Below are 57,671 nucleotides of genomic sequence, written 5' to 3'. Positions count from 1 at the left end.
GTCAGGCCCACGGCGGGGTCCGTACAAGTCCTCGGCGAGCACCCGCCGTACTCGCCCGCCGTCGCCCGGCAGGTCGGCGCCGCCTTGGACACGCCGGCCTTCTACCGGTGGATGACCGGGCCCGCCCAGCTCCGCAGCCTGCTGCACTCCTCCGGCGTACCGGACCGGGGACAGGCCCTCGCCGCGATCAGGCTCGTCGGCTTGGAGGACGAGGCCCGCAAGCGCATCCGCGCGTACTCACAGGGCATGCGCCAGCGTCTCGCCCTGGCCGCCGCCCTGATGCGCGGACCGCGCCTGCTGGTCCTGGACGAGCCGACCAACGCACTGGACCCGCACGCCGTCGTCATGGTCCGCGAGCTGATCCGGCGGGAAGCGGACAGCGGTACCGGCGTCCTGGTGTCCAGCCACCAGCTCGACGAGATCCAGCGGATCTGCGACCGCGTGGTCGTCATGAACCGCGGCACCGTCGTCGCCAGCGGGGCACTCGACGAGATCGGCCTGGGCGAGGCCGAGTCCCTGGAGGACTGGTTCTTCCGGATCAGCGGGCACAAGGGGTCCTGGTGACGATCTGGCACGTGCGCGCGGAATGGCGCAAGATCGCTTCACGTCCGCTGACGCTCCTGCTGTTCGCGGTCCTGACCGTCGGCTGTGTGACGACGGCGTTCTACGCCCAGGACTACTGGTCGAACACCGTGAACGCGGCTCAGAACGGTCTGCGGGACATCGAGAACGGTGAGTCGTACCGGAGCTGTCTGGAGCTCAATCCGAAACTGGGGCCCGAATACTGCGCCAGGACCGGGGAGTCGGAGCGGCAGGGCACCGAAGAATGGGTGGCCGACTCGCGGGAGAAGGCCGTCGAGGCCGCCCGCGCGCAGACCGTGCCCGGCGCCTTGGGCTGGGCCGCGCAGGCGTTCGCCTCCTTCCCCGGGCTGGTGGTCCTGGTGCTCCTCGCCGCGCAGTCGATGGGCACCGAGTACGACAACCGGACCGCCGGGAACCTCCTGCTGGCCGACCCGCGCATCCGTACGCACATCCTGGCCAAGGCCACCGCTCTGTGGCTCACCACGGCTGCGGCCCTGTGCTGCGCCGGGGCTGCCGTCGCCGTGTTCGGCCTGGTGAAGGGGCGCGCGGACTACCCGCTCCACGCGTTCCACCTCCCACCGGGCGAGGACCTGCTCCACGGACTGCGCCTCTGGGGCGGCGCGCTGGCCGTCACGGCCGTGTGGAGCCTCGTCGCCGTCGCGCTTGCCGCACTGGCGCGCGGCCAGGCGGGCGGGATCGCGCGGTCCGGGGCCCTGCTCGTCCTCCTCATGCTCGGCTCGGGGGCCACTGGGCTGTGGGGATGGCTGCCCGGGGGCATAGTCGCCGACGTGATGGCCTTCCACCCCGGTGACGTGCTGTGGAACGTCTGGTGGGGACCGGAATCGGGGAGCGCCCTCCCCCTGCCCGTCCGGGCCCTGCCCACCGTCCTGGCCACCGCCCTGGGGATCTGGTGGATCATGCGCGCCGCCGGGCGCAGGAACGAGGTCACATGACCGGGTGGTTCGCCTGCTGGTACGCCGAGCTGCGCAAGGCCGTCCTGTCCCCGGTCGTCTTCCTCTCGGCCGCCGGTGCGGCGCTGCTCGCGGTGGTGATGGGCCTGTACGGCTTCCGACACGCCTACCGGCACTTCGAGGACGGCGCCCCCGCCACGTACGTCGACGAGCCGGCGGGCGCCCTGTGGGCGGCGGCCCAGCACTCCGGGACCTTCGCCGGCCTGCTGGTCGCCGGTGCGTTGGCGGGCGCGCTGTACGCGGTCGAGTGCGAGTCCGGCATGTGGCCGTCGCTGCTGGTTGCCCGGCCGGGACGGGCACGGCTGCTCGCCCTGAAGGGGACCGTCGCCCTGCTGCTGACGACCGCGTTCACGGTCGCCCTGGCCGCCGTGCTGTTCGCCGTGGGCCGGACGGCCGCCGGGGTGACGGGCTTCGCCACGACCGAAGGCCCCGGCTGGGGGGCGGCCGCGCAGGCCGCGGCCAGGTCCCTGGTGGTCCAGACCCTCTTCGTCACGGTCGCGTTCGCGGCGGCCTCCCTCACCCGCAGGACCGTCGGGACGATGGCGGCCGCCCTGGGACCCGTGATCGTGCTCGCCCCGATCGTGGGCATCGAGGACATCGCCCCGCTGCACCCGCAGACCTGGGTGGCCGCGTGGCTGCGGCTTCCGGACGAGGCGCAGTACGCCCTTTACCTGTGGACGCGGGAGCCGTCACCGGGGACGGGCACACCCGGCGTGGCGGCGCTCCTGGCGCTCGCCGCCGCCCACCTCGGCGTCCTGGCCCTCGCGGCGCGGGGAGACCGGCTGTTCCGCCCCGCCGACTGACCGTGCCCCCGCCGGGTCCGGCGGCGGCGCTGGGGGCGCCCGCGTGGCGGAGGCCGTCCGGGCTCGGCCGGAGGTAGAGCCGAGGGCCTCCCGTAGCGCCTCGGTCTCCTCGACGACGTACGCGGCGCCGTCCGTGGGTCCCCGGTCCTGGTCGGCGGCTTCGCTCACCCGATCAACTCCCTCGTGCCCCACCTCCGTTGGCATGGCTCAAGACCTGGTGAGCGCATGACCCGACCGTCATCGTGTGAGCGGAGAGTCACGCGGAGCACGCTGACGAGCGACCATCCGTGTGCGGAGTGGCAGGCAAGGCGAGGACGGCCCGGCAGCGGTGAACGGGCGACAGGGCGCGGGAGGCCGAGCGGGCGGGCGGCGAGCTGGGCGAGGCGCTGGAGGCGGCCGGGGTGCGCCTGCCGTCCCTCGGGCTGGCTGGACCCTGTCTCGTGCGCGGGTTCGGCCCCGCTCGGGCTGATCGAGCTCGGACGCTGCAAGGTGGAGACGGCCCGCGCGCCCGCCACCGTGCTCCGGTCGAGGACGTACGACGGCCCGTAGCGGGTCGGGCCCGGACGCACGCGGACGGACGGAGGCGTGAGGAGGGTGTTCGCGCCGGCCGCCGAACGCCCGTGGCGGGAAGCGTGGCCGCCGATCGCGCGGACGGGGCAACCCGTGGACGACGGGGATGTGCTGGCTCTTCCGTCACAAGGGTGTGGCGGTGCTGTGAGTCGGGTCGGTGACCACGCCGGGGGCGACGGGGAACATGCACGCCCCGCGGTCCGTGCCTCGCCGAGCTGGACCAATGGTCCGCGTCCAGGCACACGACCGGGACCGGGGCGGGGAACAGGAGCGGGACGGGGAGAGGGGCCCGCCGGGACCGTGCCGGGCGGGCGGCCACGCCCGCCGTACCCGCGCACCTGCCGCCGCCCCAGCGCGCCGCGCAGGTCAGGCGCCGCTGAGGAGGTCGCCCGCGTCGACGATCCGGTACGCGTACCCCTGCTCCGCCAGGAACCGCTGCCGGTGCGCGGCGAAGTCCTGGTCGATGGTGTCCCGCGCGACGACCGAGTAGAAGTGCGCCTGGTGCCCGTCCGCCTTCGGCCGCAGGACCCGCCCGAGCCGCTGCGCCTCCTCCTGGCGCGACCCGAACGTCCCCGACACCTGGATGGCGACGGTCGCCTCCGGAAGGTCGATCGAGAAGTTCGCGACCTTCGACACGACGAGGACGCTCAGCTCGCCGTTGCGGAACGCGTCGAAGAGCTTCTCGCGCTGCGCGTTGGACGTCTCGCCCTTGATGACGGGCGCGCCCAGGTGCTCACCCAGCTCGTCCAGCTGGTCGATGTACTGGCCGATGACGAGGATCTGCTGCCCCGCGAACTTCCGGACGATCGCCTCGGTCACCCGGCGCTTGGTGTCCGTCGTCGCGCAGTACCGGTACTTCTCCTCGCTCTCCGCCGTGGCGTACGCGAGCCGCTCGGACTCCGTCAGGTCGACGCGGACCTCGACGCAGTCGGCGGGCGCGATGTACCCCTGCGCCTCGATCTCCTTCCACGGCGCGTCGAACCGCTTCGGGCCGATCAGCGAGAACACGTCCGACTCGCGCCCGTCCTCGCGCACCAGCGTCGCGGTCAGCCCGAGCCGCCGCCGGGCCTGGAGGTCGGCGGTGAACTTGAAGACCGGCGCGGGCAACAGGTGCACCTCGTCGTAGACGATCAGGCCCCAGTCCCGGGAGTCGAACAGCTCCAGGTGCGGGTAGACGCCCTTCCGCCGGGTGGTCAGCACCTGGTAGGTGGCGATGGTGACGGGCCTGATCTCCTTGCGGGTGCCGCTGTACTCGCCGATCTCGTCCTCGGTGAGCGACGTGCGCTTGACCAGTTCGTGCTTCCACTGGCGCGCGGAGACGGTGTTGGTGACCAGGATCAGCGTCGTCGCCTTGGCCTGCGCCATGGCCCCGGCGCCCACGAGGGTCTTGCCGGCGCCGCACGGCAGCACCACCACGCCCGACCCGCCGTGCCAGAAGCCCTCGACGGCCTGCTTCTGGTACGGGCGCAGCTCCCAGCCGTCCTCGTCCAGCTCGATCGGGTGGGCCTCGCCGTCGACGTACCCGGCGAGGTCCTCCGCCGGCCAGCCGAGCTTCAGCAGCGTCTGCTTGATCTGCCCGCGCTCGGAGGGGTGGACGGCGACCGTGTCCGGGTCGAGGCGCTCCCCGACGAGCGGCTTGATCCGCTTCGACCGGAGCACCTCCTCCAGCACGGGCCGGTCGGTCGTGGTCAGCACCAGGCCGTGCACGGGGTGCTTGCCGAGGCTCAGCCGCCCGTACCGCGCCATGGTCTCGGCGACGTCCACGAGCAGCGCGTGCGGCACCGGGTAGCGCGAGTACTCGACCAGGGCGTCCACGACCTGCTCGGCGTCGTGCCCGGCGGCGCGGGCGTTCCACAGGCCGAGCGGCGTCAGACGGTAGGTGTGGATGTGCTCCGGCGCCCGCTCCAGCTCGGCGAAGGGCGCGATGGCCCGCCGGCAGGCGTCGGCCCGCTCGTGGTCGACTTCGAGCAGGAGTGTCTTGTCGCTCTGGACGATCAGGCAGGACACACATACCTCCAGGGATAGGATCGCGTTGTGACAGACACCACATCTGCGCCTGCCACGGCAAGGGCCATGCCCCGTGCCCGTCGCCCGAAGGGCGTCCCGGCCAACGCGTCGGGAATGCGCGCGGCCATCTATGTCCGCCTTTCGCGGGAAACAGAAAACTCTACCTCGCCCGAGCGTCAGCGCGCGGCCTGTGAGGCTCTGTGCGCGGCCCGTGGCTGGCAGGTCATAGCCGTGGAAGAGGACATCGACGTCTCGGGCTACTCGCGCGGCCTGGACCGTCCCGGGCTTCAGCGGATCCTGGCCCGTCTCGCCGAGTTCGACGTGATCGTGTTTTTCAAGATCGACCGCCTGGCCCGCTCCACGGTGGACTTCGCGGAGATCATGAAGGTCACCCAGGCGGAGAGCGTGGCTCTCGCGTCCGCCAGTGAGCCGCTGGACCTCACCTCTTCCATGGGGCGCGCCATGGCGAAGGTGATCGCGGTCTTCGCAGAGCTGGAGTCCGACACCATCGGGATGCGCGTCTCCAGCGCCCATGAACACCTGCGGCGGGAGGGCCGCTATACGGGCGGCAGGGTGCCGTACGGGTACCGGGTGGCACCCAACCCCGAAGGCGCGGGGAAGATCCTGGAGGTCAACCCCGAGGAAGCGAAGACGATTCACGAGATCGTGGAACGGGTCCTCAACAAGGACTCGTTGCTCAAGATCGCAGTGGACCTCACGGAGTCCGACAAGCCCTCGCCCGGCCACTCGTCGCGGCAGACCACGGGCAAGCGCAGCGACTCCAAGCGGTGGTACCCCTCCACCTTACGCAGCCTTCTCGGCAACCCTCAGTTGCTGGGGCAGGTGATCGAGGACGGCAAGCCGATCCTGATGACGGACGGGCTGCCGCTGGTCAACCGCACGCCGATCCTGGACATGGACACCTGGCAGGCGTTGCAGGACGAGCTGAGCCGGCGAGCCAATCCGGGCGACCGGCGACGCGAGGGAACGGCGCTGCTGCGGGGGATCGTCTACTGCGCGGTGTGCCACAACCGCATGTACACGTACGTCGCCAAGGGGCGCATCCGCTATCGGTGCATCGGCCGGCTGAAGGCCCGACAGGCAGGCGCGGAGCTGACTTGCTACGGCGTGAGCATCGCCGGAGAGGGCATGGAACAGCACGTCACGGCGCTGTTCCTGGAGAAGTTCGGTGCCTTCCCCGTGGTGCGCATGGTGGAGCACGTGGGCGAGGACTTCCGCCCGCAGATCCGGCAGGCCAGGGAAGCGCTGGAGGACCTGGAGAAGGACCGGTACGACCGTGGCCTGTTCAAGGGTGAGGAGGGTGCCACGAGGTATGCGGCTCAGTACGCCAAGCTGGAGGAACGCTTGGCTTCGCTGAACGAGAAGCAGCGCACCGCGAAGCCTGCGGGCGTGGAGGCGGTTCCGACCGGCCGGACTCACGCACAGCTCTGGAAGGACGCGGACACGGCGGGCAAGCGCGATCTGCTGCTGAACGCGGGGGCGTACGTCGAGGTCGGCATGTCCCGCAAGGGCGGCCCGAGACTGGACACTTCCCGCCTCGCGGTCTACTTCGGCGAGGACGGCGAGATCCGCCGGGCGGACGCCGACGGCAAGGACGTCGAAGCGGTCGTACAGCGCACAGCGGCTCAGACGCTTGAGCTGTTCTGAGCCCTCCTGGCGACTACTCGCGGCCCGTTGCTGGGGAAGCCCTGGCGGCGGGCCGTCCGCGCTCCCAGGGGGTGCCGCCGGTTTGCTGCTCTCTCAGCGGCAGGGTGATGACGGAATGACGGTTCTCCCTGCTTTTTTGATTGCACATAGAAAAATAAGAGAAAAACAGACCAAGGGCTCGATCCGTCATTGCGCCATCGCAGCCCTGCGCCGCTGAGGGTGAGCCACGAACGCTGCGCGTGTGGGAGTGGGCGGTCGGAAGCCAGAGCCGCATCCGTTTGCGTGCGAGGGGGGTGGGCGGTGGCCCCCTTCAACCCTTGACCAGCGCGTGTGGGAGCGGAAACTCTCGCGTGGCTGATCAGGGGGTTTCCGTGGGCAGTTATCCTCTGCCCCGGGGGTTGGCCATCCGTGCCGGGTAGGGTCACGGCACCATGGAGAATCTGCCCGAGAGTTTGGACCGCGACATCCTGGAGCAAAGGATCATCTCTGCGCTCATGACGATCCGCTAAGCATTGGACTGCACGCTTCATGAAGCGATCGACATCTTCGCGCAGCGATACGAGGAGCTTCGTCGTGATCGTCCGGACGACTTCACTCTGAGGCGGGAGGACTACGGCCAGGGCTTCTACTCCTGATGAACTGCTGGCCGGTGCACGTGGTCGGCTGGGGGAGTGACGCCACCGCGACCGGTAGCCCTATCCCAGGTACGGGGCGGTGCGGTGCTCCAGGAAGTGCCGGATACGCAGCCGTTGCGTGTGATGCATTGGAAGCGAATCGAGTTCTTCTGGCGCCACGAAGCGGAGTTCCGTGCTCTCGTCGGAGATGGCCAGGGTGCCGCCGACGATCCGGGCGGTGAAGCAGACGTTGAACTGCCGGCGTACCTCTCCGTCGCTGTACGCGATGACATGGCGGGGGTCGGTGTACGTGCCGACGAGTCCCGTGATCTCGACATCCAGACCGGTCTCCTCCTGGACCTCTCGCACGGCCGTGCCGGGGAGGGAATCGTCCATGTCCATGGCTCCGCCCGGCAGCGCCCACAAGTCGTTGTCCCGGCGCCGTTGGAGAAGTACGCGGCCGTCCTCATCGGTGACGACGGCAGAGGCTGCCACGACCAGGCTGTTCGGCCGGGGGGCGTTGGGATCGTCGTAGTACTCGGTTCGGGCCACGGCACTCAGCCTTCCACGGGGCGGGCCGTTTCCCATACGGCGTCGAAGCTCCCCGCGTAGGTGTCGAACATGCCCCCGTCGCCGTGGCGCCGGAGATGCCACACGGGCGCACCGTAGGCGTTGACGCCCCACACGTGCGCGTTGACCAGCATCTGATCGTCGGCGCGGTACAGGCTGTTGTAGAGGGTCGTTCCATGGGTGCGCAGCTCGATTCCCGGTACGTCCGCGAGAGGCCGGTAATGCAGGAGCGCGAGTCGGCAGCGGGACTCGATGCCGTGGCCGAACTTCTCTTCCCGTCCGCGCTGCTGGACGTTGGGGTCGTCGGCGTCACCCACCGCGATGCGGATCGTGCAGCCTTCGTCGGCCCGTTCGCGCAGGAGGTCGTTGAGGCGGGGGTACGCCTCGTGCAGGAAGACGGCCGCGTACACCAGCACGTCGATCCGCTGCCGCGCCTGGGAGAGGAGATCGACGAAGACCGACACGGGGAGATCCGCCCGCTGTCCGTACAGAGCGACGAGTTCGGGGCTGACGGCACGTGCGGCACGCGCCTGCCGGAGTGCCGGCCACAGGGCATGCACGTCTTCCCCGAGCGCTTCCGCTGCCGCCAGCGCCGTTGCCCGGCGCGGAGTACGCCCGAGATTGACCCACCGTTCCACGGACTTGGGGTCGACACCTGTGACGCCAGCAAAGGCCGCATGTGTCCAGCCACCTGCCTCCATGACGGTTCGAAGTCGCTCGTTGGACATGCTGCGCCCCCTCGGATTTCGGACGTTCCCAGGGACGTTCTACACGTGGTAGGACGTCCCAAAGTGGGAAACGTACGAGGTTCCTTCGTCCTGACGACCGGCGCGACCATCGCGCCATGAGTGAGCCCACGCGATACAGCGCTACGCCTGTCGAACTGCCGCTGAACCTGGATCGGGACCCGGACCCTGTCGACGGGTGCGCGGGATGCATCGAGCTGGCCAACGTGCGCTCCCGCGCCCGTGCCGGGGGCGACATGGCCACGGTGTCCGACTGCAACGTCTTCATGCGGCGGCACCCCGAGGGGCACTGATGGTCACCGCAGAGGACATCGGGGGACGCGTGGAAGATGGCGCGGGACGGGTCGGCATCCTGCGCGACGTGATTCCGGACTACGAGGACCCCGCCGGTCTGCCGGGTGAGCGCCGGAAGCGCCCTACAGCGTTCCTGTGGCCAGAGGGCGGGGGCCGTGAGTGGCTGGTCCCGCCCGAGAGCGTGAAGCGCGCTTAGCGCGCTCTTTTCCAGGTGGGCCTATCCGCTACCTGCCCCAACGTGCTAGGTATGTGCACCCAGCTTGATCGCGTGGACGATCAGCGGTCCGTTCACGCCTCACCCTTTCCGTACGGCCCCGAGGACGCGGCCAAACCTCCAGTGTGCCGCATGGGCGGGGACACAGGGCCGGTCCCGGCCCGCCCGGGACCGGCCGGTCCCCTCCCGGAGCGTCCCGAGGGGCCCGGCCCGGTCGCTGCTCCGGTTCCGGCCCGGGTCGCAGGGCGGCCCGGGCCCGGTTCGGGGGCCGACTGGGGCGGTGCCGTCGCCCGACGGCGCCGGTCCGGTCGCTGCCCCGGTCCGGGCCGCCGGACCGGGGGCGACCCCGGCCCGCCAGGAGGGCGGCCCCGGCACGGTCCGGGGGCCCACGGGGCGGTGCCGTCGGCCGACGGCACCGGTCCGACCCCTGCCCCGGTCCGGGCCGGAGGGCGGTGTGGTCGGCCGTCCCGACCCGGACCCGGGCGGTCGACGAGGCCGGCCCCGGCCCGGTCGGCGCCCACGGGGTGGTGCCGTCGGTCGACGGGGCCGGTCCGGACGGCTGTCGGGCCGGCCGGGGCCGTCACTCGTCGGCGAGTTCGGCGACGCCCGTGATGCGGTGCAGGGCGTACGTGCGGACCTCGTCGGCGGTGTGGTCGTACGCAGTCACGAAGCCGCCCTCCACGCGGACCGGGGCGATCACGCGCTGGCTGGCGGCGCCCTCGGCGTTGACGTAGCCGATCCACACGGCCGAGTTGGTCAGGGCCGCCGCCTGGACGGTGGCGAGGGTCTCTGCGGCGGAGGTGCGCGGCAGGGTGCCGTCGGCGCGGGCGGTGGTCGCGGTCTCCGGTTCCTTGCGGGTGACGGTCGCCGCGAGGTCACCGGCGCGGATGGCGCGGACGGCCGCGCCGAGGAGGGTGGCGTCGGGCACCGGCGGGCCGTCCGGGACCGGCGCGGGCGCCGTGCGGGGGCCGGTGCGGTAGGCGTCGGCGCGGGTGACCAGCACGTCGCCCTGGGCGGACTCGGCGGCCGGGGCGAAGCCCATGGACCGCAGCCCGTCCAGCAGCACCGCCGGCGCGGCCTTGGAGGCGAGGACGGTCGGGGCGAGCCGGCGCAGGCCAAACGACGCGGACCGCTTGTCGGCGAGGATCTCCCCCAGCACGGCGTCGTCGTCGCAGCGCACGTACGAGGAGGCGGCGCCGACGCGCAGGTGGCCGTGGCGGCGGGCCACGTCGTCGATCAGGTACGCGAGGGGCTGCGGCACGGGCGTGCGGGAGTGCTCGGCGAGGAAGGCGTGCAGCTCGGCGGCGGTCCGCCCGGCGTCCAGGGCGCGGCGCACCGAGCCGGGCGTGAAGCGGTAGACGGTCGCCCCGCCCGTGGACTCGACGTCCGCGAGGACCGACAGGGCGTCCGCGAGGGCGCGGCGCAGCGGGCCGGGGGCGACGGCCGTCAGGTCGGCCTGGAGCAGGACGTGGTCGACCGGTTCGGGCAGCAGGGGCGCGAGCAGCGCCACGGCGGCCTCGCCGTCCGGGTCGTCCAGCAGCGCCCGGCCGTGGCCGGAGAGGGCGCCGCGGCCGGTCACGCCGAGGGTCTCCGCCTCGGACAGGGCCCAGACGGCGAGGCGGGCGCGCAGGTCGGCGCCGGCCGCGCCGCCGCGCAGGGGCCGCTCCCAGCGCAGCCGCGCGAGGAGGACGTCCGGCTCGGCGGCGCCGCCCGGCGGGAGCGCGGCGAGCAGTTCCAGCACCCGGCGCCGCACCTCGGGCGCGGCGCCCCGGTCCAGGTCAGGGCCGAGCACGGACAGGGTGCGGCCCTTGGCGTCCTGCCCGCCGACCAGCCCGGGGGTACGGGTGGAGGCGAGCCACGTCCCGGCGAGGCGGGCCCAGCGTCGGGCGGCGGGCAGCTCCAGCCACGCGTCGTACGCGGGGGTCGGCGCGTACCGCTCGCCGGCCTCGCCGTCCGGGGCCAGCAGCCCCGCCCCGTACAGGAGTTCCAGCCAGAACGCGGCGACCGGCTCCGGCACGTCGAGGGCGGTCGCGGTGCGCTTGAGGTCGCGGACGGACAGGCCGCCGGCCCGCAGGACGGGCGGCCCGCCCTGGTCCCACTTCTTCAGCAGCTCCTCGGCCGTGGCGAGCGCCGTGTACGCCTGCCCGGCCGCCGTGCCGTCCACAACCTGTGGACGGTACTCGCGGGCCGGCTCCACGGTCGGCGGCGCCGGCTCGGGCACCCGGTGCGCCCGCCCGGCGCGCAGGTGCAGCGCCACCTCGCGCGGCAGCGCCACCGTACGGGCCGACACGGGCAGCAGCAGGCCGCGGTCACGCAGCCAGCGGACGGGCGGCGCGGGCACGGCGCCCACCTCGCCGTACGGCGGCCCCCACACCAGCCGGTCCAGCACCCCGAGCGCGTCGGCGGGCGCCTGGTCCAGCAGGGCGTCCATCCTCGTCCGGTCGGTGAACAGCCCCGTCAGGGCGGCCACCGCCGACACCGGGTCGTGGGTGGACGGCAGCCCGACGGCCTGGAGGATCTCCTGGACGCGGCCGGGCGACATGCCGGCCGTCGCCTCCGCGACGGTCGGCCCGAGCCCCGTGGGCGACGGGTGCTGCGGCGACGGCGCGAGCAGCTCCCGCGCGGTGCGGACCAGCCGCAGCCGGTCGTCCCCGCCCCACACCAGGGCCTGTTCGCGCAGGACGGCCACGGCGCCCGGCAGCGCCTCCGCCACGGCCGCGTCACCGGCGTCCCCGGCCATGAGCGCGAGCAGCGCCGGGTACGGCGCCGGGTCCGGCGCCACGGCCAGCGCCTCGGCGGTCTGGAGCGCGAACCGGTCGAGCCGCTCCAGGGCCCGCACGACGGAGGCGCGCGTACCGGCCCGCGTGGCGAGCTGCGTCAGGTCCGTCGGAACCGGCGCCAGCAGGTCCGGACGCGCCCGCAGCAACGCCGCGATCCCCTCGTCGCCCCGCGCCCGCAACGCCTCCGCGAGCGTGCGGGGCGCCGCCGTACCGTCTTGCTCCTCGGGCACGTGCGCCTCCCGCTCGGTCTCGCCGGTCGCCATCCGCACCACGTTAGCCCCTGCCCCCGCCCCAGGCGCTAACGTCGGGACGTCGACCGGGCGGCGGGCAGCGGCATGGAGGGGCACGGTGGGGATCGAGAGCGACCAGCTGGTCTTCGACTACCTGAGCCGGGTCGGCGACCTGGCACAGCAGCGACAGTTGCCGGCGAAGGAGCGGATGACCCTCGTCGCGTCGCTGCGCGACGAGATCGCCCGGCAGCGCGAGGGCGGCGGTGCGGACGGCCCGGCGGGGGTGCGGCGCATCCTCGACCGGCTGGGCTCGCCCGACGCGGTCGTGACGGCCGTGGCCGGCGGCGGCCTCGCCGTACCGGGACAGCGGACCGCGACGGCGCCGCGCGACCGCGTGTCGGCGGACGTGGAGGCCGGGAGCGGTACCGGGTCCGGGCCGGGCTCCGGGGACGGCGCCGGACCGGAGCCGGACTGGTGGAGCGTGGTGCCCGGGTTCACCGGTGGCGTCGAGGTGCCGGAGCTGCTGGTACCGCCGGAGGAGCAGGACGGCGGGGACGGCGAGGGCGGCGCGGCCGGTGGGGACGGCGCGGGGTCCGGGCCGCCCGCGCCCCCGCCCGGAGGGCCGGGCGTCCGGCTGCTGCGCCGGCTGCTGGGCCGGAAGCCCCCGCCGGCGGTACCGGTGAAGGCCGTCCCGGGCGCGGCGCCCGGCACGGCGGTGACCGGCAGGGCGGCGGCCGGCGGGACGACGGCGGTCACGGCGGTGGTCGTGCCGGCCTCCCCCTCGTGGCGCTCCCGGCTGCTCCGCCGCGGGCCCCGGGGCGCGGCGCCCGCACCGGCCGTCACGGCCCCGGTCGTCGCCGCCCCGCGCAGGTGGGGCAACCCGGTGCTGCTCGCCGCGGCCGTCCTGCTGGTGGTCGGCACCGTCATCGGCTCCTGGCTCGCCCTCGCGGGCGGCTGGCTCCTCGCGTACGCCTCGCGCCGGTTGAGCCGCGCCCAGGCGAAGTGGGCGGTCCTCGGCCTGCCGGGCCTCGTGGCGGCGGCCACCGCCGTGTGGCTGTGGGGCCGGCTGGACGGGCGGTGGGGCGACCCCATCGCGGCGGGCGGCCCGGCGCTGCGCGAGGCGCTGTCCGGGACGTGGCCGTGGACGGTGCGGGCCGCGGCCCTGGCCTCCGCCGCGTACCTCCTCTGGCGCTCGCGCCGCCCCTGACCGCGCGTTGCCGACGGCGGTTCCCGGGGCGCCGGGCGTACGGGCGTGCTGAGGGGGACGGGCGTAACGGGCGTGCGGGCGGGGGGAGGTACCGGCGCACGGGCGTGTGGACGGGGCGTGCGGGCGTACGGGTGCGGCCCCGTGCCGGAGGGGCAGCGGGGCCGCGTGGTGCGCGTGCGGGACGGCGGGGCGTCCCGGGAGTCGGGGCCGTACCGGCAGGGCGGGCGGGCGGCGGGTCAGACGTCCAACTGGTCGGCGACCGCGCGCAGCAGGCCCGCGATCTTCTTGCCGTGCACCTTGTCGGGGTACCGCCCGCGCTCCAGCATCGGCGTGATGTTCTCCAGCAGGGTCGTCAGGTCCTGGACGATCGACGCCAGTTCGTCCGGCTTGCGCCGCTGCGCGGCCGCGACGGACGGGGCGGGTTCGAGGACCGTCACCGACAGGGCCTGGTCACCCCGCTGCCCGGCGACCACGCCGAACTCCACGCGCTGCCCCGGCTTCAGGCTGTCGATCCCGGCAGGCAGCACCGACGAGTGCACGAAGACGTCACCGCCGTCGTCGCGGGAGAGGAAGCCGAAGCCCTTCTCGCTGTTGAACCACTTGACCTTGCCGGTAGGCACGTCCTGTCCTCGTCCTCGTACTCGATGGGTCCGCCATGGAAAACGGCTCTGGATGGCAGTGGAGCGGGTCGCCCGGACCCGCTGGGCAACAAGGCTAATGGTCCAGGCCCCGCTGACAAGACGCCGCCGGCCCGTTCCTCCGGCCTGGGAACTACCCTGGCCGAATGCGTAGCGAAACCACCGCGAGCGACGCCCTGCCGGGCGACGGGCTCATCCGCGTCGGCGCGATCCTCTTCATCGTCGGAGCGGTCGCCACACTCGTCACCGTGGCACCACTCTTCCTGGGGACCGAGCCGTTCCCGACGGCCGCGTACCTCGTGTCGATGCTGATGGGCGTCGGCTTCCTCGTCGCCGCGGCCGGCGTGCTCCGCACGATCGCCGCGCAGCGGCGTCAGGCGCGGGCCGCCACGCGCTCCGCGTAAGCCGCCCACCAGGCCGGGAACGCCGTCAGATCAGGCAGGACCACGTCGGCGCCGGCCGCGCGCAGGGCCTCCTCGTCGTACGGGCCGGTGGCCACCGAGACGGCGAGGGCTCCCGCCGCGCGGGCGCCGCGGATGTCGCCGAGGTGGTCACCGACGTACACGGTCGCGCCGTGCGCGCGCAGCGCCTCCGCCTTGGCCTCGGCCCACAGCCACCCGACGACCTCGTCCGGCTCCAGGCCGAGGTGCGTGACGTGCAGCCTGGCGTGCGGTTCGTTCTTCGCCGTGACGACGACGCTGCGCCCGCCCGCCGCGCGAACGGCTTGAATCGCATCCCCCGCGCCGGGCAGGGCGAGGGACGGTTCGATCGCGTGTGTGGGATAGATCTCACGGTAGGCGGCGACCATCTCCTCGATGCGGTCCTCCGGGAACCAGTACGCGAGCTCGTGTTCGAGCGGCGGCCCGAGGCGGCTCACCGCCAGCTCCGCGTCGATCCACACACCGGTCCGGGCCGAGAGCTCCAGGTACGTCGCGCGGATGCCGGGGCGCGAGTCGATGAGCGTCATGTCGAGGTCGAAGCCGACCGTGAGCGGGGCGGCCGCCCCGGAGGACGACGCGACGGGGTCTGTCGCCGGGGCGGAGGACGCGGTGAGGGTCATGGGGGGCATTCTGCCCGGGCCGGTCCGCGCGGCGCCGCCGGGTTTCCGGCGCCCCGGGGCCACGGGAAGCCGGGCCACCGGGCCGCCGGGTCCAGACGCCCGGGGCCGCGGGGGCTGCCGGGGCTGCGAGCCGCCGGGCCGCGGGCCGGTGGGGCCTCGCGCTACGGGAAGGCGAGCGCGCCCGGACGGACGGGCGGCACCAGGCCCTCGCCGGCGGCACGCGTCAACAGCGCCTCCACCGCCGCGTACCCCGCCGTCCCCAGGTCCTCCGTGAACGGGTTCACGTACAGCCCGATGTGCTGCTCGGCGACCGCCGGGTCCATCTCCTGCGCGTGGGCCCGCACGTACTCCCGGGACGCCCCCGGGTCCGCCCACGCGCTCCGCACGGACGCCCGCGCCGACTCCGCGAGCCGCCGCAGCACCGGCGCGCCCAGCGACCGCTTCGCGATGATGGCGCCCAGCGGGATGGGGTGGCCGGTCGTCTCCTCCCAGTGCTCGCCCATGTCGGCGAGGCGGTGCAGCCCGTACTCCCGGTACGTGAACCGTGCCTCGTGGATGACGAGCCCCGCGTCGACCTTCCCGTCCCGCACGGCGGGCATGATCTCGTGGAAGGGCAGGACGACGACCTCGCCGATCCCGCCCGGCACGGTCCGCGCCGCCCACAGCCGGAACAGCAGGTACGCCGTGGAGCGCTCGCTCGGCACCGCCACCGTGCGGCCCGACAGGTCGAGCCCCGGCTCGCGGGTGAGGACCAGCGGCCCGCAGCCGCGTCCCAGCGCGCCGCCGCACGGCAGCAGCGCGTACTCGTCCAGGACCCACGGCAGCACCGCGTACGACACCTTGAGGACGTCCAGCTCGCCGCGCTCGGCCATGCCGTTCGTGACGTCGATGTCGGCGAAGGTGACGTCCAGCTCGGGTGCCCCGGGCACCAGCCCGTGCGCCCACGCGTGGAAGACGAACGTGTCGTTCGGGCAGGGGGAGTATGCGACGCGCATCACCACTGGCCCTCACTCCTCCCTGAAGACGGTGCTGCTCAGCGACCCGAACGCGCCGCGCAGCGCGTCCAGGGCCGCCCCGATGCGCCAGGCCGCCCGGTCGCGGGGGCCGACGGTGTTGGAGACGGCGCGGATCTCGACGACGGGCACCCCGTACGCGGCGGCCGCCTCCGCCACGCCGAAGCCCTCCATGGCCTCCGCGCCGGCCCGCGGGTGGCGGGCGGCCAGCCCGGCGGCGCGGGCGGCGGTGCCGGTCACGGTGGAGACGGTGAGGACGGGGGCCGTCAGGCAGGGCCCGCCGGTGGCGCGCAGGGCGTCCGCGACGCGCGCGGTGAGCGCGGGCGGCGGGGTGTGGACGGAGCGGCCGAAGCCCAGCTCCTCCACCGTCAGGTAGCCGTCCGGGGTGTCGGCGCCCAGGTCGGCGGCGACGACGGCGTCCGCGACGACGAGCGCCCCGAGCGGGGCGTGCGGCGCGAAGCCGCCACCGATGCCGGCGGAGACCACCAGGTCGTACGGGTACGGAGCGCGAGCCAGCGCGGTCGCGGTGGCCACGGCCGCCGCCGCGGGCCCCACCCCGCCGGCGAGCACGTCCACGGTGGCGGTCGCGTCCACGGCGTCGGTCGTGTCCGAGGCGACGGCCGCGTCCAGGGCGTCGGCCGCGTCCAGGGCGTCGGCCGACGGGTCGTCCCCCGCGCCGGGCCCGGCGGTCTGCGCACCGGCCGGGGCCGGAACGGCCGGTGCCCGCGCGGTCAGCGCCTGCGCCGCGACCAGGGCCTGCGCGGTCGGCCGAGTGGCCGGGGCCTGCGCGGTCGGGCCGTCAGCCGGGGCGGCCGGGGCCGGTCCGGCCGTGAGCACGTGGCTCGTCACGGTGTGGCCGCTCGGCAGCCGCCGGGCGGACCGGGTGGCGCGGCCGGCCAGACCGTCCGCGACGGCCTCCGCCTCCGCCGCCACGGCGGTCACGACCAGGACGCGCAGGGTCACACCTTCTTGAGCACGAAGCGGTAGACGCCGATGGCCTTCTTCGACTTGGCGTCGGTCTCCAGGATCGAGACGCGGACGCTGTCGGGGGCCGCGCCGCCCATCTGGCCGGCGGAGAAGAACGCGCTCGCACCGATCGACCGGTACGACTTCGTGTACGGCTCCTGCTCGGCGCGCTGCCCGTCGAGGAACAGCGTCCAGCCGTTCTCCGCGATCTCCGGGTCGACGCCGAAGCGGACCCGGTCGTCCACGGACACGTCCACGGCCTTGCCGCCCTTGGCGCTGAGGCACTCCTGGACGCGGGACTCCTTCAGGCCGCCCTCGTCGTAGCAGTCGTCGGCGGCCTCGGTGTTGTACGAGTCGGATCCGACCGTCACGGTCGCGATCGGCGTCGGCTTGGTCCAGCCGCAGGCGGAGAGGACGAGCAGGCCGGCGGAGACGGCACCCAGAGCGACGCCGGCCCGGCGGGCCTTTCCGGAGAAGAACGCAACGGTCATGGGGCGAAGGCTATCGGGCCTGGCCGCCGAGGGCGCATGGGGGGCTCACGCGACGCGCGGTCGGCGTGGCGCCCGGCCGTCGCGCCGGGCCGACGCGAGGAGCCCCCGCCCCGCCACGACGACCCCCGTGGCGAGGATGGCCGACGCGACGCCCATGCCGAGGGGCCCGTTCAGCGGCAGGGCGATCCCCACCGCGCCGCCCACGACCCACGCCATCTGCAGCAGCGTCTCGGAGCGGGCGAAGGCGGAGGTGCGCACCGACTCCGGCACGTCCCGCTGGATCAGCGCGTCGAGGGACAGCTTCGACAGGGCCTGCGCGAGCCCCGCGGCCGCGCCGAGCAGGGCCACGAGGATCCCGCTGAAGAAGATCGCGGCGATCACGGTGGCGGTCAGCACCAGCCCCAACATCGTGGCGATGATCACCTCGGGAGCGCGGTCCCTGAGCCAGGCGCCGACCGCCGTACCGCAGGCGTTGCCCGTGCCGGCGGCCACGCCGACGACCGCGAGCGAGACGGCGGCGCTCTGCCCTCCCAGGGGGTGGACCCGCAGCAGGAACGCCAGGAAGAAGATCAGGAACCCGGACAGGCCGCGCAGCGCCGCGTTGGCCTGGAGGGCGTGCAGCACGGCCGGGCCGACCGTCCGCAGCCCCGGCTTGCGCTCGCCGTGGGTGAGCATGTGCGCCTTGCGCTCGCCCTTCGCCGAGTCCACCTTGTGCGGCAGGGTGAACGCGAGGAAGGCCCCCGCGCCGAACAGCACGCACGCCCCGTACAGCGGCCACTCCGGCCCGACCCGGTGCAGCAGCACCCCCACGGGCGCGGCCGCGCCCGTCGCCAGGAGCCCCGCGAGGGTGACCCGGGAGTTCGCCTTCACCAGCGAGAAGCGGGGCGGCAGCAGCCGCGGCACCACGGCCGAGCGGACCACGCCGTACGCCTTGGACGCCACGAGGACGCCGAGCGCCGCCGGATACAGCTCCAGGTCGCCCGTGGCGACCGCCGTCGACAGGGTGAGCGCCAGGAGCACCCGGGCGAGCATGGAGCCCGCCATGGCGGCGCGGCGCCCGTGCGGGACACGGTCCAGGAGCGGACCGATGACGGGCGCGAGGAGCGCGAACGGGGCCAGGGTGATCGCCAGGTACAGCGCGACCCGGCCGCGCGCCTCGTCGGTCGGCACGGCGAAGAAGACGGTCGAGGCGAGCGCCACGGTGATCATCACGTCACCCGCGCCGTTCACGGCGTGCAGCTCGATCAGCTTTCCGAGGCCGGACTCGCCCGCGCCGTGCGCGTGGGTGGCCCGGCGGATGCCGCGGGCGGTGGAGGTGAAGGGCCAGTGGGCCGCGCGCCCCACCCGGCGGCCGAACCTGCGGCCCGCCGCACCGGTCCGGCGGCCCACCGCGCGGAGCCGTCCGGCACGCCCGCCCCGGCCGGCGCGCCGCGACGGTTCCGGGGACCACCGAGCGGTTGCCACGTCGCCATAGTGCCCCACCTGACCCGTTCGTGGTGGGTTACTTGGGGCGGCCGTGTGGGCGGCGGGCTGCGGAGGGGGTAGCGTGCGTAGCGCGCCACCGGCGGAAAGTTCTCGGCCGCGCGCCTCTTCGGCATCCCGCAGAATGGGTGAAGTGAGGTGGGCCCGAGCACGTCGGGCGCGAACGTCGATGCGGTCCTCGGGTCCGCTCCGTCCGCCGCCCGTGCAGTCGCGCCCGGCGCACCTGTGAGACGGCGTAGGAGAGAAGCGAACCTGTGAGTGCTGCGACGACGCGAAGCCGTGCCCGGCGTGCCCCCGCCCTGGACCGCCTGTGCGCCGAGGCGGTGGACCTCGCCCGGGAGGCGGCCGAAGAGGCGGCGGCGCCCGGCGTCGTCGGCCGGTACGTGGAGGCGGTGGCCGACGGCGACCGGGTCGTCACCCACTTCTTCGAGAGCGCCGAACCCGGCTACCGGGGCTGGCGCTGGGCGGTGACGGTGACCCGCGCGTCGCGCGCGAAGAACGTCACCCTCGACGAGACGGTGCTGCTGCCGGGCCCCGACGCGCTCCTCGCCCCTGAGTGGGTGCCGTGGAGCGAGCGGCTGCGCCCCGGTGACATGGGCCCCGGCGACCTGCTGCCGACCGAGGCGGACGACCTGCGCCTGGAGCCGGGCTACTCCGGTGACGACGCCCCGCTGCCGAACGCCGCCGTGTCGGAGGAGATGACGGAGCGGGCCGACACCGAGGACGCCGAGTTCGTCTCCCGCACGCCGTCGCGCGGCACCATCGCCGCCATCGCCGAGGAGCTGGGCCTGCGCCGGGCGCGGGTGCTGTCGCGCTACGGGCTCCACACGGCGGCGGACCGCTGGGAGGAGGCGTACGGGGCGAAGACCCCGATGGCCCAGGCGGCGCCCGCCTCGTGCATCTCCTGTGGCTTCCTCACGCCGATCGGCGGGTCCCTCGGTCAGGCCTTCGGAGTGTGCGCGAACGAGTTCTCCCCGGCGGACGGGCGCGTCGTGTCCCTGGAGTACGGCTGCGGTGGGCACTCCGAGGCGGCCGTCATGCCGAAGCCGCCGCGTCCGGCGCCGCCGGTGCTGGACTCGATGGGGGCGGACGCGTTCTCGCTGCGGCCGACGCCTGAGGGCGGGTCCGTCCCGGACGCTCCCGACGCGGAGTCGGAGGACCTGGGCCACTCCTGACCGCCCGGCGGCCGGCCGACCCCCGCCCTGCGCCCCCGTCGTACTGCGTCCCGCCGTGCTGCGTCCCGCTGTACTGCGTCGCCGTACCGCGCCCCGCCCCGGTGCGCCCCGCGGTGTCCCGCGCCCGCCGTGGCCCGCCCCGTCCCGTGGGCCCTGCCGGCCGCGGGTGGTTCGGCGGCCCGCCCGGCCGCGGGTGGCGGCGCGCCCAGTCCGGCCATGGGTGGCGGCGCCCCGCCCGGACGCCGCGCCGTGCGGGCACGTCGCGCGGTACAGCGGCACCGGTGGGCGGCCTGGGTGCGCGGGCCGGCAGCCGGGTGTGCCGCTCGGCCCCGCGTCCCCCTTCCCGCCCCTGGCGGACCGCGTCCCACGGCGGGGCCCGCCCCGGTGTCCGCGCCCGCGCCCGACCCGTCGCGCGGGCACCTCGTCGGCGGCCGGGGTCAGTTCCCGAGTTCGAGCATCTCCGAGCCTCCGTCGCTGAACACGGTGATCCGCAGCCGGGTGACATCCTTCGGGAAGCCCTCCCCGAGCGCGATGCGCACCTCGTGGGCCCGCTCCTGGTCCTCGCCGAGCGTCTTGCCGTCGGGGCCGGTGAGGCGGGCCTCGACACCGGAGGGGCCCGTCGAGCCGACGGCCTGCCAGGTCCCGCCGTCGCGCAGTGAGACCTTCACGTCGCCCGGTTCGAGCGTGCCGGTCCCTTCGGCGACCTGGACGGTGAGGACGTCGGAGGCGTTCTCCGCGGGCTCTCCCAGCGTGTTGGTGACGGTCGCGACGAACACCGTCCCGTCGCCACCGGTGCGCAGGGTGGTGCTCTTCGCCATCGCCCCGTAGACGAGCGTGACCGTCCGGGACGGGGGTGTCGTCTCGCCTTCGGGCGGTTGTGGCGCCACTGCCCCGGCGGGGCTCGACGGGGCAGTGGCCCCGGTGGACGGACTTCGGGAGCCCTCGGGGACGCCGGGATCGCTGGCGCGGGTGCTCGGGCTGCCACTGGGCGAGGGGCTGAGCGACGGTGGGGCCGTCACCCGCGAGGGCGGGGTGTCACCGACGTCCGTCCCGTCAGGGGTCCGCAGCAGGGACACGGCAGCGCCTCCGACCAGGGCGACGGCCGCCACCGAGGCCGCGAGCGCCAGGACGAGCGGGCCCCGGCCGCGGGCAGCCCAGTTCACGGTGGGCGGGCTGGCGGGCCTCAACGAATGCGGGGTGAGCTGCCCGGCCCGGGCGGCGAGGGCCCGGACGAGCAGGTCCTCGGTCTCGGTGAGTTCGGGGCGGCCGTCCGCCTCCTCCGGATCACCGCCGTGCCCGGTACCGCCCAGCGCCCGGGAGAGCCCTGCGCGGCCGCTCCCACCGGACGGCGTCGACGCGCCGGAGCGGCCGGTCCCGCCCGAGGCGTCGGGAGACCCGGACGGGCCGGGCGCGCCTGGTCGAACGGGCGCGGGCGGCGGGTCGTACGGCCCGGTCGTGTACGGGCCGGTGGCGTGCCGGTCGCCTGCCGGCGGGCCGACGTCCGGCAGGTCCCCGCCGTGCGGGTCCGTGGCCTGCCGGCCGGGCGCGTGCCGGTCCGGGACGGGCCCGCCGGTGGTGCGCGGATCCTGGTCAGGCCGGTCCCGGTCACGCGGGTCGTGGTCGCGTGGGGCGTTCATCGTGGGGTCCTCCTCTCCTCGGACGCGGTCAGTCGTGGTCCTGGGCCTTCAGGGCCCGTTCCAGCGCGTCCAGGGCCCGGCTGGCGGTGGACTTCACCGCCCCGCGCGACAGGCCGAGCGTCTCGGCGATCTGTGCCTCGCTCAGGTCGGACCAGTAGCGCAGGACCAGGACCTCCCGCTGCCGCGAGGTGAGGCCCTGGAGCGCGTCGAGCACCCGGCGGTGTTCGTCGCTGATCAGGGCGTGGTCCTCGGCCGACGCCGCGTCCGCCTCGTGGGGCGGCACGTACGCGCGGGCCGTCTTGCGGCGGCGCAGCACGGACCGGGCCGTGTTGACGACCGAGGTCCGCAGGTAGCCCAGTGCGTTGTCCACGTCGTCCAGCCGCTCGCCGTGCCGCTTGTACAGCGCCACGAACGCGTCCTGGACAACGTCCTCCGCGGACGACTGGTCGTCGACAAGGAGGATCGCCAGCCGCACCAGGGACAGCCGGTGCGCGTGGTAGAGCTCGGTGACCGTGGGCCGGGCCGGGTCCTCCGCCGGGCCGGTCGGGCCGGTCGGGCCCGTGGCCGGGCCGGGCCGCTCCCGGCCGCCTCCCAGCAGCCGGAAACGGGGCCGTGAGGGCTTCGCCGACGCGTCGTCGACGCCCGGACCCGGGGACAGGGAGCGGAACAACCGTCCCCAGAGGGCGGCGAGGGGCGGCGCAGGGGCGACAAAGGCCGTGTTCATGGTGACGGGTCCTCCGGAGCCACACAGGATTCGTGCTGCAGCGTCCGGTGATCCCCACCCCCGCGACCTTCAGCCCCCGCAGGCTACTCGACATGATCACTGGAAGGGCGGGGGTCAGACGGCCCGGCGGCGGGCGATGAACAGGGAGGCCGCGCCGCCCGCGATCAGCAGGCCGGTGGCGCCGACCAGCAGCGGGGTGCTGTCGGTGCTGCCCGTCCTGGCCATCTCGCCGGCGGTGTCCGCGGTGGTCGGCGTGGTGCCCGTGCCCGTCCGGGTGGCCGTGCCGGTCACCGTGCCCGCGCCCTTGCCGGGAGCGGCGGACGGCGACGCGGTGCCACCGGCCCGCGCCCCCGTGCCCGTGCCCGTGCCCGAACCGGTGCCGGTGCCCGCGCCCGTGCCGATCCCGGCGAGGGTGAACGGCAGACGCTTGCGGGTCGAGGAGAGCGCCGTGCGGGCCTCCAGGTCGACGAAGAAGGACGTGGCCTTCATCTGGGACGTGGGGACGATCCGCAGGCGGTAGGTGAGGCTCTCGCCGGGGGCGAGCTTCGGCTGCGTCGGGATGATCCGGGCCATCAGGTGGCCGCCCTCGTCCGAGGCGCGCAGCTCGGTGGCGTGCCACGCCTTCGGGGTGACCGCGTACTGCTCGACGCGCACCTCGCCGGCGGCCATGCGGCGCTTCACGTCCTGGTCGGTGATCTCCATCAGGACGTGCATGCGCTGGGAGACGTCGCCCTTGTTGGTGACGGTGGCGGTGAACTCCTTGGCGACGCCCTTGTCGATCCGGGTGACGCCGTCGGCGCCCTTGACCGTGATGCCGAGCTCGCGGTTGACGTCCGGGTCCGCGGTCTGCGGGGTGCCGTGCTCCACGCCGTACGTGAAGCTGCTGGAGCCGTTGCCCGAGATGAGCGTGAACGTGCCCTGCCTGACGTGGCTCGGGTAGTACTTGCTCGCCCCGAGGCGCAGCTCGTAGGTGCGGGACCGGCCGTTCCCGAGGGGGCCCTGGTCGAGGTTGCCCGTGACGACCTGGTCCTGCTCGCCGAGGGCGACCGGCACCCAGGCGCCCGCGGCGGTGCGGCGCTCCAGCGTGATGTGCGCGGGGTCGAGGTCGACGCCCTTGCCGTCGACGAAGAAGAAGTCCAGCGGGTTCTGGTCGCGGCCGGTGTTGTTGGTGACCTTGGCGGTGAACGGGACTGCCTTGCCTCCGGTGTCCAGCACGGGGCGGCCGCTCAGCCCGCCGAAGGTGACCTCCGGCTCGTGGGCGGTGACGTGGCGGGGGATGCCGAAGCCGACGGTCCGCGCGCCCGAGCCGTCCGCGGACCCGGCGACGGACACCTCGCCCATGGTGACGGTCTCCGGAACGGACCGGTCGAAGGTGACCTGGAACTGGACGCGGGCCGTGGCGCCCGGCTTGACCTCGCCCACCGGGAAGCTGCCCTGGAGGGCGCCACCGGCCCCCGGCGAGAGGGCCACCGACTGCCAGGAGCCGTCGACGCGGAAGCGGACGGAGACCTTCGAGGCGTCGGCGGGCACGGCCTGCAGGGCGGCGTCGACGTGCTTGCCGTAGGCGACCGTGACGCGGCCCGTGCCGTTCGCGACCGTCTCGGCGGAGCGGTTGGCGAGCTCGGCGAAGAAGTCGTTCCTCTCGCCGACGACGAACGGGGCGTCCGCCTTGGAGACCCGGCCGACCTCCAGGGCCTGTGCCGAGGTGGCGGCGGTGGCGGCGGCCGGCCGGGCGGCGGCCGGGACGGCGACGGCGACCGGGGTGACGACGGTCAGCAGTACGGCGGCGGCGGAGACGGCGGAGCGCAGGGCAAAGCGGGACGAAAGGTGCTTCTGCATGACGGAGTTCCCCCAGGGAGCGCGTGTTCTCGGTGTGATCGGCGTCGCTCGGCTGTCGTCCCGGTCCCCCCGGTCCCGTCGGCCGTATCGCTGCCCTCACTTGGATAGACGTGCGGCCCCCACGGGGGTTGCAGGTGACTTCACAAGTTTTCTTCGCAGATCTTCGAGACCCCCGCACACCGCCTCCACCAGGCCGTTCAGGGGCGCGGACCCACGCGGGGTACCTTCGGCCGGAGACCGGTTCGTACGTCGAGGAGAGCGGAGCACATCGTGAGCGTGAGGGCGACGGCGGCGGGCGAGGGCACCGACCCGTTCGGGACCGCGCGACTGCGGCGCGGGGTGCTCGACGCGTGGGGAGCCGGACCCGCGCGGTTCCGGGAGGACGCCAACGCCGAGGAGGAACTGAGCCTCGGCGGCTACCGCGACCGGCTGGTCGTCGAGTTGGCCCAGAACGCCGCCGACGCGGCCGCCCGCGCCGGCGTCCCCGGCCGGCTCCGGCTCACGCTGCACCCGGCGGACGCCGACGGCCCGGCCGTGCTCGCCGCCGCCAACACCGGTGCCCCGCTCGACGCGACGGGCGTCGAGTCGCTCTCCACGCTCCGCGCCTCCGCCAAGCGCGAGGGCCACGAGGGCGCGGTCGGCCGGTTCGGCGTCGGCTTCGCCGCGGTCCTCGCGGTGAGCGACGAACCGGCCGTCATCGGCCGGCACGGCGGGGTCCGCTGGTCCCTCGCCGAAGCCCGGGACCTGGCCGCCCGCGCCGCCCAGGCCAGCCCCGGCCTCGGCGACGAGCTGCGCCGCCGCGACGGCCACGTGCCGCTGCTGCGGTTGCCGCTGCCCGCCGAGGGCGCCCCGCCCGCCGGGTACGACACGGTCGTCGTCCTGCCGCTGCGCGACGCCGCCGCCGTCGACCTCGTGGAGCGGCTGCTCTCGGGGGTCGGCGACGCCCTGCTCCTCACCCTCCCGGGCCTCGCCGAGATCGTCGTGGAGACCCCGTCGGGCACGCGCACCCTCACGCGCGGGCAGGACGCCGCGTACACGGTCGTCGACGACTCCGCCCGCGGCACAGCCCGCTGGCGGACCGTCACCCGCACCGGCCCCCTCCCGCCCGAGCTGCTGAAGGACCGCCCCGTCGAGGAGCGCCTGCGTCCGCACTGGTCGGTCACCTGGGCCGTCCCCGTCGACGCGGAGGGCGCCCCCACCCGCCCGGACACCACGCCCGTCGTGCACGCGCCGACGCCGACCGACGAGCCGTTGACGCTGCCCGCGCTGCTCATCGCGTCGTTCCCGCTGGACTCCACGCGCCGCCACCCCGCCCCCGGCCCCCTGAGCGACTTCGTCGTGGCGCGGGCGGCCGACGCGTACGTGGAACTGCTCGCCGACTGGCGCCCGGTGTCCACCGGCACCCTCGACCTGGTGCCCGGCCCGCTCGGCAAGGGCGTCCTCGACGGGGCCGTCCGCGGCGCGATCCTCGCCCTCCTCCCCCGCGTCCCCTTCCTGGCCCCCGCGGCGCCCTCCGAGGAGCTGACCGCGCTCCGCCCGTTCGAGGCGGAGGTCGTCGAGGGCGCGGGCGCCGAGACCGTGCGCGTCCTGGCGGAGGTGCTGCCGACGCTGCTCCCGGCCGGCCTGGAGCGGCGCGCCGAGCTGCGCGCGCTGGGCGTGGCCCGGCTGTCGCTGGGCGACGCCGTCGACCGGCTGGCGGGCGCCGAGCGGGACCCCGAGTGGTGGTACCGGCTGTACGACTCGCTCGCCGGCGTCGACCCCGACCGCCTCAGCGGGCTGCCGGTGCCGCTCGCCGACGGCCGGACCACGATCGGCCCCCGCCAGGTCCTCCTGCCGCTGGCGGACACCCCCGCGGACCTGGCCCGGCTGGGCCTGAAGGTGGCGCACCCGGACGCCGCGCACCCGCTGCTGGAGAAGCTGGGCGCCCTGCCGGCGACCCCGCGCGCGGTCCTCACCACCCCGCAGGTGCGGGCGGCGGTCGCGGCGTCCCTCGACGCGGACGAGGCGTGGGACGACGACGCCCCGGACGCCGGGGAGCTGGCGGAGACGGTCCTCGCGCTGGTCCGCGACGCCGGTCTCGAACCGGGTGACGAGCCGTGGCTCGGCGCGCTGGCCCTGCCCGACGAGGACGGCGAGCCCGCCCCGGCCGGCGAGCTGGTCCTGCCGGGCAGCCCCTTCGCCTCGGTGATGCGCCCGGGTGAACTGGCCCTGTGCGACGAGGAGCTGGCGGAGCGCTGGGGCGAGCAGCCGCTCGCGGCCTGCGGCGTGCTGGCCGACTTCGCGCTCGTCCGGGCCACGGACGTGGTCCTGGACCCGGACGAGCTGGAGCCGCGCGACGCGGACTACCCCGAACCGGACGACGCCGGCCTCCTCGACGCGGTCGACGTGTGGTGCGAGGACGTCCTGGACCGGCTCCCCGAGGCCCCCGTGCCGCCGGTCGCCACGGAGCTGGTCGCCGTGCGCGACCTGGACCTGGTCGACGACGACGCCTGGCCGCGCGCGCTCGCCCTGCTCTCCAGGCCGCCGCTGCGGGACGCGCTGACCCAGCCGGTGCGGGTCCTGCTGCCGGACGGCACGACGCAGACCGTCCGCCCGTACACCGCCTGGTGGCTGCGTGACCACCCGGTCCTCGACGGGCGCCGCCCCGCCGGACTGCGCGCGGCGGGCGCCGACCCGCTGCTGGCGGGCCTGTACGAGTCGGCCGACACGACCGGCTTCGACGACGCGCAGGTGCTGCGCGCCCTGGGCGTGCGCACGTCGGTGGCGGCGCTGCTCGACGAGCCGGGCGGCGCGGCGGAGCTGCTGGGGCGGCTCGCCGACCCGGCGCGGGAGGTGACGGGCGCCCAGCTGCACGCCCTGTACACGGCGCTGGCGGAGCTGGACCCGGAGCACGTGACGCTCCCGGACGAGCTGCGCGCGGTCGTGGACGGCGAGGTGCGCGTGGTGGACGCGGCGGACGCGCTGGTGGCCGACGCCCCCGACCTGCTGCCGCTGTCGTCCGGGGTGCCGCTGCTGCCGGTGGCCCCGGCGCGGGCCGCGGACCTGGCGGAGCTGCTCCAGGTACGGCGGCTGAGCGGGACGGTACGGGCGGAGGTCACCACGGACGGGGCGGAGCACGCCGTCCCGCCGTCGGTCCTCGCCGTGCTGGGGCCCGGCACGCCTGAGGTGTACGTGGAGCACGAGGAGCTGGTGGCCGGCGGGACCGAGCTGGACTGGCGGCTCACCCCGGACGGCACGCTGCACGCGGCCACGCTGGAGGGCGTGGCGGCCGGCCTGGCGTGGGCGGCGGGGCAGTGGCCGCGCCGGTTCGAGGTGGCGGCGCTGCTGGAGGATCCGTCGCGCACGGAGGAGCTGGCGCGGGACCGCTGGTTCGACTGACCGCCACCGGGCGGTACGGAGGCCGCCGGGGGCGGTACGGGGCCGCTCCCGGTACCGCCCGCCCTCGCGCGCGCCCCGTACCGCCCGCCCCGGTACCGCCCGGCCCCGTACCGCCCGCCCCGGTACCGCCCGGCCCCGCGCCGCCCGCGTACCGCCCGGCCCGCGCCGCCCGCGTACCGCCCGGCCCGCGTGCCGCGCCCTACGCCGGGACCTTGCGGTCGACCCAGCGCCAGGCGCCCTCCAGGAGCGCGGCGGCCGCGGCGGCGATGCCGACGGCGGCCCACGGCATCGTCGTGCCGACGAGCCGCAGGGCGAAGAAGTCCTGGAGCCACGGCACGACGAGGACCACGAGGAACCCGGCCCCCATCGCCGCGACCAGTCCGACCCGCCACCAGGTGTACGGGCGGGCGATGATCGCCAGCACCCACAGGGAGACGAGGAACAGGGTGAGCGTCGCGGCGCTCGTCTCGGCGTCGAGCGCCTCCGGCCCGCTGTAGTGGGCGCCGGCGAGCAGGTACGTGGTGAAGGTGGCCGCCGCGGCGATCAAGCCGGCCGGCACGGCGTACCGCATGACGCGCCGCACGAAGTGCGGTCGGGCCCGTTCGGTGTTGGGCGCCAGCGCGAGGAAGAAGGCCGGCACCCCGATGGTCAGCGTCGACAGCAGGGTCAGGTGGCGCGGCAGGAAGGGGTACTCGACCTGCGCGATCACGACGAGGACGGCGAGCAGCACCGAGTAGACGGTCTTGGTGAGGAACAGCGTCGCGACGCGCGTGATGTTGCCGATGACCCGCCGCCCCTCCGCGACGACCGAGGGGAGGGTGGCGAAGCTGTTGTCCAGGAGCACGATCTGCGCGACGGCCCGGGTGGCCTCGGAGCCGCTGCCCATGCTGACGCCGATGTCGGCGTCCTTGAGGGCGAGGACGTCGTTGACGCCGTCGCCCGTCATGGCGACGGTGTGCCCGCGGGACTGGAGCGCGCCGACCATGTCCCGCTTCTGCTGCGGGCTGACCCGCCCGAAGACGACCCCGTCCTCCAGCGCGGCGGCCATGGTCTCCCTCTCCTGCGGCAGCCGCCGGGCGTCCACGGTCTGCCCGGCGCCGGGCAGACCGAGCTTGGCGGCGACGGCGCCGACGGAGACGGCGTTGTCGCCGGAGACCACCTTGGCGGCGACGTCCTGGTCGGCGAAGTAGGCGAGGGTGTCGGCGGCGTCGGGCCGCAGCCGCTGTTCGAGGACGACGAGCGCGGTCGGCTGCGCCTTCGCCGTGATGTGCGGGTCGTCGAGGTCGCCGCCGACCCGGGCCAGGAGCAGGACGCGCAGGCCCTGCCGGTTGAGCCCGTCGATGTCGTCGAGGACGGGGTCGCCGTCGGGGAGCAGCACGTCGGGCGCGCCGAGGAGCCAGGCGCTGGTCTGCCCGTCGCCCTCGCTGAAGGCGGCGCCGCTGTACTTGCGGGCGGAGGAGAACGGCAGGGCCTCGGTGCAGCGCCAGTCGTCGTTGTCCGGGTAGGCGTCGACGATGGCGCGCAGGGAGGCGTTGGGGCGGGGGTCGGACTCGCCGAGCGCGCCGAGCACCTTGCGGACGTACGCCTCGTCGGCGCCGCCGAGCGGGCGGAGCTCGGTGACGTCCATGCCGCCCTCGGTGAGGGTGCCCGTCTTGTCGAGGCAGACGACGTCGACGCGGGCGAGGCCCTCGATCGCCGGGAGCTCCTGGACGAGGCACTGCTTGCGGCCGAGGCGGATGACGCCGATGGCGAAGGCGACGGAGGTGAGCAGCACCAACCCCTCGGGGATCATCGGCACGATGCCGCCGACGGTCCGGGCGACGGAGCCCTTGACGTCGGTGTCCTTGACGACGAGCTGGCTGATGACGAGGGCGGTCGCGGTGGGGACCATCATCCAGGTCACGTACTTGAGGATGGTGGAGATCCCGGAGCGCAGCTCGGAGTGGACGAGGGTGAAGCGGGACGCCTCCTCGGCGAGCTGCGCGGCGTAGGCGGCGCGGCCGACCTTGGTGGCGGTGAAGGCGCCGCCGCCGGCGACGACGAAGCTGCCCGACATGACGGTGTCGCCGGGCTTCTTGTGGACGGGGTCGGCCTCGCCGGTGAGCAGGGACTCGTCGACCTCCAGGTTGTCGGCCTCGGCGACGACCCCGTCGACGGGGACCTTGTCGCCCGGGCCGAGCTCGATGAGGTCGCCGAGCACGATCCCGGAGGTCGGCACCTCGGTGGCGGTGCCGTCGCGGCGGACGGTCGGCCGGGCCTCCCCGATGACGGCGAGGCCGTCGAGGGTCTTCTTCGCCCGCAGCTCCTGGATGATGCCGATGCCGGTGTTGGCGACGATGACGAACCCGAAGAGGCTGTCCTGGATCGGGGCGACCGCCAACATGATCACCCAGAGCACGCCGATGAGGGCGTTGAAGCGGGTGAGGACGTTGCCCCGGACGATGTCGACGGTGGAGCGGGAGGAGCGGACGGGGACGTCGTTGACCTCGCCCCGCTCGACCCGGCGGGCCACTTCGGCGGCGGTCAGCCCCCCGGGCCGGTACGGCGGCTCCGGCTCCCCGCCGGCCCCCACGGTCGTGTCCCCGGGCACGCCCTCGGTCGCGTCCTCGGTCCTGGCACGCTGCGTCATGGTTCCGACGGTACGGGTCGCGGGCGCCGATCACCCCCCGGGCGCGGAGGAGATCCGACCACGGGAGGACGGGAACCCTCCCGCGGTCGTACGCGCCGCGGGGCAGGGAGGGGCCGCCGCGCGGGGGCGGGCGCCCGGGGCCGCCGCGCGGGGGCGGGCGCCCGGGGCCGCCGGGCGCCCGGCGCCGGGCGTCAGGCTTCCGTCGGGGTGTCGGCCCCGGCGCGGCGGATCGCGGCGTCGCGCCGGCGGACGTACCAGATGCCCAGCAGGCCGAGGCCCGCGCCGGCGAGGCAGGTCCAGACCCACCAGTCGAGGTCCCGGTCGGCGAACCAGCCGTAGAAGGGGAGCTGGACGAGGAAGAGGACGAACCAGAGGATCGTGCCGCCGGTGATGGTGGCGACCACGGGCCCCTCAAGGGGTTCGGGTGCCTCGTGCCTGGGGGTCCACTTCGCCATGGGCCCATCGTAGGCGCCCCCCTGTTCTACGCGCGGAGATAGCGATCACGGAGTCATATGTTCATACTGAAACGGTTTGCCGTCGACCGGTTCTCTTCGTACGAACACACGAAAGCGACCCGGCCTCGCGGCGGACCACCACCCCCACCCCTTCCGCACCACGAGGTTCCGCATGCCCTCCACGGTCTCCGCCTCCCCGGACGCGCCCGAGCAGCCGCCGGGCGGTACCGGCAGCGCCCTGGACCGCTTCTTCAAGGTCTCGGAGCGCGGCTCCACTCTCGCCCGGGAGGTCCGCGGCGGCTTCGCGACCTTCTTCGCGATGGCCTACATCATCGTGCTGAACCCGATCATCCTCGGCAGCGCCAAGGACATGTACGGCCACCAGCTGGACAGCGGCGAGCTGGTCACGGCGACGGTGCTGAGCGCCGCGCTCTCCACGCTCCTCATGGGCGTCATCGGCAACGTGCCCATCGCCCTCGCCGCCGGCCTCGGCGTCAACACGGTCGTCGCCCTGCAGCTCGCGCCCCGCATGGCGTGGGCGGACGCGATGGGCATGGTGGTCCTCGCCGGCGTCGTCGTGATGCTGCTGGTCGCCACGGGCCTGCGCGAGCGGGTGATGAACGCCGTGCCGGTGGGCCTGCGCAAGGGCATCGCCATCGGCATCGGCCTGTTCATCATGCTGATCGGGCTCGTCGACTCCGGCTTCGTCTCCCGCATGCCGGACGCCGCGCACACCACCGTCCCGCTCCAGCTCGGCGCGGACGGCCACCTCGGGGGCTGGCCGGTCCTGATCTTCGCCGTCGGCACGCTGCTGACGCTGGCGCTGCTCGTCCGCAAGGTGCCCGGCGCGATCCTCATCTCCATCGTCGCCATGACGGCCCTCGCCATGGTGGTGCACGCCGTCGCGAAAGTGCCGTCCTGGGGCCTGACCACGCCGGAGTGGCCCGGCAACCCCGTGGCCTCGCCCGACTTCGGGCTCCTGGGGCAGGTCAGCCTCTTCGGCGGCTTCGAGAAGGTCGGCCTGCTGACCGGCTGCCTCTTCGTCTTCACCGTGCTGCTGTCCTGCTTCTTCGACGCCATGGGCACGATCCTCGGCGTCGGCGACGAGGCCGGGCTGATGGACGAGAAGGGCGAGTTCCCGGGCATCAACCGGGTCCTGCTCGTGGACGGCCTGGCCGTCGCCGCGGGCGGCGCCACCTCGTCCTCGGCGACCACCTGCTACGTGGAGTCGACGGCGGGCGTCGGCGAGGGCGCCCGCACCGGGCTGGCCTCCGTCGTCACGGGCGCCCTCTTCGCGGTCGCGCTCTTCCTCACGCCGCTCGCCACGATGGTCCCCTCGCAGGCGGCGACGCCCGCACTGGTCGCGGTCGGCTTCCTCATCCTGGCCGGCTCCGTCCGGGACATCGACTGGAGCGACTTCACCATCGCGGTGCCGGCGTTCCTGGCGATGGTCATGATGCCGTTCACGTACTCGATCACGAACGGCATCGGCATCGGCTTCATCTCCTTCTGCGTGCTGCGCCTGGCCGCCGGGCGCGGCCGCGAGGTGCCGGTCGCGATGTACGCCGTGTCGGGCGTCTTCGTCTTCTACTACGCCATGCCGGCCCTGGGCCTCACCTGACGGCCCGCGGGCCGGCCCGACCGCGGCCGGCCCGCACCCCGCCCGGCGGGTGACCCGCCCGGCGGGTGACCCGCCCGGCGGGTGACCCGTACGCCCCGGCACCACGGGCCCGCCCGTGCGCGCCGCGCCATCGCGCCCGCCCGCCCCGCGCCGCCCGCCGGGCATCCACCGGCGCCGTCCCGGCCGCCCAGCGCGTCCGTGCGCCCGACGCCGCCCCGCGGGGCCACCGCGCCCGCCTGCCCACCCGTGCGCCCGGCGCCGCCCCGCCCGCACGCACACGCGGGTCCGCCCGTGCGGGAGCGGGTCACGGCACGCCGTAGAACTTCTCCGTCTCGTCGACCGCCGCGCTGAAGCGCTCGTCGAAGTCCTCGCGGACCAGCGTCCGGACCACGTAGTCCTGGACGCTCATCCCCCTCCTGGCCGCATGCTGCCGGACGCGGTCGAGCAGCTCCCCGTCCACGCGCAGGCTGAGCACCGTCGATCCCATGCCGGACAGAGTCGCGCCACGCCCGTCGCCCGCGTGTCGCTTTTCGCTCGCTTCTCACTCTTTCGAGTGACACGCCCCTCAGATAATCCGACTGGTCTTTAGGCAGGGTAATGAGTTACGCTAACGAGATGCCCGACCTGTCCAGCGGCGCTCCCGGCAACGAGGCCGACGCCGCCGCCGTGAACGCGCTCCGCTCCGCCGTCATGCGGCTCTCCCGGCGCCTGAAGCACCAGCGCGTCGACGAGTCGCTGAGCCCGACCGAGATGTCGGTGCTCGGCACCCTCGCCCGCTGCGGCACGGCCACCCCCGGGGAACTGGCCCGCAAGGAGCACGTGCAGCCGCCGTCGATGACCCGCATCGTCGCCCTGCTGGAGGCCAAGGGACTGGTCCGGCTGGAGCCGCACCCCGACGACCGCCGGCAGAAGGTCGTCAGCCAGACCGGGCGGGCCGAGGCCATGCTGGAAGAGTCCCGCCGCAAGCGGAACGCCTGGCTGGCATCGCTCGCCGAGGGGCTGGACGAGGACGAATGGGCCCGGCTGCGCGCCGCCGCCCCGGTCCTGGAGAAGCTCGCGCACCTGTAGGACGACGAACAGAGGAGGCGACCCCTTTTGAGGACGGGAACCGGAGAACACTCCGCCCCCGGACACAACCCCGACGACCACGACACCACCCCCGCACCCCGGACCGGCGGCACGTTCTCCTCCCTCCGGGTGCGGAATTACCGCCTCTTCTTCACCGGCGCCATCGTCTCCAACACGGGGACCTGGATGGCGCGCATCACCCAGGACTGGCTGGTCCTGAGCCTCACCGGCTCCGCCGCCGCCGTCGGCATCACCACCGCCCTGCAGTTCCTCCCCATGCTCCTCTTCGGCCTGTACGGCGGCGTCATCGCCGACCGCTACCCGAAGCGGCGGCTGCTCCTGCTCAGCCAGGGCGCCCTCGGCCTGTGCGGGCTCACCCTCGCCGCGCTGACCCTCTCCGGGCACGTCCAGGTGTGGCACGTCTACCTGGTCGCCTTCCTCCTCGGCATGGTCACGGTCGTGGACAACCCGACCCGGCAGTCCTTCGTCTCCGAGATGGTCGGCCCCGCCCACCTGCGCAACGCCGTCAGCCTCAACTCGGCCAACTTCCAGTCCGCACGCCTCGTCGGCCCCGCCGTCGCCGGTCTGCTCATCGCGTCCGTCGGCAGCGGCTGGGCGTTCCTGGTCAACGGCCTGTCCTTCCTGGCGCCGCTCGCCGCCCTCCTCCTGATGCGCACCGCCGAGCTGCACCCGGTCGCCCGCGTCCCGCGCGGCAAGGGCCAGCTGCGCGAGGGGCTGCGCTACGTCGCCGGCCGCCCGGAGCTGATCTGGCCGATCGCGCTCGTCGGCTTCGTCGGCACCTTCGGCTTCAACTTCCCGATCTGGCTCACCGCCTTCGCGGACGGCGTCTTCCACGTCGGCCCCGGGACGTACGGCCTGATGAACACGCTGATGGCGGTCGGCTCCCTCGCCGGCGCGCTCCTCTCCGCCCGGCGCGGCACGTCCCGGCTGCGCATGCTGGTCGGCGCCGCCGTGGTCTTCGGCGTCCTGGAGGTGACGGCCGCGGTGACGCCCAGCTTCTGGCTGTTCATGCTGCTGCTCGTCCCCATCGGGATGTTCGGCCTGACGGTGAACGTCACGGCGAACTCGTTCGTCCAGCTGGCCACCGACCCGGCCATGCGGGGCCGCGTGATGAGCCTGTACATGATGGTGTTCGCCGGCGGCACACCGCTGGGCGCGCCCCTCGTCGGCTGGGTCACCGACACGTACGGCGCCCGGATCGGCTTCGCCACGGGCGGCGTCGTCTCGCTGGCCGCGGCCGCCCTGATCGGGCTCGCGCTCTCCCGCGCGGCCGGCCTGCGGGTCCGCGTCGAGCTGCGGCGCGGGCGCCTGGTGCGCCACCCGCACGTCCACGTCGTCCCGCGCGAAGGGCGTGAACGACCCGGTCACCTCGCCGCCACCGCGTGACAGACTCGGCCCATGAGGCTTTTCGCTGCCGTGCTGCCACCCCCCGCGGCGGCCGGGGAACTGGCCGCGCTCGTCGACGGGTTGCGGGCACTGCCGGGCGCGGACGAGCTGCGGTGGACGGGCCGCCCCGGCTGGCACTACACCCTCGCCTTCATGGGCGAGGTGGAGGAGGACCTTCTCCCCGAGCTGACCGAGCGCCTCGCGCGGGCCGCGCACCGCACCCAGCCCTTCCCGCTGCGCGTCCACGGCGGCGGCCGGTTCGGCCGCCGCGCCCTGTGGGCGGGCGCCGCGGGCGGCCTGGACGACCTGCGGCTCCTCGCCGAGCGCGCGGACGCGGCGGCGCGGCGGGCCGGGGTGTCCATGGAGGAGCACCGCCGCTACCAGGCCCACCTCACCCTGGCCCGCAGCCGCCAGGACACCGACCTGCGGCCGTTCGTGGCGGGTCTCGAACACTTCAAGGGCTCGCGCTGGGAGGTCACCGAGCTCGCCCTCGTCCGCAGCAACCTCCCGGTCTCCGGCGTGCCCGGCGAGGGACCCCGGTACGAGACGGTCGGAACGTGGCCCCTGGGCGGCACCCGATGAGCGCCGGTTAACCTCGAGGGGTGGAACCGAAGACCCGAAACCGGATCATGGCCGTCGTGCTCGTCCTGATGTTCGCGATCATCGCGGTGGCGTCGCTCGGCGGCCAGTAGCCCCCTCCGCCCGCACGCACACGCGCACCCCCGCGCGGCACGGCACCGTGCCGCGCGGTCCGCGACCCCGCACGCCACCGCGCCCGGACGGTCCGCGACGCCCGCACGCCACCCCGCCGGACGGGACCTCGCCTGCCTCCGGTCGCCCTTGCCTGGAGCGGACTCGAAGCAGTTGGCTTGTGCCCCATGAAGTACACGCAGCTCGGACGCACCGGACTCAAGGTCAGCCGACTCGTCCTCGGCACGATGAACTTCGGACCCCAGACCGACGAACCCACCAGCCACGCCATCCTGGACGCCGCGCTCGACGCGGGCCTGAACTTCGTGGACACCGCCAACGTCTACGGGTGGGGCGAGAACAAGGGCCGCACCGAGGAGATCATCGGCTCGTGGTTCGCCCAGGGCGGCGGCCGGCGCGAGAAGACGGTCCTCGCCACCAAGGTCTACGGCTCCATGTCCCCCGACGGCGAGACGTGGCCCAACCACGACAAGCTGTCGGCCGTGAACATCCGCCGGGCCGTCGACGCCAGCCTCAAGCGGCTCCGCACCGACCACATCGACCTCTACCAGTTCCACCACGTCGACCGCCGGACACCGTTCGAGGAGATCTGGCAGGCGGTCGACGTCCTCGTCCAGCAGGGCAAGGTCCTCTACGCCGGCTCCTCCAACTTCCCCGGCTACAAGATCGCCCAGGCGAACGAGACCGCCGCCCGCCGCGGGATGGTCGGCCTGGTCAGCGAACAGTGCCTGTACAACCTCGCCGAGCGCCGCGCCGAGATGGAGGTCGTCCCGGCCGCGCAGGAGTACGGCCTCGGCGTCATCCCGTGGTCGCCGCTGCACGGCGGTCTGCTGGGCGGGGTCCTGCGCAAGGAGGTCGAGGGCGGCCGGCGCGCCTCGGGCCGGTCCGCCGACGCGCTCGCCGTCACCTCCGTGCGCGCCCAGGTCCAGGCGTACGAGGACCTGCTGGACAAGCACGGCCTGGAGCCCGGGGAGGTGGCCCTCGCCTGGCTGCTGACCCGGCCCGGGGTGACCGGCCCGATCGTCGGCCCGCGCACGCCGGAGCAGCTGGACAGCGCGCTGCGCGCCCTGGAGCTGGAGCTGGACGACGAGGTGCTCACCGGGCTGGACGAGATCTTCCCGGGCCCCGGGCCCTCACCGGAGGCCTTCGCCTGGTGACGGCCTGGGCCCCGCGGTCCGGCGGCGCCGCCCGCCCTCCGGGGTGGGCGGCGCCGCCGTGTCCGGGGCGGGAGCGCTACCAGGGGCGGGGGGCTGCCGGTTTCCGGTGTGGGGCGCCGGCGGGCCCCGGGTGGGGGCGCCGGCGTGCCCGGGGCCGGTCAGGCGGGGAGTTCGCTCAGGCCCCGCTGGAGGTCCTCGACGTTCATGCAGGGGCGGATCTCGACCTCGGCGCCCATCTCCTGGAAGAACGGCTCGCAGATCACCGGCAGCTGCGACGAGTCCTGCATGTCGAAGACCATCACGCAGCTGCGCCGGCCCTCGTTGGCCGTGAAGTACACGGCCTCCGGCCGCAGCTGGTCCGTCATCCGGCGGACCACGTCGCCGACGCGTCCGTTGCGGACGGCGTCATTGCCCATCGTGGTGTCCATCGTGGCGTGCAGCAGCATGCGCATGGCGCGGGCTCCTCAAGGTCGGGCGGTGCGTCTCCCGCCAGCGTCGGCGCGCCCCCGCGCGGCTGCCAGCGGGCCTGGGCCATCACGGTGCATTCGCGCACGGCCGGCCCAGTCCGGGTGTCGCCGCGCCCCCGCCCCGACGGACGCTGACCGCGACGCACCCCCACGGTGGCCACGAGAGTCCGGCGGCGGAAGGAGGGCCCGCATGAGGGTCGGGCGCACGCTCCTCGTCGGTTCGCTGCCGCTCGCCCTGGCCGCGCTGCTCCTGTCGGCGCACACCGCGCCCCGGGCCGCCGCCGACGGGGCCGGCACCGCGGGCGCGCTGCGCCTCTCCGTCACCGTCAACGCCCGGCCGGGCCGTGGCGCCGAGCACCCCGGCGTCCGCGTCGGCCACCCCGTCGTCAAGCGGTACACGCTCACCAACCGTTCCGGTGCCGACCTCCACCGCGTGACCGTCACCGATCCGGCCGTACCCGCCGCGGCCCTGCGCTGTCCGGGCGGCCGGAGCTTCTGGATGCGCGGCATGACCAGCGTCGTGTGCACCTCCCGCGTCCCCGCGGCGCCCGGCCGGCACACCGCGACGGTCCGGGCCCGCGCCGAGATCCCCTCCCTGGGACTGCGTCCCGCCGCGACCGCCACCGCCGGGTACACCGGCGTCGCCGGCGGCCTGGCCGTCGCCGGGGCGGTGCGCGCGGTGGTCGGGGACCGCGCGGTCATCCAGTACGCCGTAGCCAATCCGGGCAACCGTCCCGTGCACGGACTGCGGCTCACCGACCCCGTCCTGCCACCGGGGGCGCGGCTCGACTGCGAGGGCCGCCCGGCGCCGCCGACGGTGCTCGCCGCCGGTGGCCGCGCCTCCTGCCTCGCGCACCTGACGGGACTGCGCCCCGGGACCTACCACACGGCCGTCGAGGCGCGGGCCGGCGACCGGCTGGAAACGCTCGGCCCGGACGGCGAACTCGTGGGGCCGCCGCGGCTCGTGGCCCGCGCGCCGCTGTCACCCTTCACCATCCCCCCGCCGCCACCGCCACCACCGCCCCAGCCGGCCCCCGTACCACCGGGCGTGCCGGGAGCGCCGGGAGCGCCGGGCGCACCGGGGGCGCCAGGGGTACCGGGGGCGCCAGGGGCGCCGGGGGTACCGGGGGCGCCAGGGGCGCCGGTCGTACCGGGAACTCCTGGAGCGCCGCCGCCCGTACCACCGGGCGCGCCGGGCATGCCGGGCGCGCCGGCGGTGCCGGGCGTGCCGGCAGTACCAGGCGCACCAGTCGTACCCGGGGCCCCGGGAGCTCCCGTGGCGCCCGGCCGTGCGGTACCGGGTGCTGTTCCCGGTGCGGTGCCGGGGGCCGTACCCGGTGCGGTGCCGGGGGCCGCACCAGGTGCGGCGGCACCCGGAACGGCAGCCGCGGCGGCTGCGGCGGCGGCTGCCGCTGCTGCTGCTGCCGGAGCGGTCCCCGGTGCCGCGCCCGGAACGGCAGCTGCGGCTGCGGCGGCAGCGGCGGCAGCCGGTGCAGGTGCCGGCGCGGCAGCCGGTGCGGTCCCGGGCGCGGCAGGTGTCGCCGGGGCGGCTGGAGCGGCTGGGGCAGGTGCGGCAGCCGGTGCAGGTGCCGGCGCCGGAGCCACGGCGGGCACGGGCGCCGCCGCCGGGGCAGGCGCTGGCGCGGGCGCGGCCGGGGCAGGCGCCGGGGCGGGTGCCGGAGCAGGTGCCGGAGCCGGGGCGGGTGCCGGAGCCGGCGCGGGTGCCGGAGCAGGTGCCGGAGCCGGGGCAGGCGCCGGAGCCGGGGCGGGCGCCGGGGCAGGCGCCGGAGCCGGGGCGGGCGCCGGGGCAGGCGCCGGAGCCGGCGCGGGTGCCGGAGCCGGGGCAGGCGCCGGAGCGGGTGCCGGAGCCGGGGCAGGCGCGGGTCTCGCACCCGGCACGGCCCCCGGCACCGCACCCGGCACGGCCCCCGGTACCGCCTCCGGTACCGATCCCGGGGTCACCGGGCGCGTGCCCACCGCGCCGCGCACCCCCGCCCGGCCGCAGCGGCCCCCGGCGCAGCAGCCGGAGGTGGGGCAGCTGCTGTCCGCGCGGGCCCGTAGCGCTTCCGGCGACGACTCCGCGCTGCCCCCCGCCCTCTACCTGCTGCTCCTGCTCCTGCCGGCTGCCGTCGTGGTCGTCTTCTCGGCCCGCCGCCTCTGACCGAAGGGCGACCCCGATGAACCCCGTCATGGAAGCCCTGCTCCTCGGGCTCTGCGGTGCCCTGCTCGCCGCCGGCGTGGTGGTCGCGTGGCACCGCTTCCGGCCCGGCGCGCGGGACGGCGACTGCGAGGAGGACAGCGGCGACACCGTCGCCGAGTACATGTCGATGATGATCGCGCTGCTCTACGCGATGCTGCTCGGCCTGGCCCTCGTCACCGTCTGGGACCTGCGTGCCGGGGCCGGCAGCAGCACCGCCGACGAGGCGGGCGCCCTGCACCAGATGACCGTCCTCGCCGAGGGCCTGCCGCCCGAGCAGCGCCTCCGCGTCGAGGGCCTCGCCCAGCAGTACGCCGAGCACGTCGTGCGCGAGGAGTGGCCGCGCATGAACCGGCAGGAGGACCTCGGCGACACCGGCTGGGACATGCTGCGCCGGATGCGCGCCGACGCCGCCGCCCCGCCGGACGCCACCCCCGCCCAGCAGGTCACCGCGCTGGAACTCCTCACCCAGCTCGGCACCCTCGACGAGGCCCGCCGCGGCCGTGAGGCGAGCGCCCAGGACTCCCTGTCACCCGTGCTGTGGGTCGGCCTGGTCGTCGGCGCGGTCCTCTCCGTCTGCATCCTGTTCTTCTTCGGCATCGGGCGCAGTGGCAGCCAGCTCGTCATGGCCATGGGCATGGTCGCCCTGACCGTCTTCCTCGGCTACCTGATCCACCAGCTGTCGATCCCCTTCGGCGACGTGGCGGGCGTCAGCACCGATCCCTTCACCCGCTACTTCTCCGTGCCGGGCGCGGGCTGAGGGGTGCCGCGCCGGCCAGCGCGCTCTCGCGGTTCACGGCCCGCACCCGCGCGCGCAGGACCACGTCCGGCGGTGCCGCGGCGGCCGTGTCCGGGGGGCAGTCCCACTCGCGTCCGCCGCCCGGCGGACGGAGCTGCACGTACCCGCCGACGTGCCCCATCACCTGGCCCACCCGCCCGTCGCGCGTGTCGACCGCGTACGTCCCGACCACGTACGCCCCGACCGTCCCGCCCGCCGGCAGCGCCCGTGCCGCCGGCAGGGCCCGTGCCACGGGCAAGGCCCCGTCCGCCGGCGGCGTCCCGCCCGGACTCACGTGCGCGCCCCGCGCAGCGCGCCCGCCAGGCGGACCGCCGTGTCGAGGTTGCACCGGCCCAGTTCGACGAGCGGGTGCGACACGTCGTTCGCGACCGTCACCAGGTCGAGGCGCAGCGACGGCAGGACGACACCCACCTCGCGCAGCTCGTCCCGCAACGTCGCCACCGCCTCCTCCGCCGCCCGAAGTCGCTCCTTCATCCACGCACCTCCATACGCCGAGTCATCGCATTCCACACACAGCGTGGTCAAAGTCCCGGCACCCCGAACGGAGTCGCCGCACCGACAACCCCATCTGGCTAACGGGAGTTGCACCGCACCGGGCGTGCGGCGCCCGCGTCCGCGGTCGTCACGCAGCGTGCGCCCCCCCTGAGGACGGCCTCCCGGTGGCGGCCCGAACGCCGGCAGGCCGGTACGGGGAACCCCGTACCGGCCTGCCGGTCCTCGACGGCGTGGTCGGTCAGCCGCTGTAGGGCTTCACGAACTGCGTCTGCGAGTAGAGGAAGCTGTTCGGGTTCGACTCCCAGCCGAGCAGGGCGCTGTTGAAGCCGGCGTCCGGCCTCGCCGTCCAGGACCACATCTTCACGACACCGGTCGAGGCGTAGTGGTACATCGCGCCGAGGTCGTCGCGGCCGTCACCGTTGTAGTCGCCGACGACCAGCTGGAGGGAGGCGGTGTCCAGGTCGCCGCTGAGCGACAGCTTCACCGTCGGGCCGAAGGCCGTCTTCGTGGACAGCAGGGTGTTGCCCGTGACCTTGCCGTTGTCGTACCAGAACATCAGGTCGTCCAGGCGGTCGCCGTTGAAGTCGCCGACGTGCGGCTGGGCCTTGTTCCAGTCGTACGTGGTGGCCGCGGGGCCGGTCCACCAGACCTGCGGCGCGGTGAAGGCACCGGCGGCCGTGGTCGGGAAGACGTACTGCTTGATGGTGTTGTCACCCTGGCCGTAGAACACGCCGAGCTCGTCGCGGCCGTCACCGTTGAAGTCACCGGTGACGAACTTCGCGCGGGCGCGGGTCCAGGTGCCGGACGGCGCCGACCACTCGGACTCCAGCATGCGGTTGAAGCCGCCGGTCGCGTTGGCGGTGAAGGTGAAGACCTTGGTGACGCCGGTCGTCTTGTCGACGTTCCACAGCGCGACGTCCTCGCGGCCGTCGCCGTTGAAGTCACCGGCCTGCGGCGTCATGTTGCTGTAGTGGAAGGTCGCGTGGTTCGCGAGCACCTCCCACACCTTGACGGGCTGGGCGAGCGTGCCGTCCGCCTTGCCGGTCGCGAGGAACATCTTGACGCTGGTGTCGGAGTAGCCCTCGACGAAGACGAGGTCGCTGCGGCCGTCACCGGTGAAGTCGCCCGTGACGCGCTTCTGGTACTCGGCGCGCCACTCGCCCGCCTTCGACGCGTACGTCTTGGTGAAGGCGCCGATCCGGCCGTCGGCCCCGCCGCCGAAGGTGTACGTGGCGTCCGTACCCTCCTTGAAGTCGTACCAGGCCGTCATGTCGCTGCGGCCGTCGAGGTCGAGGTCGTTGCGGACGGCGGTGCCGCTGGACCACACGGTCGCGCCGGCGGAGGTGCGGATGACGACGTTGCCGCGGTCCTGGAGGACCAGGGAGCCACCGGCGGCGCTGGTGCCGGACTGCCACAGGGTGGTGGTGTCCGCGGCGTCGCGCACGACGAGGTTGCCGTCCGCGCCGAGGACGGCGGTGGCGCCCGGGTTGCCGGCCGTGCCGGTCGACCACAGGACGTTGCCGGCGCGGCCGGAGACGACGAGGTCGCCGTCGCCGCGCATCGTCAGCCGGGCCGTCGCCGAGACGAGGACGTCCCCGGCCTGCAGGCGCTGGCCGGCGGCCAGCTGGGAGCGGAAGGCGAAGCCGTCCACGCGGGCGGCGACCGCGCCGGTGCGGGTCTCCGTCTCCGGCATGCCGAAGCAGCCGCCCTGCCACGAGCGGGTGCTGACGCCGACGAGCTCGAAGCCGCCCCCGGTCCTCTCCCGCAGGACCGGGCCGCCGGAGTCGCCGGCGCAGATCGAGTCGTTCGCGGTGGCGCCGGTCAGGGCCACGGTCCGGGCGTCGACGGAGCCCACGCCGAAGGTCGCCGTGTGCAGCCGGTCCGGCCGCCACTCGGTCCTCGTGCGGCCGAAGCCGGCCGACTTCAGGGTCTGGCCGGGGGCCACCGGCGTGGTGGCCACCGGTACCGGGGTGATGCCGGTCGCCGGGGTCGCCAGGCGCACCAGGGCCGAGCCGCCGCCGTCGCGCGGGATGACCTCGACGACCTCGCTGACGTGGCCGCCCGTCCCCATCAGGTCGTTGCGGCCGATGGTGGCGACCGTCTTCAGCTCGGGCCTGCCGACCTTGACGTCACCGCCCGCAAGCGGGTCCGTCGCGAAGCAGGAGGCGGCGGTGAGCACCCACGAGGCGTCGATCAGCGCGCCCGAGCAGGCGCGCATCTTCTCGCCCTCGCCGATCTGCAGGTTCGCGGTGAACGCGTACGAGGCGTCGGTGACGGCGGCGCCGACCACCGCGTTCGCGGGTATGGCCGTGCCGAGGAGGCCGGTGGCGACACCGGCCGTGAAGATGCCTGTCATCCAGGCGGATCGGTGGGATCTACCGAACACGAGGGTTCCAATCGATTGCGATACGAAGGTGCGGACGATCGGCGGGGCCAGGGGCGGGACGCCCCCCCGAGCGGGGGCGTCCCGCCCGCTAGCTCCCGTCCCGGTCCGCCAGCGGCCCGAAGGGGTTCTCCAGGCCGCGCAGTTCCTCCACGGCGGTGCCGAGGAAGCGCAGCGCCTCCCCCAGTCCGACCCCGTCGACGCGCCGTTCCCAGAGGACGGACGGGCCCTCGGGCAGGTCGGCGACGGGCTGGTCCAGGAAGGCGTCGACGGCGACGCGCGCGGAGCTGTGGGGGGTGGAGACGGTCAGCCGGGCGACGAGGTCGACCTCGTGGGTCTGCCCGTAGTCGGGCGTGAGGCCCAGCACGAAGCGGTGCAGCAGCGACACCTCGACCGAGCCGTCCTCGCGGCGGTCGGTGAGCAGCTCGTGGGAGAGCTCCCGGTGGTCACCGAGGGCGGCGCCGTGGAGGAGCAGCTCGCTCGTGTGGCCGCGCAGCCGGTCGTGGAGGCGGTCCAGTTCCTGGAGGAACGCCAGGATCTCGTCGTGTGCCATGGGGTTCCGTTTCTCGGGTGGCGGGCGGCCCCGGTGAGCGTCCGGGGCCGCCGCCGGGTGTCTAGCTGGCCATCAGGGTGTGGACGATCCACCCACCCTTGTGGCCGTCCTTCTTGTCGACACGCCGGATGAGCAGTTCGAGCGTGTACGCGTCCTGGACGTTGCCGTTGCTGTCGGCGACCCGCCCGATCGGCTTGTCGAACTTCTTCTTGATGATCCTCTCGGCGCCCCGGGTGCGGTTCTTCTGCGCCCACGCGTTGAGGTCGAAGTCGGCGATCACGTCGTTGATCCTCTGCTGCGCCGTGGCCGGGTCGAGGCTGGAGGCCTTGCCGCCCTTGAGGGTCGGCGCGCGGTCCTTGAGGGTCTGGTCGTCGAGGCCCACGTGGTCCTTCGCGTGGCCGCCGGCGATGTTGTAGTCCTTGTCCAGGTTGCCGCAGTTGTGGACGAGCAGCGGCGCGTCGCCGGCGAGCGCGTAGTAGGTGCGCAGGCCCTTGACGGACAGGTTGTACACCGTCTCCGCCTCGGTCCACGTGCGCGTCCCGACGACCTCGACGGTGGTGCCGTCCGGGGTGCGCAGGTCGGCGCCCGGACGGAGGTCGCCCGCGTCGACCCACGCCTGCCGGTCGACCGCCCAGAACGGGTGGTTGCCGGTGGCGGTGACGGTGCCGGTGGCGTCGCCGCGGTCGCCGTCGGTGTCGACGGTCAGCCGGACCAGGGTCTTGCGGCCGTGGCCGACGATGACGTCCTCGACCTCACGGGCGTCCGTGCGGCCGCTGGCGGGGTCGGTGGCGACGACGCGGTCGCCGACGCGGATGGTGCTGATGGGGGCGCTGGTGCCGTCGGCCTTCGCGACCCGGGTCGTGGCGGTGAAGCTGTTGGGAACCTTGCACGGCGGCGGGCTGCCCTTGCCGAAGAGACCCTTGAAGAAGTCGACGGCCTTGTCGCCCCACTTGCCGAACTTGACGGCGGAGGCGCCGTACCCGGCGATCGGGATGGCCGAGCCGCAGGACAGGCCGGCGTTCAGGGCGTCGCCCTCGGCGCCGTACCAGGCGCAGTTGGCGCCGTCGGCGGCCTCGCCGAAGCCGGGGACCAGACCGCCGACGTCGAGGAGGAAGTGACCCGTCTCCGACAGGATCTCCCAGCCGTCGCTGCCCTCGGCCTCCGCGTTGGCGGCGGCGACGATGGCGGCGTTGTCCTTCATCTCGTTGATGCGCCGGCGCTCCTCCGCCTCGGCGCGCCGCTTCGCGGCCTCCTCCTCCTTGCGCTTGACGATGAACGCGGCGTACGCGTCCTTCGACGCCTGCTCGGCGGCCGCGGCGTCCTTGCCGGCGGCGGTCGCCGAGGCGCGGGCCGCGTTCGCGGAGGCCCAGGCGTCGTCGGCGGAGTAACGGGCGGACGCCGCGGAGTCGGCGGCGCGGGCGGCGGAGGCGGTGGCCTCGCGGGCGGCCTGGTGCGCGTCGGCCTCGGCGGCGCGCGCGGCCTTGGCGGACGCGGCGGCCGCGTCGGCGGACTTCTGCGCCTCGTCGGCGGACTTGCGGGCGTCCTCGGCGTAGACCTTCGCCTGGTCGGCGGATGCCTTCGCCTTCTTGGCCCACTCGGTGGCCTCGGCGGCGGCCTTGCGGGCGACGGCAGCGACCCTGGCCGCCTCGGCGGCCTGCTGCTGGGCCATCGCGGCGGAGACGGCGGCCTGCGCGATCAGCTGCTGGACCGACGCCACATGGGTCGCGGCGAGCTGGTCCTTGCGCTTGGCCTTGTACTGGCCGACCGCGATGAACTGGTGCAGCAGCTGCGGCGGGCCCTCCAGGGCGATCCGCGCGGCGGCCTTCACCTCGGGGCCTCCGGTGTTGACCAGCGTCGCGGCCTGGACGCGCTCGTCCTCGGTGCGCGCCGCGTACTGGCCGGTGGTGATGAACGAGCGGAGCTTCTCCGAGGAGCCGTCGTTCAGCGCGGCCTGCGCGGCGGAGTTGACGCCCTTGCCCGCGTCGTCGCTGATCGCGATGACGCGCACCCGGTAGTCGTCCGCCGCGGCCTCGTGCTGCCCGGTGGCGAGGAACGCGCGGACCTTCGCCGCGTCACCGCCGAGGGTGTTCAGCGCGGCCGCGCGGACGGTCGGCGACTCGGCCTCGTCGGCGAGGCGCTCGACGCGCACCACCTCGTCCATCTCGGCGGCCTGGGCGCGGCCGCCGCGGACGTAGTCCACGACGGCGGAGTCCGAACCGGCCAGCGCCGCCTGGGCGGAGGCGGTGGCCCACGGGCCGCTGTACTTCATGGTCGCGACGGCGACGGCGCGGCCCTTGGCGGCCACCTCGACCTCGTCCGCGCCCGGCTTCGCCGCCTCGGCGGCCAACCGGTCGGCCTCGGCGACGAGCTTCGCCGCCTCGGCGTTCTTGTCGGCCTGCGCCTTGCGGCGCTCGTCGTCGGCGGCCTTCAGGTCCCTGGCCCGCTCGATCGCGGCCGCCGTGCGGGTGTTGAGGTCCTCCTGCTCCGACTTGCGCGCCAGGTCGTAGATCTTGCGCGCCTTCACCACGGCGTTGGTGGCGACGTCGGCGGCCTTCTTCGCCTCGGCGGCGTGCGCCGTGGACTCCTTGGCGGCCTTCGTCGCGTCACCGGCGTGCTTGGCTGCCTCGTCGGCGGCCGCGGCGGCCTTCTCGGCGTGCGCGGCGGCGTCGTTGGCGGCGTCCCGCGCCTCGAAGGCGGCGGCCGCGGACTCGCGGGCCAGGCTCTCGGCGGCGTTCGCCGCGCGCGTCGCCTCGGCGGCGTGGCGGCGGGCCGCGGCGGCGGCGGACGCGGCCTTGGCGGAGTGCGCCCCGGCCGCGTCGGCGTGGCCGCTGGCCTGGGTCGCGGCGTTCGCGGCGGCGTCGGCGTTGGCACCGGCGCTCACGGCGGCCTTGGCGGCGTCACCGGCGGCGAGCGCGGCGACACCGGCCTGGAAGGCGGCCTCGGACGCGAGCTTCGCGCCCTTCGCCGCGGTGCGGGCCTCCTCGGCGGCCTTGCGGGCGGCGGACGCCTCACCGGCGTCGGAGGCGGCCGCGGCGGCGGCGCCCCGGGCGCGCGACGCGGCCTGCGCGGCCGCGGCGGCGGCCGACGCGGCCTGCGAGGCGGCGGCGGCGGCGACACGGGCGGAGGCGTTCGCGGCGCGGGCCGCGCTGATGGCCTGCTGCGCGGCGGCGGCGGCGCCCCGGGCGGCGGTCGCGGCCCGGTTGGCGGCGTTCGCGGCGCGCTTGGAGTCCTTGCGGGCCGCCTCGGTCTCCTCGGCCGCCTTCAGCGCGGCCTCCTTGGCGAGCTTGGAGGCGGCGACGGCGCGGGCGGACGCCTCCTTGGCGGCCTCGGTCTCCCGCTTGGCCTGCTCGCCGGCGGCCTTGGCCCGCGCGGCCAGCTCGGCGACGGTCGCGCGCTCCTTGTCGCGGGCGCGCGCCACGTGCTGTCCGACCTCCAGGAACTCCCGGACGTCGTGGACGGAGCCCTCCATGGCCAGCGACGCGGCGGCCTTCGTGGCGGCGCCGCCGGACGCCATGATCTGCATCAGCTGCACGCGGTCGTCGGCCTCGCGCGCGCTGTGCTGCGTGTAGTCGAGGAACCGGCGTACGTCCTCGACGGTGCCGGCGAGCGCGGCCTGGCCGGCCTCGCGGACACCGCGGCCGCCCTCGTTCATCAGCCGGGCGACCTCGACGCGCTGGTCGTCCTCCAGCGGCTTCTGCCAGCCGGTGCGCAGGAAGGCGTCGAGGTCCTGCGGCGTCCCGCCGAGCGCGGCCTGCGCCGCCTCACGGACGCCCTTGCCGCCCAGCGAGATCATCTGAAGCGCGGTCACACGGTCGTCGTGCAGCTCCGTGAGGGCCTTCTCGCTGTCCAGGAACCGTCGCACGTCGGCGTCGGTCCCCATGAGCGCGGCCTCGGCGGCGGCCTTGACGCCGGGCCCGCCGGTCTTCCACAGCTCCACCACCCGGCCGCGGTCGGTGTCCGGGAGCGGACTCCCGTCCACGGTCGCGGTACCCCCCGCGACGGGCTCGTCCGCGAAGGCCGGGGCGACGCCCACGGTCCCCGCGGCCAGTGCCATGGAGAGCGTGCCGACGCACAGCGCACGCAGCGCGCGTCCCCGCTTCCCCCCTGATCTGTACACCTGTACATCCCCTCGTCAAGCGGACCGGCCTGGTCCCGGCCGGTTCACGCGCTCGGAAAAAGCGCCCCGTGAGCATAACCGGCAAGATCCAGACGCAGGGCCGGGATTCGAACACACGCATGCCCGTGCCGGGTCGGGCTCGACGGGAGCCGAGGGAGGGGGTGACGGGGCGGGGGCGGGGGCGGCGGGGACGGGGGGCGAGGGGGCGGCGGGGGCGTGACGGGTGCGGGACGGGTGCGGGTACGACGGAGGGCGGCACCCCCGCAAGAGGGGTGCCGCCCTTCGTCGTTCTGGACGGGTCCGATCCGTGAAGGATCAGAAGTCCATGTCACCGCCCGGCATGCCGCCGCCGGCCGGCGCGGCGTTCTTCTCCGGCTTGTCGGCGATGACGGCCTCGGTGGTGAGGAACAGCGCGGCGATCGACGCGGCGTTCTGCAGCGCGGAGCGCGTCACCTTGGCCGGGTCGATGATGCCCTCGGCGACCAGGTCGACGTACTCGCCGGTCGCGGCGTTCAGGCCGTGACCCGGGGTCAGGTTGCGCACCTTCTCCACCACGACACCGCCCTCGAGGCCGGCGTTGACGGCGATCTGCTTGAGCGGGGCCTCCAGGGCGGCCTTCACGGCGGCGGCACCGGTGGCCTCGTCGCCCTCCAGCTCCAGCTTGTCGAAGACGCTGGACGCCTGGAGCAGGGCCACGCCACCACCGGCGACGATGCCCTCCTCGACGGCGGCCTTGGCGTTGCGCACCGCGTCCTCGATGCGGTGCTTGCGCTCCTTGAGCTCCACCTCGGTGGCGGCGCCGGCCTTGATGACGGCCACGCCGCCGGCCAGCTTCGCGAGGCGCTCCTGGAGCTTCTCGCGGTCGTAGTCCGAGTCGGAGTTCTCGATCTCGGCGCGGATCTGGTTCACGCGGCCCGCGACCTGCTCGCTGTCACCGGCACCGTCGACGATGGTCGTCTCGTCCTTGGTGATGACGACCTTGCGGGCGCGGCCCAGGAGGTCGAGACCGGCGTTGTCCAGCTTGAGGCCGACCTCCTCGGAGATGACCTGGCCACCGGTGAGGATGGCGATGTCGCCGAGCATGGCCTTGCGGCGGTCGCCGAAGCCCGGGGCCTTGACGGCGACGGACTTGAACGTGCCGCGGATCTTGTTGACGACCAGCGTGGACAGGGCCTCGCCCTCGACGTCCTCGGCGATGATCAGCAGCGGCTTGCCGGACTGCATGACCTTCTCCAGCAGCGGGAGGAGGTCCTTCACCGCGGAGACCTTGGAGTTGACGATGAGGATGTAGGGGTCCTCGAGGACGGCCTCCATGCGCTCCATGTCGGTCGCGAAGTACGCCGAGATGTAACCCTTGTCGAAGCGCATACCTTCGGTGAGCTCGAGCTCGAGCCCGAAGGTGTTGGACTCCTCGACGGTGATGACGCCTTCCTTGCCGACCTTGTCCATGGCCTCGGCGATGAGCTCGCCGATCTGGGTGTCGGCGGCGGAGATGGACGCGGTGGAGGCGATCTGCTCCTTCGTCTCCACGTCCTTCGCCTGCTCCAGCAGCGCACCGGAGACGGCCTCGACGGCCTTCTCGATGCCGCGCTTCAGGGCCATCGGGTTGGCGCCGGCGGCGACGTTGCGCAGACCCTCGCGGACGAGCGCCTGGGCGAGGACGGTCGCGGTGGTCGTACCGTCACCGGCGACGTCGTCCGTCTTCTTGGCGACTTCCTTGACCAGCTCGGCGCCGATCTTCTCGTACGGGTCCTCGAGCTCGATCTCCTTGGCGATGGACACACCATCGTTGGTGATCGTGGGGGCGCCCCACTTCTTCTCGAGGACGACGTTGCGACCCTTGGGACCAAGGGTGACCTTGACGGCGTCGGCGAGCTGGTTCATCCCGCGCTCGAGACCGCGCCGTGCCTCCTCGTCGAACGCGATGATCTTGGCCATGTGAAGTGGTCCTCCCGGACTGATGGGGTCTCCCCTGCTCGGACGCAGTAGAGAGCTTGGGGAAGGATTGCTCCGGACCGCGCTGGCGCCCGCGACGGACGGCCCGTGTGCCGCGTGGTTCCCTGCCCCACGCCGCCCTGCGGGCCTCACCCACGAGGTCCTTGGTTGTCACTCTCACTCTCAGAGTGCTAATGCCAATGATTAGCACTCGCCCTAGGAGAGTGCAAGCGCCCCACCCCGGGACGGGGCCTGCGATCGCCCTCCGCGAACCACCCCGCGCGCCCCCACCGGACGTGCGCGCGGGGCGCGTCCACCGGCGCCGGCGCGCACCCGGGGACCACCGGGGCGCGGCCCCGCCCCGGACACCACCGGGCACCGGCACCCCTGCCGGCCGGCACCGCGCGGGCCCGGCAGGGGTGCCGGAGGCGCCCCGCGGCGGGGCACCAAAGCCCGCGCCCCCACGGCGGGGCCACCGCCGCCCCACGCGCACGACGCGCACGACGCGGGTCGGACGGAGCCGGCGTTCGCCGGACACGGCCGCGGACCACGCCGCGCGGCCGGGCACGGGCACCGGCGCGCGGCACACGGGAACGGGCACGGCACGCGGGCGACGGGGCCACGGACCCCGTCCGGTACGGGCGGTGGGGGCGTACGAACCTGGGGCGTGCGCACCGGAGGGGCGCGCCCGCCGAGGGGGCGGCCCCGCACCGCTCACCCCTCACACACCCGGCGGCCGGCGGGCTCGTACGGGCCGGGGGCGCACGAACCTGGCGCGTACGCGCCGACGGGGCGCGCCCGCCGAGGGGGCGCGGCCTCGCACCGCCCGCCCTCAGGCACCCCGGGTGCGACCCCCGCGCGGCCGCAGGGCGTGCCGGCCGGGCGCATCGACCTGGGGGCTTGCCCGTCAGCCGGGGCGGCCCCGTAGCACCCACCCCCACCCACCCGGGCGGCGCGACCCCGCGCGGCGGTGGGGGCGTACCGGCCGGGGCGTACCGGCCAAGGGCACGGCCCCGCGCCGCTCACCCTCACAACCCCGGGTGCGAACCCGCGTGGCGGCCTGGAGCGCCCCGTCCGGCACCGGGCAGTGCGCGGCATCCGGCACCGGCCGTCGCGGCACCGGCCGTGCGCGGCACCCGGGCGTGCGCGGGCGCGGTTCGGGCCCGGTCCGGGCGCGGGGGACCTGCCGGTCCCCGGGACGGGCGGAGGGCCCGCACCCCGGTGCCGGGGTGCGGGCCCTCCGTCGCCATGCCGTTGGCCGGACGCGTCGTACCTAGACGGCGATCTTGACCATGTCCGCCTGCGGACCCTTCTGACCCTGCGAGATCTCGAACTCGACCCGCTGGCCCTCCTCAAGGGTGCGGTACCCATCCATCTGGATCGCGCTGTAGTGGACGAAAACATCCGCACCACCGTCGACCGCGATGAAGCCGTACCCCTTCTCCGCGTTGAACCACTTGACGGTGCCCTGAGCCATGCCTAACTCCCCTATTACTGGCCCTTGCACAGGACCGCACTTCGCGGACCCGGGTCAGACCTCGCCCACTGACCGAACCCCTGGCTCTCCGAGCCGGGGACGCCCCAGGAGCGTGCGCCGGAACGCGTCGACCGCGGCTGAATGTATCTGCCCAACTGCCCTCTGCAACAGGTCAATCGGACGAGAATTCCGAGCACCGGCGAAGGGAGAACCTGTCCACAATGGTCATAACCCCGGGCAAGTCGGGCCGGGCAAACGGCGCAAAGTTCGCAAGAAACGACGCTACTTTGGCTACATCTTGTCGCGGCCGGGCGCATTCTCATATGCACGTGGCACAGGCGGCGGCGGGGACTTCCCCAACCCTACCGCGCTCAACCATGCAGAATTGCCCCCTCCGCTTTTGTCGGCGGAGGGGGCAACGGAGAAAAGCGGAAGGGAACTCAGCAACCGCCCGCTACCGCCGGAATGATCGAGACGCCCGCGCCGTCGGGGGTCGACGTGGCGAGCCCGCCCTCGAAGCGGACGTCGTCGTCGTTGACGTAGACGTTCACAAAGCGGCGCAGCTGCCCCTGGTCGTCGAGGACGCGCGCGGCGATGCCCGGGTGGTTCTTCTCCAGGGACTCGATGACCTCGGCGAGGGTGGCCCCCTCGGCCTCGACCTCGGACCGGCCGTCCGTGTACGTGCGGAGGATGGTGGGGATGCGGACGTTGACGCTCATGTTTCGTGTCTCCCGGGGGGTCAGTGGGCGAGGCCGGCGTCCCGGAACGCGTCCAGGCTCGGGCGGATGGTCGCGGTGGGACCGGTCGTCGGGGCGACCGCGTCCAGGGTCTTGAGGCCGTCGCCGGTGTTGAGGACGACGGTGGTGAGGGTCGGGTCGAGGAGGCCCTGCTCGACGAGCTTGCGCGTCACGCCCACCGTCACGCCGCCCGCCGTCTCGGCGAAGATGCCCTCGGTGCGGGCCAGCAGCTTGATCGCGTCGACGACCTGCGCGTCGTCGACGTCCTCCACCGCGCCGCCGGTGCGGCGGGCGATGTCGAGGACGTACGGTCCGTCCGCCGGGTTGCCGATGGCGAGCGACTTGGCGATCGTGTTCGGCTTCTGCGGGCGCACGACGTCGTGGCCGGCCTTGAAGGCGGCCGACACCGGGGAGCAGCCCTCCGCCTGGGCGCCGAAGATCCTGTACGGCTTGTCCTCGACCAGGCCCAGCCGGATCAGCTCCTGCAGCCCCTTGTCGATCTTCGTCAGCTGCGAGCCGGACGCGATCGGGATCACCAGCTGGTCGGGGAGCCGCCACCCGAGCTGCTCGCAGATCTCGTACGCGAGGGTCTTGGAGCCCTCGGCGTAGTACGGGCGGAGGTTGACGTTGACGAAGCCCCAGCCCTCGCCGAGCGGGTCGCCGATGAGCTCCGAGCAGAAGCGGTTGACGTCGTCGTACGTGCCCTCGATGCCGACGAGGTCGCCGCCGTAGACCGCGGCCATGACGACCTTGCCCTGCTCCAGGTCGTGCGGGATGAACACGCACGAGCGGAAGCCGGCGCGGGCGGCGGCGGCGCCCACCGCGCCCGCGAGGTTGCCCGTGGAGGAGCAGGACAGGGTGGTGAAGCCGAAGGCGCGGGCGGCCTCCAGGGCCTGGGCGACCACGCGGTCCTTGAAGGAGTGGGTCGGGTTCCCGGAGTCGTCCTTGACGAACAGCTTGCCGGGCTCGACGCCCAGCTCGCGGGCGAGGTTGTCGGCCCGCACGAGGGGCGTCCAGCCGGGGTTCAGGTTGGGCTTGTCGGCGACGTCGGCCGGGACGGGCAGGAGGGGGGCGTAGCGCCAGATGTTGGCCGGGCCGGCCTCGATCCGCTTGCGCAGCTCCTCCGGGTCGCCGGCCGGGAGGTGGTAGGCCACTTCGAGGGGGCCGAAACAGAACTCGCAGGCGAAGATCGGGCCGAGCGCGAAGCGCTCACCGCATTCGCGACAGGAGAGTCCGGCGGCGGGGCCGAGGTCGACGGAGGTGGCGCTGGTGGGTGCGGTGGTCTGCACAGCCATGGGAGGCGAGGCCCTTTCTCCTCATCTTTCTCACTGGCGTCTTTCGCCGTGAGACGGATTTGGCACCTTCCCTAGCCGGGGACCTCGCGGCACGTGCGCGTGCGAGACCGACTGGAGGGTTGCCGGGGCTTCATCGGGCCGTTTCCCTCTGCCCCTCTGGATGAGCGGTATGTGGTTGTCGGCGTGGGACCCCGGCATGCGGGCGTCTCACGCGTTGTTCAAGACTGTAACCGAAGGGGCCGGCGTCCGAGAGGGGCGTCCGACCTACGAGATGGATCACCTGCGGTTATGGAACGACCCGAGGAGAGGCGCGCGTGCTGGAAGAGGTGGAGCGCTGGCTGGAGCGGCGGTCCTGGTCCGTGGCCGACCGGCCCCTGGACCGGCTGCTCGCCGCCAAGCGGGCCCGCGGCACGACGGTGAGCGTCGTCCTGCCCGCGCTGGACGAGGAGGCGACGGTCGGCGAGATCGTCACCGTGATCCGGCGGGAGCTGATGTCGGAGGCGGTGCCGCTCGTCGACGAGCTCGTCGTCCTCGACTCCGGCTCGACCGACCGCACGGCCGAGGTCGCCGCGGCGGCCGGCGCGCGCGTGGTGGCGCGGGACGACGTGCTGCCGCGGATACCCGCCGTCCCGGGCAAGGGCGAGGTGCTGTGGCGCTCCCTGCTGGTGACCGGCGGGGACGTGGTGTGCTTCGTCGACGCCGACCTGCGCGAGTTCCGCGCCGACTTCGTGACGGGCATCATGGGGCCGCTGCTCACCGACCCGGACGTCGAGTTCGTGAAGGCCACGTACGACCGGCCGCTCGGCTCCGGACCGGCCGCCGGGCAGGGCGGACGGGTGACGGAGCTGGTCGCGCGGCCCCTGCTGAACCTGCACTGGCCGCAGCTGGCCGGGTTCGTCCAGCCGCTCGGCGGGGAGTACGCGGCCCGCCGCTCGCTGCTGGAGCGGCTGCCCTTCCCGGTGGGGTACGGCGTGGAACTGGCGCTGCTGGTGGACGCGCTGCACCTGGTGGGGCTGGACGCGCTGGCGCAGGTCGACGTGGGCGTGCGCCTCCACCGCCACCAGGACGACCGGGCGCTGGGGCGGATGGCCGCGGCGATCTACCGCACGGCCCAGCTGCGGCTGTCGCGCGGGCACCTGGTGCGGCCGCGGCTGACGCAGTTCGAGCGCACCGAGGCGGGGTTCGCGCCGCGTACCCACCCGGTGGACACGGAGGAGCGCCCGCCGATGGTCGAGGTGGCGGAGTACGTGCGGAAGCGCCGGGTGGCCTGACGGCCGGCGGGTTCGTTTCCGCACGTTTGAGCGTTTCCGGCGCGGGCTAGGTTGGCCTCATGGTCTCGGACATCCTGGTGGCATCGAATCGCGGTCCGGTCAGCTACGCGCTGCGGGAGGACGGCGAGCTGGAGGCGAGGCGCGGTGGCGGGGGCCTGGTCTCCGGGCTCTCCGCGATCGGGCCCGACGCGGGCGCGGTGTGGGTGTGCGCCGCGCTGGGCGACGGCGACCGCGAGGCGGTGCGCCGGGGCGTCGGCGAGACGGGCGTCCGCATGCTGGACATCGACGCGGAGACGCACGCCGCCGCCTACAACGGCATCGCCAACTCCGTGCTGTGGTTCGTGCACCACATGCTCTACCAGACCCCCCTGGAGCCGGCCTTCGACGCGGAGTTCCGCACGCGCTGGGAGGCGTACCGGACGTACAACCGCGCCTTCGCCGAGGCGCTCGCGGCGGAGGCGGCCCCGGGCGCGGCGGTCCTCATCCAGGACTACCACCTCGCGCTGGCCCCCGGCATGCTCCGCGAGCTCCGCCCCGACCTGCGCATCGGCCACTTCTCGCACACCCCGTGGGCGCCGCCGGACTACTTCGGCATGCTCCCGGACGACGTTGCCCGCGAGCTGCTGCGCGGCATGCTCGGCGCGGACCGGCTCGGCTTCCTCACCCGCCGCTGGGCGGACTCCTTCGCCGCCTGCTGCGAGCGGCTCGTCGGCGGCACGGGCGACACGCGGATCGGCGTGCACGGCCTGGGCGCCGACGCCGCATTCCTGCGCGCCCGCTCGCGCGAGGCGGACGTCGAGGACCGCATGGCGACGCTGCGGGAGCAGATCGGCGGGGCGGACCGGAAGACCGTCATCCGCGTGGACCGCACGGAGCTGTCGAAGAACATCGTGCGCGGCCTGCTCTCCTACCGGGCGCTGCTGGAGGAGCACCCCGAGTGGCGCGAGCGGGTCGTCCACATCGCCTTCGCCTACCCCTCCCGACAGGACCTCGCCGTGTACCGGGAGTACACCGCGGAGGTCTCCCGGCTGGCGGACGAGATCAACACCGCGTACGGCACGGACGGCTGGACGCCGGTCCTGCTCCACGTGAAGGACGACTTCGCCCGCTCCCTCGCCGCGTACCGCCTCGCCGACGTGGCGCTGGTCAACCCCATCAGGGACGGCATGAACCTGGTCGCCAAGGAGGTCCCGGTCGTCTCCGACGGGGGCTGCGCCCTGGTCCTGTCCCGCGAGGCCGGGGCGCACGAGGAGCTCGGCGACGCCGCGGTGACGGTCAACCCGTACGACGTCACCGGCACCGCCCGGGCCCTGCACGAGGCGCTCTCCATGCCGGCCGCCGAACGCGCCGAACGCACCGAGCGCCTCGCCGCCGCGGCCACCGCCCTCCCGCCGCAGCGCTGGTTCCTCGACCAGCTGGAGGCCCTGCGCGCCCTGTGACCGCGGCGGGCCCCCGCCCGCGCGCACGGCGAACGGCCCCGGCGCGTGCCGGGGCCGTTCGCCGTGCGCGCGCCTGCGCGTGCGCGTCGCCGGGACCGTTCGGTCAGTGGGGGAGGGCGCGGGCCAGGGAGGCGAGGAAGCCGACCACCGCGGCCGGGCCCGGGAGGGTGAGGTCGGCGCGGGCGGCGAGGGTGCTCACCTCGTCGCTGCCGCTGCACACCAGCAGGCCCGGGACGCCCTCGGCGCGGAGCTTCTCCACCGCGGCGAAGGCCGGCAGGTCGCCGAGGTCGTCCCCCGCGTACAGGACCGCCCCGGCGCCCGTGGCGCGCACGTGCTCCAGGAGCGCCTCGCCCTTGTCCATCCCGGGCGGGCGCAGCTCCAGGACCATGCGGCCCGGTTCCACGACGAGCCCGTGCCGGGTGGCCAGGTCGGCGAGGGGGTCCACCAGGGCGTCGAACGCCGCCTGCGGGTCGGTCGCGCGGCGCGTGTGGACGGCGACCGCGCGGCCCTTCTCCTCGATCCACGTCCCGGGCCACGCGCCGGCCCGCTCCAGGACGCCGGGCAGTTCGGCGCGCACCGCCGCGACGCCCGGGTGCTCGGGGGCGGCGCGGACCTCGCCGGTGCGGGCGTCCCAGCGTTCGGCGCCGTAGTGGCCGAGGACGACGAGGCGGTCCAGGCCCGGCACCCCGGCGAAGCCGCCGTACCGGACCGCGACGCCGGCCGGGCGCCCGGTGACCACCGCGACGGAGCCGACGCCCGGGGCCAGCTCGGCGAGCGCGGGCACGGCGTCCGGGTGGGCGCGGGCCTGCTCGGGGTCGGCGACGATCGGCGCGAGGGTCCCGTCGAAGTCGACGGCCACGACGGCGGTGCGGGGCCGCGCCAGGATCGCGGCCAGGCCCTCACGGCCGGCGGCCGTGGCGGGCACGGGAAGGCTGTCATCCGGGTAACTGGACATGTGTGCGTACCTATCCCGTACGCCCCCGGGACACACCTCCCCACCCCGGCCACGCCCGGTCCCCCACCGCCGACGCGCCACCGCGTCACCCGTCCCGCCCGGGACGCCCCCGCGCCGAAGCCCTCACCGGACCGCTCCCGGTCGCGGAGCACCCGCCGGGGTGGCGGGAGGACGGGACCGCGCGGGGCGACCGACACCTCCGGCACCCGCCGCGAACCCCCCGGGGCCACCCGCCCGCGGCCGGCGGCCGTCCCGCACCCCACGGCGTCCCCACCGCCGTAGCGGAACGCACAGCCCGCGAAGGGATGGCGGCCACAGCCCCCCGCGCTCCGGGACGCTCCCACGGCCGCGGAGGAACCGCCCTGGCGGGGCGCGCGGGCAGGCGAGCCCTGGCGCCTCCGGCGAGGCCGGGGCGCCGGGGCGTCCCACGGTGGACGGGCGTCCGGAGTTTCCGGGGAGGGGCGGGTATCCGGCGCGTCCGCGGTGCGGTTCCGGCGAGCCCGGGCCCCCCGCGTGCCCCCGCCGCGGTGGGTCAGCGGTGGGATTCCCGGGTGGCGCGCAGGCGGCGGAGGCGGTTGACCGTGACCGGGTCGTGGGCGAGGGCGCGCTCGTCGTCGAGGAGGGCGTTCAGCAGCTGGTAGTACCGGACCGGCGAGAGGTCCAGCTGCTCGCGGATCGCCCGTTCCTTCGCCCCCGGCCCCGGCCAGGAGCGCCGTTCCATGGCCAGGACCGCGCGGGCGCGGTCGTCGAGTGCGGGGCGTTCGGTCATATCAGCAACTTAAGCTACCGCGCCGACGCCGAGGCCTGGGCCGACCGGGCGTCCCGGGCGATCTGCTCCAGGACG

47 protein-coding genes and 1 riboswitch (2 of these 48 only partly in view) are annotated in these 57,671 nt (G+C 74.6%); of the genes, 18 read left to right on the top strand and 29 right to left on the bottom strand.

Going from position 1 to position 57,671, the window contains the following annotated elements:
• The 3 genes in view from ACF053_RS14840 to ACF053_RS14830 are tightly spaced (each overlapping or abutting the next) and all read left to right on the top strand, a layout consistent with a single transcriptional unit that may run on beyond the window.
• A protein-coding gene (locus ACF053_RS14840; RefSeq protein WP_391954238.1) for an ABC transporter ATP-binding protein crosses the window boundary here: on the top strand, positions 1-564 show its 3' portion. 177 nt of this gene lie to the left of the window's left edge; 564 of the gene's 741 nt are visible here — the last part of the coding sequence; the start codon falls outside the window, past its left edge; its stop codon occupies positions 562-564.
• Positions 561-1,535, top strand: coding sequence for a hypothetical protein (locus ACF053_RS14835; RefSeq protein WP_391954237.1), 975 nt, complete (start codon positions 561-563; stop codon positions 1,533-1,535). Before ACF053_RS14840 ends, ACF053_RS14835 begins: the two co-directional genes overlap by 4 nt.
• Positions 1,532-2,356 (top strand): hypothetical protein, encoded by an 825-nt coding sequence (locus ACF053_RS14830; protein WP_391954236.1) that lies wholly within the window; start codon positions 1,532-1,534, stop codon positions 2,354-2,356. Before ACF053_RS14835 ends, ACF053_RS14830 begins: the two co-directional genes overlap by 4 nt.
• A 936-nt stretch (positions 2,357-3,292) precedes the next feature.
• Here the strand turns inward: ACF053_RS14830 and ACF053_RS14825 are convergent.
• The gene (locus ACF053_RS14825; protein ID WP_391954235.1) at positions 3,293-4,933 is read right to left on the bottom strand and encodes a DNA repair helicase XPB; all 1,641 of its coding nucleotides are present in this window, start codon (positions 4,931-4,933) and stop codon (positions 3,293-3,295) included.
• A 27-nt stretch (positions 4,934-4,960) separates the two neighbouring features.
• Between ACF053_RS14825 and ACF053_RS14820 the strand changes: the two genes are divergently transcribed.
• On the top strand, positions 4,961-6,601 hold the full coding sequence (locus tag ACF053_RS14820; RefSeq protein ID WP_391954234.1) for a recombinase family protein: 1,641 nt from the start codon (positions 4,961-4,963) through the stop codon (positions 6,599-6,601).
• A gap of 695 nt (positions 6,602-7,296) precedes the next feature.
• Here the strand turns inward: ACF053_RS14820 and ACF053_RS14815 are convergent.
• Positions 7,297-7,767 carry an NUDIX domain-containing protein gene (locus tag ACF053_RS14815; protein WP_391954233.1) on the bottom strand — a complete coding sequence of 157 codons (471 nt, stop codon included), beginning with the start codon at positions 7,765-7,767 and terminating at the stop codon, positions 7,297-7,299.
• A gap of 5 nt (positions 7,768-7,772) precedes the next feature.
• On the bottom strand, positions 7,773-8,513 hold the full coding sequence (locus tag ACF053_RS14810) for a helix-turn-helix domain-containing protein (protein WP_391954232.1): 741 nt from the start codon (positions 8,511-8,513) through the stop codon (positions 7,773-7,775).
• 116 nt (positions 8,514-8,629) lie between these two features.
• Between ACF053_RS14810 and ACF053_RS14805 the strand changes: the two genes are divergently transcribed.
• Positions 8,630-8,824: a hypothetical protein gene (locus tag ACF053_RS14805; protein ID WP_391954231.1), complete on the top strand. Its 195-nt coding sequence runs from the start codon at positions 8,630-8,632 to the stop codon at positions 8,822-8,824.
• Positions 8,825-9,619: 795 nt separating this feature from the next.
• Here the strand turns inward: ACF053_RS14805 and ACF053_RS14800 are convergent.
• Entirely contained in the window at positions 9,620-12,082 is a 2,463-nt protein-coding gene (locus ACF053_RS14800) for a helicase-associated domain-containing protein (RefSeq protein WP_391954230.1), read from the bottom strand.
• Positions 12,083-12,167: 85 nt separating this feature from the next.
• On the opposite strand from ACF053_RS14800, the gene ACF053_RS14795 reads away from it, so the two are divergent.
• Entirely contained in the window at positions 12,168-13,256 is a 1,089-nt protein-coding gene (locus ACF053_RS14795) for an HAAS signaling domain-containing protein (RefSeq protein WP_391954229.1), read from the top strand.
• A gap of 236 nt (positions 13,257-13,492) precedes the next feature.
• On the opposite strand, the gene ACF053_RS14790 is transcribed toward ACF053_RS14795, so the two are convergent.
• Positions 13,493-13,876, bottom strand: coding sequence for a cold-shock protein (locus tag ACF053_RS14790; RefSeq protein WP_058943222.1), 384 nt, complete (start codon positions 13,874-13,876; stop codon positions 13,493-13,495).
• A gap of 164 nt (positions 13,877-14,040) precedes the next feature.
• Here ACF053_RS14790 and ACF053_RS14785 point away from each other — a divergent pair, with 164 nt between their 5' ends.
• Positions 14,041-14,298 (top strand): hypothetical protein, encoded by a 258-nt coding sequence (locus tag ACF053_RS14785; RefSeq protein WP_058943223.1) that lies wholly within the window; start codon positions 14,041-14,043, stop codon positions 14,296-14,298.
• On the opposite strand, the gene ACF053_RS14780 is transcribed toward ACF053_RS14785, so the two are convergent.
• The 5 genes from ACF053_RS14780 to ACF053_RS14760 form a co-directional block, all read right to left on the bottom strand.
• Positions 14,268-14,954 (bottom strand): HAD family hydrolase, encoded by a 687-nt coding sequence (locus ACF053_RS14780; protein ID WP_391954228.1) that lies wholly within the window; start codon positions 14,952-14,954, stop codon positions 14,268-14,270. The genes ACF053_RS14785 and ACF053_RS14780 overlap by 31 nt on opposite strands.
• A 161-nt stretch (positions 14,955-15,115) precedes the next feature.
• Complete coding sequence (locus ACF053_RS14775; protein ID WP_391954508.1) at positions 15,116-15,949, bottom strand: 1,4-dihydroxy-6-naphthoate synthase; 834 nt, start codon at positions 15,947-15,949, stop codon at positions 15,116-15,118.
• Between the two features lie 12 nt (positions 15,950-15,961).
• Positions 15,962-16,720 (bottom strand): futalosine hydrolase, encoded by a 759-nt coding sequence (locus ACF053_RS14770; protein WP_391954507.1) that lies wholly within the window; start codon positions 16,718-16,720, stop codon positions 15,962-15,964.
• Between the two features lie 206 nt (positions 16,721-16,926).
• Complete coding sequence (locus ACF053_RS14765) at positions 16,927-17,424, bottom strand: hypothetical protein (protein ID WP_058943224.1); 498 nt, start codon at positions 17,422-17,424, stop codon at positions 16,927-16,929.
• A gap of 45 nt (positions 17,425-17,469) precedes the next feature.
• Entirely contained in the window at positions 17,470-18,813 is a 1,344-nt protein-coding gene (locus ACF053_RS14760; protein WP_391954506.1) for an MFS transporter, read from the bottom strand.
• A gap of 347 nt (positions 18,814-19,160) precedes the next feature.
• Here ACF053_RS14760 and ACF053_RS14755 point away from each other — a divergent pair, with 347 nt between their 5' ends.
• Entirely contained in the window at positions 19,161-20,081 is a 921-nt protein-coding gene (locus ACF053_RS14755; RefSeq protein WP_391954227.1) for a DUF3027 domain-containing protein, read from the top strand.
• A 437-nt stretch (positions 20,082-20,518) separates the two neighbouring features.
• Here the strand turns inward: ACF053_RS14755 and ACF053_RS14750 are convergent, their stop codons facing one another.
• From ACF053_RS14750 to ACF053_RS14740, 3 genes are all read right to left on the bottom strand, one after another.
• A complete protein-coding gene (locus tag ACF053_RS14750; protein WP_391954226.1) occupies positions 20,519-21,718 on the bottom strand; it encodes a hypothetical protein in 1,200 nt (399 codons plus the stop codon).
• 28 nt (positions 21,719-21,746) lie between these two features.
• Positions 21,747-22,442 (bottom strand): RNA polymerase sigma factor, encoded by a 696-nt coding sequence (locus tag ACF053_RS14745; RefSeq protein WP_391954225.1) that lies wholly within the window; start codon positions 22,440-22,442, stop codon positions 21,747-21,749.
• Between the two features lie 114 nt (positions 22,443-22,556).
• A complete protein-coding gene (locus ACF053_RS14740; RefSeq protein ID WP_391954224.1) occupies positions 22,557-24,281 on the bottom strand; it encodes a hypothetical protein in 1,725 nt (574 codons plus the stop codon).
• A 270-nt stretch (positions 24,282-24,551) separates the two neighbouring features.
• Here ACF053_RS14740 and ACF053_RS14735 point away from each other — a divergent pair, with 270 nt between their 5' ends.
• Positions 24,552-27,659 (top strand): sacsin N-terminal ATP-binding-like domain-containing protein, encoded by a 3,108-nt coding sequence (locus tag ACF053_RS14735; protein WP_391954223.1) that lies wholly within the window; start codon positions 24,552-24,554, stop codon positions 27,657-27,659.
• A 199-nt stretch (positions 27,660-27,858) separates the two neighbouring features.
• Here the strand turns inward: ACF053_RS14735 and ACF053_RS14730 are convergent, their stop codons facing one another.
• Both ACF053_RS14730 and ACF053_RS14725 read right to left on the bottom strand, forming a co-directional pair.
• A complete protein-coding gene (locus ACF053_RS14730) occupies positions 27,859-30,288 on the bottom strand; it encodes an HAD-IC family P-type ATPase (RefSeq protein WP_391954222.1) in 2,430 nt (809 codons plus the stop codon).
• 191 nt (positions 30,289-30,479) lie between these two features.
• The gene (locus tag ACF053_RS14725) at positions 30,480-30,743 is read right to left on the bottom strand and encodes a DUF2530 domain-containing protein (protein WP_058943231.1); all 264 of its coding nucleotides are present in this window, start codon (positions 30,741-30,743) and stop codon (positions 30,480-30,482) included.
• Between the two features lie 172 nt (positions 30,744-30,915).
• Between ACF053_RS14725 and ACF053_RS14720 the strand changes: the two genes are divergently transcribed.
• Positions 30,916-32,364, top strand: coding sequence for an NCS2 family permease (locus ACF053_RS14720; RefSeq protein WP_391954221.1), 1,449 nt, complete (start codon positions 30,916-30,918; stop codon positions 32,362-32,364).
• Positions 32,365-32,668: 304 nt separating this feature from the next.
• On the opposite strand, the gene ACF053_RS14715 is transcribed toward ACF053_RS14720, so the two are convergent.
• Entirely contained in the window at positions 32,669-32,851 is a 183-nt protein-coding gene (locus ACF053_RS14715; protein ID WP_058943233.1) for a hypothetical protein, read from the bottom strand.
• 128 nt (positions 32,852-32,979) lie between these two features.
• On the opposite strand from ACF053_RS14715, the gene ACF053_RS14710 reads away from it, so the two are divergent.
• The 4 genes from ACF053_RS14710 to ACF053_RS14695 all read left to right on the top strand — a co-directional run bounded on the left by ACF053_RS14710 (position 32,980) and on the right by ACF053_RS14695 (position 36,707).
• Positions 32,980-33,432, top strand: coding sequence for a MarR family winged helix-turn-helix transcriptional regulator (locus ACF053_RS14710; RefSeq protein ID WP_391954220.1), 453 nt, complete (start codon positions 32,980-32,982; stop codon positions 33,430-33,432).
• 27 nt (positions 33,433-33,459) lie between these two features.
• Entirely contained in the window at positions 33,460-34,839 is a 1,380-nt protein-coding gene (locus ACF053_RS14705; RefSeq protein ID WP_391954219.1) for an MFS transporter, read from the top strand.
• A 12-nt stretch (positions 34,840-34,851) separates the two neighbouring features.
• Positions 34,852-35,421, top strand: coding sequence for an RNA 2',3'-cyclic phosphodiesterase (gene thpR, locus ACF053_RS14700; protein WP_391954218.1), 570 nt, complete (start codon positions 34,852-34,854; stop codon positions 35,419-35,421).
• Positions 35,422-35,717: 296 nt separating this feature from the next.
• Positions 35,718-36,707, top strand: coding sequence for an aldo/keto reductase (locus ACF053_RS14695; RefSeq protein WP_391954217.1), 990 nt, complete (start codon positions 35,718-35,720; stop codon positions 36,705-36,707).
• A gap of 158 nt (positions 36,708-36,865) precedes the next feature.
• Here ACF053_RS14695 and ACF053_RS14690 read toward each other — a convergent pair whose 3' ends face one another.
• Entirely contained in the window at positions 36,866-37,159 is a 294-nt protein-coding gene (locus ACF053_RS14690) for a DUF3303 family protein (RefSeq protein WP_391954216.1), read from the bottom strand.
• A 1,984-nt stretch (positions 37,160-39,143) separates the two neighbouring features.
• On the opposite strand from ACF053_RS14690, the gene ACF053_RS14685 reads away from it, so the two are divergent.
• Both ACF053_RS14685 and ACF053_RS14680 read left to right on the top strand, forming a co-directional pair.
• Complete coding sequence (locus tag ACF053_RS14685; RefSeq protein WP_391954215.1) at positions 39,144-39,335, top strand: hypothetical protein; 192 nt, start codon at positions 39,144-39,146, stop codon at positions 39,333-39,335.
• Positions 39,336-39,351: 16 nt separating this feature from the next.
• On the top strand, positions 39,352-40,131 hold the full coding sequence (locus ACF053_RS14680; protein WP_391954214.1) for a bestrophin-like domain: 780 nt from the start codon (positions 39,352-39,354) through the stop codon (positions 40,129-40,131).
• Here the strand turns inward: ACF053_RS14680 and ACF053_RS14675 are convergent.
• The 9 genes from ACF053_RS14675 to thrC all read right to left on the bottom strand — a co-directional run bounded on the left by ACF053_RS14675 (position 40,097) and on the right by thrC (position 53,162).
• A complete protein-coding gene (locus tag ACF053_RS14675) occupies positions 40,097-40,402 on the bottom strand; it encodes a hypothetical protein (protein ID WP_391954213.1) in 306 nt (101 codons plus the stop codon). The two genes, ACF053_RS14680 and ACF053_RS14675, sit on opposite strands and share 35 nt — an antisense overlap.
• Positions 40,403-40,440: 38 nt before the next feature.
• On the bottom strand, positions 40,441-40,644 hold the full coding sequence (locus ACF053_RS14670) for a hypothetical protein (protein ID WP_391954212.1): 204 nt from the start codon (positions 40,642-40,644) through the stop codon (positions 40,441-40,443).
• A 259-nt stretch (positions 40,645-40,903) separates the two neighbouring features.
• Positions 40,904-43,021, bottom strand: coding sequence for a trypsin-like serine protease (locus ACF053_RS14665; RefSeq protein ID WP_391954211.1), 2,118 nt, complete (start codon positions 43,019-43,021; stop codon positions 40,904-40,906).
• 118 nt (positions 43,022-43,139) lie between these two features.
• The gene (locus tag ACF053_RS14660) at positions 43,140-43,601 is read right to left on the bottom strand and encodes a hypothetical protein (RefSeq protein WP_391954210.1); all 462 of its coding nucleotides are present in this window, start codon (positions 43,599-43,601) and stop codon (positions 43,140-43,142) included.
• A 61-nt stretch (positions 43,602-43,662) separates the two neighbouring features.
• Entirely contained in the window at positions 43,663-47,718 is a 4,056-nt protein-coding gene (locus ACF053_RS14655) for a polymorphic toxin-type HINT domain-containing protein (protein WP_391954209.1), read from the bottom strand.
• A 315-nt stretch (positions 47,719-48,033) separates the two neighbouring features.
• The gene (gene groL, locus ACF053_RS14650) at positions 48,034-49,656 is read right to left on the bottom strand and encodes a chaperonin GroEL (protein ID WP_058945335.1); all 1,623 of its coding nucleotides are present in this window, start codon (positions 49,654-49,656) and stop codon (positions 48,034-48,036) included.
• Positions 49,657-50,926: 1,270 nt separating this feature from the next.
• Entirely contained in the window at positions 50,927-51,130 is a 204-nt protein-coding gene (locus tag ACF053_RS14645) for a cold-shock protein (protein ID WP_010474007.1), read from the bottom strand.
• Positions 51,131-51,570: 440 nt separating this feature from the next.
• Positions 51,571-51,849 carry a MoaD/ThiS family protein gene (locus ACF053_RS14640; RefSeq protein ID WP_058945334.1) on the bottom strand — a complete coding sequence of 93 codons (279 nt, stop codon included), beginning with the start codon at positions 51,847-51,849 and terminating at the stop codon, positions 51,571-51,573.
• A 20-nt stretch (positions 51,850-51,869) separates the two neighbouring features.
• Entirely contained in the window at positions 51,870-53,162 is a 1,293-nt protein-coding gene (gene thrC / locus ACF053_RS14635; protein WP_391954208.1) for a threonine synthase, read from the bottom strand.
• An 18-nt stretch (positions 53,163-53,180) separates the two neighbouring features.
• A riboswitch (SAM riboswitch) is annotated at positions 53,181-53,329 on the bottom strand.
• A gap of 147 nt (positions 53,330-53,476) precedes the next feature.
• Here thrC and ACF053_RS14630 point away from each other — a divergent pair.
• Both ACF053_RS14630 and ACF053_RS14625 read left to right on the top strand, forming a co-directional pair.
• Positions 53,477-54,433, top strand: coding sequence for a glucosyl-3-phosphoglycerate synthase (locus tag ACF053_RS14630; RefSeq protein WP_391954207.1), 957 nt, complete (start codon positions 53,477-53,479; stop codon positions 54,431-54,433).
• A 59-nt stretch (positions 54,434-54,492) separates the two neighbouring features.
• On the top strand, positions 54,493-55,872 hold the full coding sequence (locus ACF053_RS14625; protein ID WP_391954206.1) for an alpha,alpha-trehalose-phosphate synthase (UDP-forming): 1,380 nt from the start codon (positions 54,493-54,495) through the stop codon (positions 55,870-55,872).
• A gap of 103 nt (positions 55,873-55,975) precedes the next feature.
• Here the strand turns inward: ACF053_RS14625 and otsB are convergent, their stop codons facing one another.
• The 3 genes from otsB to ACF053_RS14610 all read right to left on the bottom strand — a co-directional run.
• Positions 55,976-56,827 (bottom strand): trehalose-phosphatase, encoded by an 852-nt coding sequence (gene otsB / locus ACF053_RS14620; RefSeq protein ID WP_391954205.1) that lies wholly within the window; start codon positions 56,825-56,827, stop codon positions 55,976-55,978.
• Between the two features lie 532 nt (positions 56,828-57,359).
• Positions 57,360-57,596, bottom strand: a complete 237-nt coding sequence (locus ACF053_RS14615; RefSeq protein WP_058944171.1) for a DUF3263 domain-containing protein — start codon at positions 57,594-57,596, stop codon at positions 57,360-57,362.
• A gap of 14 nt (positions 57,597-57,610) precedes the next feature.
• Positions 57,611-57,671 carry the 3' portion of an ABC transporter substrate-binding protein gene (locus tag ACF053_RS14610; protein ID WP_391954204.1) on the bottom strand. It continues 1,223 nt past the right edge of the window, so only the last 61 of its 1,284 coding nucleotides appear in the window; its start codon lies off the right edge, out of view; the stop codon is at positions 57,611-57,613.

The organism is Streptomyces kanasensis (genome assembly GCF_043077165.1).
Classification (GTDB): Bacteria; Actinomycetota; Actinomycetes; order Streptomycetales; family Streptomycetaceae; genus Streptomyces; species Streptomyces changanensis.
Note: the sequence above shows the minus strand (reverse complement) of the source record. Positions and strands in the feature narration are given on the sequence as shown.

Coding starts and splice junctions, on each gene's coding strand:
- ACF053_RS14830 (WP_391954236.1), top strand. CDS start 1,532: ATGACCGGGTGGTTCGCCTGCTGGTACGCCGAGCTGCGCAAGGCCGTC.
- ACF053_RS14810 (WP_391954232.1), bottom strand. CDS start 8,513: ATGTCCAACGAGCGACTTCGAACCGTCATGGAGGCAGGTGGCTGGACA.
- ACF053_RS14805 (WP_391954231.1), top strand. CDS start 8,630: ATGAGTGAGCCCACGCGATACAGCGCTACGCCTGTCGAACTGCCGCTG.
- ACF053_RS14800 (WP_391954230.1), bottom strand. CDS start 12,082: ATGGCGACCGGCGAGACCGAGCGGGAGGCGCACGTGCCCGAGGAGCAA.
- ACF053_RS14785 (WP_058943223.1), top strand. CDS start 14,041: ATGCGTAGCGAAACCACCGCGAGCGACGCCCTGCCGGGCGACGGGCTC.
- ACF053_RS14780 (WP_391954228.1), bottom strand. CDS start 14,954: ATGACCCTCACCGCGTCCTCCGCCCCGGCGACAGACCCCGTCGCGTCG.
- ACF053_RS14775 (WP_391954508.1), bottom strand. CDS start 15,949: ATGCGCGTCGCATACTCCCCCTGCCCGAACGACACGTTCGTCTTCCAC.
- ACF053_RS14765 (WP_058943224.1), bottom strand. CDS start 17,424: ATGACCGTTGCGTTCTTCTCCGGAAAGGCCCGCCGGGCCGGCGTCGCT.
- ACF053_RS14750 (WP_391954226.1), bottom strand. CDS start 21,718: ATGAACGCCCCACGCGACCACGACCCGCGTGACCGGGACCGGCCTGAC.
- ACF053_RS14745 (WP_391954225.1), bottom strand. CDS start 22,442: ATGAACACGGCCTTTGTCGCCCCTGCGCCGCCCCTCGCCGCCCTCTGG.
- ACF053_RS14740 (WP_391954224.1), bottom strand. CDS start 24,281: ATGCAGAAGCACCTTTCGTCCCGCTTTGCCCTGCGCTCCGCCGTCTCC.
- ACF053_RS14730 (WP_391954222.1), bottom strand. CDS start 30,288: ATGACGCAGCGTGCCAGGACCGAGGACGCGACCGAGGGCGTGCCCGGG.
- ACF053_RS14725 (WP_058943231.1), bottom strand. CDS start 30,743: ATGGCGAAGTGGACCCCCAGGCACGAGGCACCCGAACCCCTTGAGGGG.
- ACF053_RS14720 (WP_391954221.1), top strand. CDS start 30,916: ATGCCCTCCACGGTCTCCGCCTCCCCGGACGCGCCCGAGCAGCCGCCG.
- ACF053_RS14715 (WP_058943233.1), bottom strand. CDS start 32,851: ATGGGATCGACGGTGCTCAGCCTGCGCGTGGACGGGGAGCTGCTCGAC.
- ACF053_RS14710 (WP_391954220.1), top strand. CDS start 32,980: ATGCCCGACCTGTCCAGCGGCGCTCCCGGCAACGAGGCCGACGCCGCC.
- thpR (WP_391954218.1), top strand. CDS start 34,852: ATGAGGCTTTTCGCTGCCGTGCTGCCACCCCCCGCGGCGGCCGGGGAA.
- ACF053_RS14695 (WP_391954217.1), top strand. CDS start 35,718: ATGAAGTACACGCAGCTCGGACGCACCGGACTCAAGGTCAGCCGACTC.
- ACF053_RS14690 (WP_391954216.1), bottom strand. CDS start 37,159: ATGCGCATGCTGCTGCACGCCACGATGGACACCACGATGGGCAATGAC.
- ACF053_RS14680 (WP_391954214.1), top strand. CDS start 39,352: ATGAACCCCGTCATGGAAGCCCTGCTCCTCGGGCTCTGCGGTGCCCTG.
- ACF053_RS14670 (WP_391954212.1), bottom strand. CDS start 40,644: ATGAAGGAGCGACTTCGGGCGGCGGAGGAGGCGGTGGCGACGTTGCGG.
- ACF053_RS14665 (WP_391954211.1), bottom strand. CDS start 43,021: ATGACAGGCATCTTCACGGCCGGTGTCGCCACCGGCCTCCTCGGCACG.
- ACF053_RS14660 (WP_391954210.1), bottom strand. CDS start 43,601: ATGGCACACGACGAGATCCTGGCGTTCCTCCAGGAACTGGACCGCCTC.
- groL (WP_058945335.1), bottom strand. CDS start 49,656: ATGGCCAAGATCATCGCGTTCGACGAGGAGGCACGGCGCGGTCTCGAG.
- ACF053_RS14645 (WP_010474007.1), bottom strand. CDS start 51,130: ATGGCTCAGGGCACCGTCAAGTGGTTCAACGCGGAGAAGGGGTACGGC.
- ACF053_RS14640 (WP_058945334.1), bottom strand. CDS start 51,849: ATGAGCGTCAACGTCCGCATCCCCACCATCCTCCGCACGTACACGGAC.
- thrC (WP_391954208.1), bottom strand. CDS start 53,162: ATGGCTGTGCAGACCACCGCACCCACCAGCGCCACCTCCGTCGACCTC.
- ACF053_RS14625 (WP_391954206.1), top strand. CDS start 54,493: ATGGTCTCGGACATCCTGGTGGCATCGAATCGCGGTCCGGTCAGCTAC.
- otsB (WP_391954205.1), bottom strand. CDS start 56,827: ATGTCCAGTTACCCGGATGACAGCCTTCCCGTGCCCGCCACGGCCGCC.
- ACF053_RS14615 (WP_058944171.1), bottom strand. CDS start 57,596: ATGACCGAACGCCCCGCACTCGACGACCGCGCCCGCGCGGTCCTGGCC.